The sequence below is a fragment of the Paracoccus alcaliphilus genome, from assembly GCF_028553725.1.
In the GTDB taxonomy this organism is placed as follows: Bacteria; Pseudomonadota; Alphaproteobacteria; order Rhodobacterales; family Rhodobacteraceae; genus Paracoccus; species Paracoccus alcaliphilus.
Map to the genome: position 1 here is coordinate 1191562 of NZ_CP067124.1, position 55624 is coordinate 1247185.

Consider the following 55624-nt stretch of genomic DNA (forward strand, 5'->3'; position numbering starts at 1 on the left):
CGTCGGCACCGAGATGGAAGGGCGGATCAGCGGCATCCAGCGGTTCGGCGCCTTCGTCAAGCTGGACGAGACCGGCGCCGACGGGCTGCTGCCGATCCGCGATCTGGGCCACGAATATTTCCACTTCGACCCCGATGCGCAGACGCTGATCGGCGCCGATACCGGGCTGGAAATCGGCATCGGCCAGCGCGTCACCGTGCGCCTGTCCGAAGCGATCCCGATGACAGGCGGCCTGACGCTGGAACTGGTCGAACTGGAAGGCCACCCCCTGCCGCGCGGCCCCGGCAAGGGCAAGCGCAGCCGTTCGCCTCGCCGCATGTCCACGCAGTCCCGGCTGGCCGAGGTCAAACGCGCCGCCAAACGCCGCCGCAAACGCTGACGGCGTGCGGGCCGCAAGGTCAGGTCGGGCGGAAAACTGCGCCCGATTTCTCGCAGCAGCAGCACGTTTGTGGTGTCCTTACTGTTCGCGGAAGGCGCGGCTGAAATAATCCGTCATCGGCTTCAACAGATAGTTCATCGGGCTGCGTTCGCCGGTCTGGATATAGACCTCGACCGGCATGCCGGGGATCAGCGCCATTTCGCCCAGTTTCTGCAATTCCTCGGGCGGGATGGTCACCTCGGCGCGGTAATAGGGGGTCCGCGTGGCCTCATCCACCAGCACATCGGGCGATATCCGCAGCAATTGTCCGTTGATTTCCGGCGTCGTGCGCGAGGAAAAGGCGGAAAAGCGCAGCGCGACCGGCTGGCCGATCTGGATTTCGTCGATATTGATCGTGGCGACCCGCGCGCCGATCACCAAAGGCCGGTCCTGCGGGATGATATAGAGCAGCGGATCGGCGGGCCGGATGACCGAACGCGGTGTCGTCACCTGAAGGTCATAGACCAGACCCGATACCGGCGCGCGGATTTCCAGACGGTTGATCTGCTCGGTCAGGGCGCGGCGGCGTTCGGCCAGTTCCAACTCGCGATAGCCCAGATCGCGCAGTTGCGTTTCGGCATCCTCGCGGCGTTCGGCGCCAAGGCGCAGGCGCTGGATGTCCAACTCGCTCTGCCGGGTTTCGGCAGAGGCGCGGCTGGCCTGCAATTCGCCCAGTTCGCCGTCGATGCGCGCCGCCTCGCGTTGCAGGGCCAGCACGCGCGAGGCCTGCGCCAGCCCGCGTGCCAGCAGCGATTCCTGATCGGTCAGTTCCCGGCCGATCAGGACGCCCTGCTGGCGGATGGCGGTGATCTGCGCGTCGATGCCGTCGATCTGCGAACCGATCTGTTCGGTCTGCCGGGCCAGCTGTTCCAACGATTGCTCCAGCGTATAGTTGCGGGTGTCGAACAGGCTGCGCTGTCCCTGTACCAGCGATGCCAGTTCGGGATTGGTTTCGGCGGCATCCAGCAATTCCTGCGGGAAGACGATGTCTTCCGAGGCGTCGCGCTCGGCCTCCAGCCGCCCGCGGCGGGCGAGGATCTCGAAATACTGGCTTTCGACGATGGACAGTTCGGGCCGCAGCAATGTGCCGTCCAGCAGGATCAGCGGCTGCCCGGCCTCGACCTGCTGGCCATCGGTGACGGTGATCGTCTGCACCACACCGCCATCGGGATGCTGGACCACCTGCCGTTGCTGTTCGACCTCGACCTGACCCTGCGCCACGACCGCCCCCGAGATGCGGCTTTGCAGCGCCCAGAGGGTGAAGCCACCCAGCAGGACGAGAATTGCGATCAGGCCGAACGTGACCGCGCCACGCACCGGCCAGCGCCCGGCATCGGGCACCGAAATCGGCGGCGGAGGCGGCAGCGGATCGGCGGGCGGCACGTCGCCTGCGCGCAGGGCGGCCTTGCGCCGCGCCGCGCCTTCGGGGCCGGGGGCGCCCTTCAGCACCTCGGCCGGGATGGCGGGCTTGCGGTCGTCGGGATTGCCGGGGCTGTCGCTGCTCATGCCACGCCTCCGCCCTGACCGGTTTCCTGCGCCTTGAGGATCTGCGCCGAGTTCTGGACCATCTTGCGCAGCACATCGTCGCGCGGCCCGAAGGCGCGCATCACGCCCTGTTCCATGACCATCAGCACCTCACATTCGTTGATCGCGGCGGGGCGGTGGGCCATGATCACCACCGCACCGCCCTGCGCCTTGATGCGGCGGATGGCCATGTTCAGCGCCTCGGAACCCTGATTGTCGAGGTTCGAGTTCGGCTCGTCCAGCACCAGCAGCACCGGATCGGGATAGAGCGCGCGGGCAAGGCCGATGCGCTGGATCTGCCCGCCGGAAAGCCGGTTCCCGGTCTGGGTGATGCGAGTGTCATAGCCCTGCGGCATGTCCAGAATCATCTGGTGCGCGGCGGCGGCCCGGGCGGCCCGCACGACCCGGTCAGGGTCCGGTTGCGCGGCCAGTCGGGCGATGTTTTCGGCGATGGTGCCGTCGAACAGCGTCACCTTTTGCGGCAGATAGCCGATCAGCTGACCCAGAACGTCCGGGTGATACTGATCCAGCGTCGCACCGCCCAAACGGATCGAACCCACGCCCACCGGCCAGGCACCGATCAGGGCGCGCGCCAATGTGGACTTGCCAGCGCCGGACGGGCCGATGACCCCCAGCGCCTGACCCGGTGCCACGTCGAAACCGACCCCGCGGATCGAGGCGACATTCTGGCCCGGCGGCGCGACGCTAAGCTGGCGCACCTCCAGCCGGGCTTCGGGACGGGGCAGGGCGGTGCGTTCGATCTCGGCCGGTTGACGGCTGAGCAGGTGGCCCAGACGTTCCCAGCCGTCCTGTGCGGCCTGCACCAGTGCCCAGCCGCCCACCAGCTGGTCGATGGGGGCCAGCGCCCGGCCCATCATGATCGAGCCCGCGATCATCGCGCCCGGCGTCAGTTCCTGCCGCAGCACCAGCCATGCGCCGGCGGCCAGCATGGCGCTTTGCAGAAACAGCCGGAAAGTCTTGGAAAAGACGGTAAACCCCGAGGACAGATCGCCCCCGCGCACCGCCTGCGCCTGCGCCTCGGCCCGCGCCTGACGCCAGCGCCCGTGGGTCGCGCTGCGCATGCCAAGGGCGCTGATCACCTCGCCCTCGTCGCGGTACAGGTCGGCCATGCGCTGTGCCGTCGCGCTGGCCTGCATCGACCGTTGCAGCGGATCGCGGTTGAAGTGGCGGCTGCAGATGGTGACGACCACCAGAATCGCGCCGCCGACCGTGGCCACCACGCCCAGCAGCGGGTGGAAGATATAGATCGCCGCCAGAAACAGCGGCGCCCAGGGAATATCGAATATCGCCAGCAGCACCGGAGAGCCGATGAAACGCTGCACCGAATCAAGATCGCGCATCCCGCTGGCGGTCGCCGCGGCCTCATTGCCCGAGGCCGCCCCTTCGCGCAGGGCGGCGATGAACACCCGCCCCTCGACCCGGTCCTGAAACCGCGCGGCGATTCGCTGCGTGACCCGGTTGCGCGCGAAATCGACGATGCCCATCAGCAGAAACAGGAATGTGACCAGCACGAACAGCGCGGTCAGCGTCTCGACCGATTGCGAGGCCAGAACGCGGTCATAGACCTGCAACATGAACAGCGGTCCCGTCAGCATCAGCAGGTTGACCACGGCCGAAAACAGCCCGACCGCAAGGAAAAGCCAGAAGCCCGTCGCGCGGGCCTTGCGCAATTCGCGGATGCCGTCGCCTGCAACGGGCGCCTTACTCATGAACCACCTGCTTTCAAAAAACCGCCTGGACACGGATTGCGGCCTTGTCGCCCGCATCCGGCAGCATTATCCCCGAATCGAACCGTTGCGCCAGTCTGTTGCCGTCCTTGCCGATATAATGCTCTTGTAACGTGGAAAAGTTAGGAAATTCTTTGCGCCGAAGCCGCAGTCGTTTTCTGCCGATCGGATTGCTGCTGTTGCTGGCGGCTTGCGCCTCGGACCCCGCGATGCAGGACGGCACGATGGTCAACGACCCGTATGAGGCGTCGAACCGCCGGACGCATGAATTCAACAAATCGCTGGACAATGCCGTTATCGGGCCCGTTTCACGGGCCTTTTCAGGTGGTTCCGAAAAGAAACGTGACGGGCAGGGTGGTGGCGTATCCGGCGCGGTGGCGAATGTCGGGGCGAACCTGTCGCTGCCGGGCAAGATCGTCAATCACCTGCTGCAAGGCCGTCCCGGCCCGGCGATCCGCAATGGCTTCCGCTTTGCGGTGAACTCGACCATCGGGCTGGGCGGGGTGCTTGATCCGGCGGGCGCCGATTTCGGCCTGTCTGAGGCCGATACCGATTTCGGCGAGACGCTGGCTGTCTGGGGCGTGGGCGAGGGCGCCTATCTGGAACTGCCGGTTCTGGGGCCCTCGACGCAGCGCGATGCGGCGGGCAAGGTGGTCGATCTGGTGCTGGACCCGTTGAACCATGTGCTGAACGATCGGCAGGCTTTCGCCGCCTTTGGCCTGCGCGCGGCAGGCAAGATGGCGGATCGGGCGCGGTTCGGTGATACGATTGACGGTGTCCTGCAAGGTTCGGCCGACAGCTATGCGCAGACTCGGTTGATCTGGCTGATGCACCGACGCCATGAACTGGGAGAGGAGGGCGATGCCTTTGACCCATATGCCACTGACGACGACGCGGCCATCGACCCTTATGATGACCCCTACGCGCCCTGACCGGCGACGGGTGCTGACGCTGATGGCCGGGGCCGCTGCGCTGGCGCTGCTGCCGGTCGATCGGGTCTGGGCGCTGGACACGACCGAGGCCCGGGCGCTGATCGAAACCTCGTTGGGCGAGGTTTATCAGGTCATCAATTCCGGTCAGCCCCCCGAACAGATGTATCGCGATTTCGAGGCGATCTTCGTGCGCCATGCCGATGTCGATGTGATCGCCAGATCGGCACTGGGCCCTGTCGCCCGCCAGACCGGGGCGGCGGAATTCGCGGCCTATAAACAGGCGTTTCAGGGATATATCGGTCGCAAATACGGCAAACGCTTCCGCGAATTCATCGGGTCAAAGATCGAGGTCGGGCAGGCCCGCCCGGTCAAGAGCTTCTTCGCCGTCTCCTCGACCGCCTACCTGAACGGTCGCGCGCCGATGGAGGTGGAATGGCATGTGTCCGACAGATCCGGGCGCAGCCTGTTCTTCAACATCATCATCGAGGGCATCAACATGCTGGCCAGCGAGCGGGCCGAGATCGCGGCGATGTTGTCGCGGCGCAATGGCGATATCGCCGGGCTGACGGCGGATCTGCAACAGGCGGGATAGGCGTCGGGTGTTCCGCCGCAAACCAAACGGAAAACGCCCCGCCTGATCGGCGGGGCGTTTGCGTCTTTTGCGCAAAGAAAGGCGGTCAGGTGCCGCCCAGAATTCCGTTCAGCGCCCGGCTGAGGGCATCGTCGCTGTCTGCGGAATTGGTGTTGCCGGGGGTCTGGGGGGCCTGACCCTGCGGGGTTTCGCCCGGAGCGGTGATGACCCGGCCCCCGCCCTGACCGCCACCGTTCGACATGGCGCCGGCCAGTGCCGCCGCCAGCGGATCATCGGCCGAGCCAGAGGTCACGACGCGGGGCATGCCCTCGCCCGACATGACGATACCGCTGCCGTCGGGCGATACGGTGGACAGCGGCAGGACCGGCAGCCCCTCGTGGATTTCGGACATGACCGCCTGCCAGATCTCGGCAGGCAGGCCGCCGCCGGTCACGCCTTTCAGCGGCGTGTTGTCGTCATAGCCCATCCAGACGCCGGTCACATATTGCTCGGTAAAGCCAACGAACCAGGCATCGCGATAGCTGGAGGTGGTGCCGGTCTTGCCTGCCGCCGGGCGGTCCAGTTTGGCGCGGCCGCCGGTGCCGCTGTCGATCACCTGGCTCATCATATAGATCAACTGGCCCGCCGCGCGCTGGCTCAGCACCCTTTCGCCAAAGCCGCCGGCCTGCCCCATCAGCGGCTGGTCGTCGCTGCCAAGGCGCAGTTCGATCAGGCCATAGGGTGCAACCGAAGTGCCGCCGTTGCGGATCCCCGCATAGGCGCCGGTCAGTTCCAGCAGCGTCGCCTCGGAGGCACCCAGCCCCAGCGAGGGGCTGGTGGTCAGGTTGCTGACGATGCCGAAATCATGGGCGACGCGGCGTACCTGATCGCGGCCGACGGTTTCCTGCAACCGGATCGTCGCCGTGTTCAGCGAGTTCTTGAGCGCCGTGGTCAGCGTCACCGGCCCGGAATAGCGGCGGGTATAGTTCTGCGGCGACCACGGGCTGGAGCCGCGGATATGGATCGTCAGCGGCGCGTCCTGCACGATGTCCGAGGGCGAATAGCCGGCTTCCAGCGCGGCGCCGAAGACGAAGGGCTTGAAGCTGGATCCGGTCTGCCGTTTCGCCTGCGTGGCGCGGTTGAACGTGCCTTGCGCGGTGTTGTCGCGCCCGCCGACCATGGCGCGCACGGCGCCATCCGCCGACATGACGACGACCGCCGCCTGCGCCTTCGAGCCCTCATCGACCTTTTCGTCAAAGACCCGCTGCAACGCGCGTTCGGCGGCGCGCTGGATGCGTTGGTCAAAGGTGGTCTTGATGGTGACGTCTTCAGTCGTTTCCGTGGTCAGGAAACCCGGACCTGTCTCCATCACCCAATCGGCGAAGTAACCGCCGGCGCGTGCCGCCGCCGCCTGCGACAGACGCGCGGGATTGGCGCGGGCCTCGGCCAGTTCGGTCTGATCCAGATAGTTCTGTTCGGCCATCAGCCCCAGAATCACATTGGCGCGGTCCTGGCTGCGCTGAAGGTTCGCGGTCGGCGCGTAATAGCTGGGCGCGCGCAGCAGGCCGGCCAGCATCGCGGCCTCGGCGGCGTTCACTTCGGATGCGGGCTTGTTGAAATAACGCTGGCTGGCGGCCTCGAAGCCGCGCGCGCCTGCGCCCAGATAGGACCGGTTCATATAGATGTTGAGGATGTCGTCCTTGGAATACTTGGCTTCCAGCGCGAAAGAGAACGGAACCTCCTTGACCTTGCGCCACAGGCTGGTTTCGCGGCAATCGGCCTCGAACTCGGCCTCGTTCTTCCAGCGGATCGGGTCGAAGCTGTCGCCAAGGCACAGCAGTTTCGCGACCTGCTGGGTGATGGTCGAGCCGCCATGACCTTCCAGCGGGCCGCGCCCGGCGGCCATGTTGATGCTGACGGCGCTGGCGATGCCGCGCGGGCTGATGCCCATATGGCCATAGAAACGGCGATCCTCGGTCGCGATCACGGCCTCTTTCAGGACCGGGGCGATCTTGTCGCTGCTGACCATGCCGAAGGTCTCGCCCCGCCAGGCAAAGACGCGCCCCTCGCGGTCCATCATGGTGACAGAGCCGCGGGCGCGCCCGTCGAACAGCGCCTGCGCCTCGGGCAGGCCGACGAAGTAATAGGCCGTGGCTGCGCCCAGAATCAGCGCGAAGACCATCGCCAGACGCCACAGAGAGCCCCAGATGATCCGCCAGATCAGCGTCACCGTGCCCGCCACGCCGCGCACGACGACATTGCCGCGTTTTGGCGCAGGCTTGCGCTTGCGATGGATTTTCGCCTTGGTTTTGGCGGTGTTCGCGTCCGCGAAGCTGCGCTTGTCGGCAACGGGGCTGCGGCCCGTGCGCTTCGGAGTGCCGGTGGGTCTTTTCATGCCTGCTTTCCTGCCCGGCCGATTGCTCCGGCCAAATTGCTGGCAAGCATACATGAAGTTTCTGCCCGATGGAATTAGGCTGACCAATCCGTGAAGGGACCCGGTGCAGGGTTGTGCCGGGCGTCGCCACTTGCCCCTGCGGCAGAATCGGCACCCCTGCCCGAAGGCCGGGCAGGCCGGACAAATCCTGCGCCGGATATGGGCATGAACCGCCATATGCTGCCCGTTTCGCGGGCAGATGATGTTTCAAAGCGGGCAGGTGCCGCCCCCGCCTTGTGCCGCGGCGTTCGGATTCACGATCAAAGGTCGATGACAGCCCCAGCGGCTGTGCCACGGAAGTGAGGTAACAGATGAAAAAGACCCTCCCGCTTGTCGCAATGCTTGTGGCGATCGCGGCGGCCCCTGCCCTGGCGCAGGATGCGGCGCCTGCGGAAGCTGTCAGCGCCGATGTCTATTATATCTTCAACACATTGCTGTTTCTGATCGGCGCGTTTCTGGTGATGTGGATGGCGGCCGGTTTCGCCATGCTGGAGGCCGGGCTGGTCCGGTCCAAGAACGTCACTACGCAGCTGTTCAAGAATGTCGGCGTCTTCGGCATCGCCGGGCTGATGTACTGGATTCTGGGCTATAACCTGATGTATCCGGGCGACTGGACCATCGGCGGCGTGATCGGAGAGATCTTCAGCCCCAAGACCATCGACGCGGTGGCCAGCGGGGTGGTCGATGACGGCTATTCCTCGGGGTCGGATTTCATCTTCCAGCTGATGTTCTGCGCCACCACCGCCTCGATCGTGTCGGGCACCGTGGCCGAGCGGATCCGCGTCTTTCCCTTCCTGATCTTCACCGTGGTGTTGACCGGGGTGATCTATCCCATCGAGGCAAGCTGGCAATGGGGCGAGGGCTGGCTGTCGGATATGGGCTTTTCCGACTTTGCCGGATCGACGCTGGTTCATGCGACTGGCGGTTTCGCGGCGCTGGCGGGCGCCATCGTGCTGGGTGCGCGCCACGGCAAATATCGCGCCGACGGGCGGGTGCAGGCCATGCCGGGGTCGAACCTTGCGCTGGCCACGCTGGGTACCTTCATCCTGTGGCTGGGCTGGTTCGGCTTCAATGGCGCATCGCAACTGGCCATCGGGTCGGTGAATGACGCCGCCGATGTCAGCCGGGTTTTCGTGAATACCAATATGGCCGCCTCTGCCGGGGTCGTTGTCGCGATCATCTGCTGCCATCTGCGCTATGGCAGGGTGGACCTGACCATGGTGCTGAACGGGGCGCTGGCCGGGCTGGTCTCGATCACCGCCGAGCCGCTGTTTCCCTCGATCTTCGGCGCGGTGCTGATCGGCGGCGTGGGTGGCATGATCGCGGTCTTTGCGGTGCCGCTGCTGGACCGCTTCAAGATCGACGACGTGGTCGGCGCCATTCCGGTTCACCTGATCGCCGGGATCTGGGGCACGCTGATCGTTCCGGCCTCGAACCCCGATACCAGCTATGTCACGCAGCTGATCGGCGTCGTCGCCATCGGAGGCTTCGTCTTCATCGCCAGCTTCATCGTCTGGAGCGTGCTGAAGGCCACCGTCGGTATCCGCGCGGATCAGGAAGCCGAAATCAACGGGCTGGATATCAGCGAGATGAGCATGGAAGCCTATCCCGACTTCGTGCAGGCAAAATAGAAGGGGTCTCTTCCCGGGACGGGGGCGGGCTGCGCAAGCGGTCCGCCCCTTTTGTCATCGGCTTCGAGGAATCAGGCGACCCGGCTGACGACGAAATCGGCCAGATCGGACAGCATGTCGCGGATCGGATGTTCGGGCAGCAGCTGCAAGGCGGTCTTGGCGCGTCCGGCCCAGTCCAGTGCATCGGTGCGCGCCGCCTGCATCGCACCGTGACGGGCCAGCAGGCTCAGCGCGTGATCCAGATCGCCGTCGCGCTGGTCGCCCCGCTCAATGGTGCGGGACCAGAATTCACGCTCGGCCTGATCGGCGCGGGCCACGGCCTTGATCACCGGCAGGGTCAGTTTGCGTTCGCGGAAATCGTCGCCGATATTCTTGCCGATGGTTTCGGCCGCGCCGCCGTAATCCAGCAGGTCATCGACGATCTGGAAGGCGATCCCCAGCGCATCGCCGTAATCGAACAGCGCCTGCACCTGCGGGGCGGGTGCGCCCGCGATCACGCCACCGACTTCGGTCGCGGCGGAAAACAGCGCCGCCGTCTTGCCCCGGATTACCTGCAGATAGACGGCCTCATCGGTGCGCAGATCCTGCGCGGCGGTCAGTTGCAGCACCTCGCCCTCAGCGATGGTGGCGCTGGCATTGGCGAGGATTTCCAGTGTGCGCAGATTTCCCGGCTCGACCATCAACTGGAAGCTGCGCGCGAACAGATAGTCGCCCACCAGCACGCTGGATTTGTTGTCCCACAGCAGATTGGCCGTCGGCCGTCCGCGCCGCTGGCGGCTTTCATCGACCACATCGTCATGCAGCAGGGTCGCCGTATGGATGAACTCGACCGTCGCGGCCAGATGGATGTGATATTCGCCCGGATAGTCCAGCAGCTTTGCCGCCGCCAGCGTCAGCATCGGGCGCAGCCGCTTGCCGCCGGCCTCGATCAGATGGGCGGTGACTTCGGGGATGCGCGGCGCGTGCCGGCTGGACATGCGGTCGCGGATCAGCGCGTTCACCGCCTCCATCTCGGCTGAAAGCGCGGCGGACAGCCGGTCCAGCGGTTTACGGACGTTTTCGTTCACACCCATTGGCAAACCCCGTTTCTGCGCGCATGGATTGCCATGCCATCGACAATTTCGCAACCGCCCCCTAGGCTTTTGTTCATGAAAGAACTCTTCCGCAGCAACGATCCCATCCGCATTTCGCGCGTCCTTGGCCTGCTTGACGCCGAGGGCATCGCCGCGTTCGAGCTGGACCAGCATATGAGCATCCTCGACGGCTCGATCGGCATTCTGCCGCGCCGGGTGATGGTTGCCGACCGCGACGAATTCGTTGCCCGCGCGATCCTGAAGGATCTGGGGCTGGATGACTGACATCCGGCAGGACGGTTTTCTGGGCGGGCGGCTGCGGATCGCCCAGCCAGTGCGGGGCTATCGCTCGGGCGCGGATGCGGTGATGCTGGCCGCCGCCTGCACGGCGCAGGCGGGTCAGACGGTGCTGGAGCTGGGCTGCGGGGCGGGGGTGGCCAGCCTGTGTCTGGGCTGGCGCGTGCCGGGCGTGGTGCTGGCCGGGATCGAACGCCAGCCCGATTACGCGGCACTGGCGCGCGACAATGCGCAGGGCAACGGGATCAACCTGAGCGTGCATGAAGGCGCGTTGGAGGCGATGCCCGAGGCATTGCGTGCCCGCAGTTTCGATCATGTCATCGCCAACCCTCCCTATTTCACCGGCGGAACGGCGGGACCCGATGCGGGCCGCGCCATCGCCCGGCAGGAAAAGACACCGTTGGAGCTGTGGCTTGATGTCGCACTGAAACGGCTGAAACCGGGCGGCTCGCTCAGCTTCATCCAGCGCGCGGATCGTCTGGACGGGTTGATTTCGGCGCTGGGAACCCGCGCTGGCGGCATCGTCATCCTGCCCATAGCGGCGCGCGCGGGGCGCGAGGCGGGCCGTATCATCCTGACCGCACGCAAGGGAACGCGCGCGCCGCTGCGGCTGCTGGCGCCTTTCGTCATGCATGAATCGGCCCGGCATTTGCGCGACGCAGAGGATCTGACCGCCGCCGCATCCGCCGTTTTGCGCGATGGTGCGGCGCTCACGTCTCTGTTTGCGAAAGATTAGTGACAGAATCGCTTATCTATGCTGCAATCGATTCGTTCAACACAACCATTAGAGGAGGACATGATGTCGGTAGCTTCGCATGTTGAGGAACTACGCAGGAAACATCGTGTACTGTCTGAAGCTGTCGAGAAAGCCCAGAGCAGCCCAGGTACCAACGACCTTGAGATCGTGGCGATGAAGCGCGAAAAGCTTCGTCTGAAGGAACAGATCTCGCGCCTGGCGCATTGAACGGTTGAACCAAGGGATTGAAAAAGCGGCCCGTGCGATGCGCGGGCCGCTTGCTTTCAGGGGGTTGGACCCAAAGGGTCAGACGAAGAACTGCCCGCCATTGGCGCTGATGGTTGATCCGGTGATGAAGCCGGCATCGTCCGAGGCCAGAAAGACCACGCAGCGGGCGATTTCCTCGGGCTCGCCCAGACGACCGACGGGGATTTGCGGGATGATCCGTTCGTTCAGGACCTTTTCGTCGATGGCGCGGACCATTTCCGTGCCGATATAGCCGGGGCAGATCGCGTTGACGGTAATGCCCGCGCGCGCGCCTTCCTGCGCCAGGGCTTTGGTAAAGCCCAGATCGCCCGCCTTGGCCGCCGAATAGTTGGCCTGCCCGGCCTGACCCTTCTGCCCGTTGATCGAGCTGATATTGATGACGCGGCCGAACTTGCGGTCGCGCATGCCGCCCCAGACCGGATGGGTCATGTTGAAGACGCCCGACAGGTTGGTGTCGATCACCTCTTTCCACTGTTGCGGCGTCATCTTGTGGAACATGGAATCGCGGGTGATGCCGGCATTGTTCACCAGAACGGCGACCGGGCCCAGATCATCCTCGACCTGTTTGATGCCCGCCGCGCAGGCGTCGTAATCGGCCACCGACCATTTATAGGTCTTGATGCCGGTTTCCTCGGTAAAGGCTTTGGCAGCGTCGTCATTGCCCGCGTAATTGGCCGCGACGGTATAGCCCGCCGCCTGCAACGCCTTTGAAATGGCGGCACCAATCCCCCGCGAACCGCCGGTAACCAACGCAACTTTCGACATATCTTTCCTCCGGGCTCAGAACTTCCGTAACCTTGCTACCGAAATGAATGTCGATGCGCAAGAATATTACCTGAAATGACGTGTTGTGGTCAGAATAAAACCTTGCTTTGCGACCCCGCCCTTCTTCAGGCGGGGCCGCAAATCGCACTGTCTCAGCGTTCAGCGTTCAGCGTTCAGCGTTCGAGGCAGAGGGCGACGCCCATGCCGCCGCCGATGCACAGGGTGGCGAGGCCCTTTTTCGCGTCGCGGCGCTTCATCTCGAACAGCAGCGTGTTCAGGATGCGGCAGCCCGAGGCGCCGATCGGGTGGCCGATGGCGATGGCGCCGCCGTTCACGTTCACGATCGCCGGGTCCCAGCCCATGTCCTTGTTGACGGCGCAGGCCTGCGCGGCGAAGGCCTCGTTCGCCTCGACCAGATCCAGATCGCCGACCGACCAACCGGCCTTTTCCAGCGCCTTGCGGCTGGCCGGGATCGGGCCGGTGCCCATGATCGCCGGGTCCAGACCCGCCGTCGCATAGGATGCGATGCGCGCCAGCGGCGTCAGACCGCGACGGCTGGCCTCATCCTCGGTCATCACCATCACCGCGGCGGCGCCGTCATTCAGCCCCGAGGCATTGGCGGCGGTCACGCTGCCATCCTTGGCAAAGGCCGGGCGCAGCTTCTGCATCGCCTCCAGCGTGGCGCCGTGGCGGATATATTCATCCTTGTCCACGGTCACCTCGCCCTTACGGGTCTTGACGGTATAGGCCATGATCTCGTCATCGAACCGGCCCGCCTTCTGCGCCTCTTCGGCCTTGTTCTGCGAGGCGACGGCGAATTCATCCTGCTGGTCGCGGGTGATGCCCCATTTCTCGGCCACGTTTTCGGCGGTCTGGCCCATGTGATAGTTGTTGAAGGCGTCCCACAGCCCGTCGCGGATCATGGTATCGACCATCTGCATGTCGCCCATCTTCTGCCCGGCGCGCAGATAGGCGGCATGGGTCGACAGCGACATGCTTTCCTGTCCGCCCGCCAGAACGATGGCGGCATCGCCCAGCACCACCTGCTGCGCGGCCAGCGCCACCGCCCGCAGGCCCGAGCCGCAGACCTGATTGAGCAGCCACGCGGCGGATTCCTGCGGCAGCCCGGCATTGATATGCGCCTGACGCGCGGGGTTCTGCCCCTGTGCGGCGGTCAGCACCTGTCCCAGGATCGTCTCGCTGATTTCGGACGGATCGACGCCGGCGCGGGCCACGACCTCTTTCAGCACCGCGGCGCCAAGATCATGCGCCGGGATATTCGCGAAAGATCCCAGAAAACTGCCGACCGGCGTGCGGGCGGCGGAAACAATTACGGCTTTGGTCATGATGGGCTCCCCTTGCCTTGCCGCCGGAAGTTCCGGCGAATCGTGTCAAGGATGCGGTTTCATGACCCGGCGTCAAGGCGCGGACAACCATGAAGGGCGCCGTTAACGTATGACATGGCCAATGGAATCATCGCCGCGCGACCGAGGGCGGGTTCTTCCATGGCGGCGCGATGGTCGGCGCGCCGAAATAATAGCCCTGAAGGCAGTCGATCCCCATTTCGATCAGGAAGGCTGCGTCTTCGGCGGTTTCGACCGATTCGGCGATGGTGAACATGTCGAAATGATGGGCGATGGACATCAGCGCTCGGGTCAGCACCTGATTGTCGGCATGCTGTGCGATGTCGCGGATGAACTGGCCGTCGATCTTGATCATGTCAAAGCAGAAATCGCGCAGATAGCGGAACGAGGTATAGCCCGCGCCGAAATCGTCCAGCGCCAGACTGATGCCGTGTTCGCGCACCTCCCGCATGAAGCCGTGGACCTGATCGGGCATCCCCATGGCCGAGCTTTCGGTGATCTCCAGTATCAGCCTTTCGCCGACATCGGCCTGGGCCAGCCCCTGCCGCAGGGTGCGGATCCAGTCGGGGCAACTGATCGAACGCGCCGACATGTTCACCGCCAGACGCAGCGATGGATCATTGGCCAGATCGCGCAGCCCCAGCCCCAGCGACAGGCAGTCGATCTGGCGTCCCAGTTCGGTGCGTTCGGCCAGCGGCATGAAGTCCTTCAGCGGAATGATCCGGCCGGTATCGTCGATGATGCGGATCAGCCCCTCAAAATAGGCCGCGCGGTCGGTGCGGCTGGCCTGCACGATCGGCTGATAGGCCAGCACGCCATTGCCCTTTTCCACCGCCGCGCGAACCGCGGGCATGGTGATGCGGTCCTGCTTGCCGATCGCGTATTCAAGCGGGGAACCGCTGTCGAAAGAGTTGCCGTCGGTCACATCTTGCCTCTGGATGGTTTTCCTGCACTGTGACGATCATGGCTTAATTTGCTGTAAAGATGCAGGGATTTCTGGACTCAGGGTTAACAGGCGATGAACGAACGCTGCACATGGTGCGGAAGCGACCCGCTTTATGTCGCCTATCACGACGATGAATGGGGTGTGCCGGAATACGATGCGCGCGCATTGTGGGAAAAGCTGGTGCTGGACGGGTTTCAGGCGGGGCTCAGCTGGATCACGATCCTGCGCAAACGCGACGCATTCCGCGAGGAATTCGAGGGGTTTGACCCCCAGCGCGTCGCGTCATGGGATGCTGCGCGGATCGAGCGCGCCCTGCAAAACCCCGGCATCATCCGCCATCGCGGCAAGATCGAATCGACCGTGCGCGGCGCGCAGCGGTTCCTTGAGATCGAGGGGCAGGAGGGGTTCGCGCCCTGGCTGTGGTCCTTTGTCGGCGGCCAGCCGATCCAGAATGATTTTGCCAGCATGGCCGAGGTGCCCGCCGCCACCCCCGAATCGACCGCCATGTCGAAGGCGCTGAAGAAACGCGGCTTCAATTTCTGCGGGCCGGTGATCACCTATGCCTTCATGCAGGCCACCGGGATGGTCAACGACCATGTCACCACCTGCCCGCAACATGCCGGGGTCAAGGCGCTGACAGTTGGCGGATAAGCTCTTTCGCCGGGTCCGAGGCCCAGTCGTCATCGCCCATCAGTCGCGCGATCTCGTTGCCGTCACGGTCGATCAGCACGCTGACCGGCAGCCCGACCACGCCCATTTCGCGGGCCAGTTGCTGGCGCGGGTCCAGCAGGATCGGCAGGCTGGTCACGCCGACCTCGTCAAAGAAATCGTGGATCTTGGGCACCGCATTGCGTCCCGTCGCGATGGTGACGACCTGAAAATCGTCGCCGCCCAGCTCGGTCTGCAATTCATCCAGCGCGGGCATTTCCTCGCGGCAGGGCGCGCACCATGTCGCCCAGAAGTTCAGCAGCACGATCTGGCCCTGATAATCGGCCAGCGAATGCGTTCCGCCATCAGGATCGGTGAATTCGGTGGTGCCGACCGGCGCCGGATCCGAGGACTGCACCAGCTTGGGCAGACCGGCCTTTGCGGCATCCCAGTCCACGTCCGCAGCCGAGGCGGCATTTGCACCTAAAACCAGTGCCGTATAAAGCAGGACAGAACGCAGCATGTGACCTCCGAAGGACAAGATATGACCGACCGGCCCCAGACCAAGGACGCCGCCAACAGCATGTGGGGCGGGCGCTTCGCCGCAGGGCCCGACGCCATCATGGAGGCGATCAACGCCTCGATCGGCTTCGACAAGCGGCTTTACGCTCAGGATATCCGGGGCAGCCGGGCCCATGCCGCCATGCTGGCCGCACAAGGCATCATCAGCGATAGCGATGCAAGCGCCATCGGGGAAGGGCTTCTCACGGTCTTGTCAGAGATCGAGGCGGGCGATTTCCCCTTCCGGGCCGCGCTGGAAGACATCCACATGAATGTCGAGGCGCGGCTGAAAGAGATCATCGGCGAACCCGCCGGGCGCCTGCATACGGGGCGTTCGCGCAACGATCAGGTGGCGACGGATTTCCGGCTTTGGGTGCGTGATCAATGCGACGCGGCCATCGGCGGGCTGGGGGCGCTGATCCGCGCCGCTTTGTCGCAGGCCGAGGCCGGGGCCGATTGGGTCATGCCGGGCTTTACCCATCTGCAAACCGCGCAGCCGGTGACATGGGGCCATCACATGATGGCCTATGTCGAGATGTTCGGCCGCGACCTGTCGCGCTTTCAGGATGCGCGCCGCCGGATGAACGAATCGCCCCTTGGCGCGGCGGCGCTGGCCGGGACCGGCTATCACATCGACCGGGATGCGACGGCGAAGGCGCTGGATTTCGACCGGCCCATGGCCAACAGCCTCGATGCCGTCAGCGACCGCGATTTCGCGCTGGAATTCCTGTCGGCAGCCTCGATCTGCGCGGTGCATCTGTCGCGGCTGGCGGAAGAGCTGGTGATCTGGTCATCCGCCCAGTTCCGTTTCGTGTCGATGTCGGACAAATGGTCCACCGGGTCGTCGATCATGCCGCAGAAGCGCAACCCGGATGCGGCGGAACTGATCCGCGCCAAGATCGGGCGCATCCTTGGGGCGACGGTGGCGCTGTTCACGGTGATGAAGGGCCTGCCACTGGCCTATTCCAAGGACATGCAAGAGGACAAGGAACAGGTCTTCGACGCCGCCGACAACCTGCTGCTGGCGCTGGCCGCGATGGCGGGGATGCTGTCGGACCTGAGCGCGAACCGTGACAAGCTGGAGGCTGCGGCCTCGGCCGGCTTTTCCACCGCGACCGATCTGGCCGACTGGCTGGTGCGAGAGGCCGGGCTGCCCTTCCGCGATGCCCATCACGTCACCGGCACGCTGGTAGCAGCGGCCGAGGCGCAGGGCGTTGATCTGCCCGATCTGACGCTGGACGAGATGCAGGCGGTCAATCCCGCGATCACCGGGGATGTGTTCAGCGTGCTGGGTGTTCACAACTCGGTCGCGTCGCGGCAAAGCTATGGCGGAACGGCACCGGATCAGGTGCGCGCGCAGATCGCGCGGTGGAAAGAGCGGCTGGAAAAGGAAGAACTGGCATGAGAAACGTCGTCATCATCGCTGGCGTCATCGTGGTGCTGCTGCTGGTCCTGTCCGGCTGCGGCGTCGATGGCCCACCGCAGCGGCCCAGTGCGGCCGCGACAACGTCGAACCCGAATGTCTCGATCTCGGGTCATGCGACCGTCGGTGTGATCACGGAGCTGTAGGTGGATCATTTCAACTATCACGGTGGCGAGCTTCATGCCGAGGATGTGCCGCTGGCGCGGATCGCGGCCGAGGTCGGCACCCCGGTCTATGTCTATTCCGCCGCCACGCTGACGCGGCATTTCGGGCTGTTCCGGCAGGCGCTGGACTGGACCGATCATCTGGTCTGCTTTGCGGTGAAGTCCAATTCGAATCTGGCGGTGCTGAAGCTGCTGGGCGACCTGGGCGCGGGGATGGATGTCGTTTCTGGCGGGGAATATCTGCGCGCGAAGGCGGCGGGCGTGCCGGGCGACAAGATCGTGTTTTCCGGCGTCGGCAAGACCCTGGCCGAGATGCGGCTGGCCATCGAGGGCGGCATCCGCCAGTTCAATATCGAGAGCGAGCCCGAGATGCGGGCGCTGTCGGAACTGGCCGCCAGCATGGGCGCCGCGGTGCCGGTGGCGATCCGGGTGAACCCAGATGTGGATGCGAAAACGCATGAGAAGATCGCGACCGGCAAGTCGGAAAACAAGTTCGGCATCCCGATTGCCAAGGCGCGTCAGGTCTATGCCGAGGCCGCGTCGCTGCCGGGGCTGCGTGTCGTCGGCGTCGATGTGCATATCGGCAGCCAACTGACCGATCTGGAGCCTTACCGCGCCGCCTATGACAAGGTGGCCGAACTGACCCGCGCGCTGCGGGCCGACGGGCATGTGATCTCGCGCCTCGATCTGGGCGGGGGGCTGGGCATTCCCTATCGGCGTGACAACAACGCACCGCCCTTGCCCATCGAATACGGTCAGGTGATCCGCGAGACGGTGGGCGATCTGGGCTGCGAGATCGAGATCGAGCCGGGCCGCAATATCACCGGCAATGCCGGGGTGTTGCTGGCCTCGGTGATCTGGCTGAAAGAGGGCGAGGGCCGCGATTTCCTGATCGTCGACGCGGCGATGAACGACCTGCTGCGTCCGGCTATCTATGGCGCCCATCACGATATTGTCCCGGTAATCGAAGCCGCACCGGGTGCGGCGGTGCAGCCCTTCGACGTGGTCGGTCCGGTCTGCGAATCGGGGGATACGTTCCAGAAGGGCGCGGAACTGCCGCTGCTGGCGGCGGGAGATCTGGTCGCCTTCCGCTCGGCCGGGGCTTATGGCGCGGTGATGGCGTCGGAGTACAACTCGCGGCCGCTGGTGCCCGAGGTTCTGGTCAGCGGCGATCAATTCGCCGTCATCAGGGCAAGGCCGACATTTGAGGAAATGCTGGCGCGGGATAGCATCCCGGCATGGCTTTGACGCGACACCAGTCGGAGACGTCCGAGCCGGGGGCTGTCTGCCCCCGGACCCCCGAGGATATTTTCGCACCAAAGATGGGGCCGGTTTCGCGTGCCCTGCGGCTGACGCTGTGGGGGATGCGCTGGGAGGCGGCGGCGCGGGCCTTTTGGGTGCTGGCGGCGCTGCTGGGCTTTGTCTTTGCCGCGTTGGCGCTGGGGATCGTCGCGGCTGTGCCGGATGCGGTTCTGCCCTGGCTGGCGGGGGCGGTTCTGCTGGCGCTGGTGGTGGCCGCTGTCCGCGGCGGGCTGCGTTATCGCCCGGCATTGGCGGATGCGGCGATGGAGCGGGTGGACCGGACCCTGCCGGGGCGGCCGCTGACGGCGCTGGTGGATCAGGCCGCGATCGGTGGCGAGGGTGCGTTGTGGCAGGCGCATCTGGCGCAGATGCGGGCGCGGGCCGGGGCGGCGCGTCCGGTGGCGCCCGATGCGGAACTGAGCCGGCGCGATCCCTTTGCGCTGCGGCTGGTGGCGCTGGTGGCGCTGGTCATGGCGCTGATTTTTGGTGGGGCCGGGCAGATGGGGCAGGGCGTTTCGGCGATTGCCGCCACCTTCAACCGGATGCCGGAAATGATGACCGAACGTCCTGCCGGGCCGGGATGGGAGGGCTGGGCCGAGCCGCCCGCCTATACCGGTCGTCCGACGATTTACATGAATGCCTTGCCCGAGGGGCAGGTTCTGGAACTGCCCAAGGGCAGCACCGTCAGCTTCCGGCTGTATGGCAGCGGCAGCGAGGTCGTTCAGGATATCGGTCCGTCCGAGGGGGGGGATGCCGATGCGCCGGGTTTTCGGGCCGAGCAATCCGGGACGATCGAGATTGCGGGCCGCAGGTTCGATGTCACCGTTTTGCCCGACGCGCCGCCGGTGATCCGGGCGGGGGCGGCGCCGGTGCGGCGGGCCGATGGCCGCATGGTGCAGGAATTCGAGGCCACGGACGATCATGGCGTCCTGTCCGGCCATGCGATGATCGCGTTGAATTTGGAGGCGGTCGATCGCCGTCATGGGCTGGCCACCGATCCTGAACCGCGCGAGCCGGTCGAGCTGGCGCTGCCGATGCCGCGCGGGGACCGGCGCGAATTGCGCGGGCAGTTGGTCGAGGATCTGGCCCGGCACCCCTGGGCGAACCTGCCCGTCACCGTCAGCCTGCACGCGCTGGACGGGATCGAACAGGCCGGGCAGTCGCAACCGATGCAGGTGATCCTGCCGGGGCGGCGGTTCTTTGACCCGCTGGCGGCCTCGTTGATCGAGATGCGGCGCGATCTGTTGTGGTCGCGCGGCAATGCGGGCCGCAGCGCCGAGATCCTGCGCGCCCTGACATGGCAGCCCGACGGTTTCGTCGATGATGCGCTGTATCGCGAATTGCGCGGCGCGGTCTCGGTGCTGGAGCAGGACGGGCCGCTGTCCGATGATGCGCGTGACCGGCTGGCCGAGGCCCTGTGGCAGGCGGCGGTCATGCTGGAGGATGGCGGGTTGTCGGACGCGCTGGAACGGATGCGGCAGGCTCAGCAACGGCTGTCCGAGGCGATCCGTCAGGGCGCCAATCCCGATGAGATCCAGCGGTTGATGGATGAGTTGAAAGAGGCGACCGACGCCTATACCGACATGCTGGCCGAGCAGGGAGAGCAGGACCCCTCGGAACGCTTTACCCGCAATCAGCAGGGGCAGCAGATCACCGGCGACCAGATCCAGCAGATGATGGATGAGATCCAACGGCTGATGAATGAGGGCCGCATGGCCGAAGCCCAGCAATTGCTGGAGCAGTTCAACCGCATGATGGAGAATTTGCAGGTCCGTCAGGGTGAGGGAGAGGGTGGCGAAAGCGGCCCCGGCGGGCAGTCGATGAACCGGCTGGCCGATACCCTGCGCGAACAGCAGCGTCTGTCGGATGAGGCCTTCCGCGAATTGCAGGAGCAGTTCGGCCGCGGGCAGCCCGAATCCGGCGAGGGCGGTGAGGACGGCGAAGAGGGCGATCTGGCCGGGCGTCAGCGCGACCTGCGCGAGGAACTGGGCCAGCAGCGCGGTTTGCTGCCGGGGCAGGGGTCCGAGGGTGGCGACGAGGCCGGGCGGCGGCTGGACGAGGCCGGGCGCGCGATGGAGGAAGCCGAGGAGGCGCTGCGCCGTGGCGATATGGGCGGTGCGTTGCAGCGGCAGGCCGATGCGATCCAGTCCATGCGCGAAGGGATGCGTGCCCTTGGCGATATGCTGTCCGAAGACCAGCGCAGGCAGGCCGATGACGGCCAGCAGCAGGGTGACGGGCAGCAGGGGCAGGAACAGTCCGAACAGCAGGGCGAGGGTCGCCGTGCCGGGCGCGACGGCATGCCCTATAACGGGCGGCCTGTCCTCGACCCGCTGGGGCGCGAGCAGGGCGGTAATGGAAATGTGATCGGCGGCGGCGATCCGCTGGCCGAGGGTGCCGATCCGGCGCAGCGGGCGCGCGATCTGCTGGACGAGATCCGCAGGCGCACCGCCGAACGCGACCGTCCGGCGGATGAGCGCGGCTATCTGGATCGCCTGCTGGAACGGTTCTGAGGCCTATTCGCCGCCGAACAGCGAGGCGCGCAGCCGGGCGCGGGTGTCGTCGATGCTGGTGCGGGCCTCGATCAGCCGTTCCCCCAGCGGGCCCGCATCGCCAAGCGAGGGCGCCAGCAGATAGAAGGACAGAAACAGCGCCGCGATCATCGCCGCCAGACCGAAGCCGGTGCGATAGGGCCGGGGGTCCGGCATCGTGGCGGGCTCCGCAACAAGCACCGGGGCCAGCGGCAGCGGTTTTTCGGGGGCCTCGGGCCGTGTTTCGGGTTTCGGCGCGGGCGGTTGGGGTTGCGTTTGCGCCGACGGGCCGGGCCAGCGCAGCGTCGTCGCGGGCCAGTCGGCATCGGCGGCGTCGGTTGCGGGGGGCTGGTCCGCTGTATCTTCGGTGGTTTCGGCGGCGCGGGCGCGGCGCTCGAATTCCAGTTCGTCGCGCAGGATGGCCAGCACATTGGCGGGCAGCGGGCGGCTGAGCCGCGGCTCGCCCGTCGGTTCGTCATCCTCCGCCTCGGCAGGATCGTCGCCGATGGTCGAACTTTGCGACAGGCTCAGCGGCTTCAGTTGCGGACGCGCCATCCAGCTGTGGCCGCAAGAGGTGCATTCGACCTCGCGCCCGCCGGGGGGAATCGCATCGCCGGGCAGCTGGTATTGCACCCCGCAGGATTCGCATGTCAGCCTGATTTCGTCCATTGCGACCCTCGCATTCGCTGTCATGCTGTTCTATCAAGCCGAAGGTCGGCTTCCAAGCCGCGCAAGGCAAGAGTGACGGGGGTGCCGCTTGATCGAGATGAGGGATGTCGGCTTCGGCTATCATGCGGGCGAGCAGCTGCTGTCAGGCATGACGCTGGACCTGCAACCGGGCATGTTCCATTTCCTGACCGGGCCTTCGGGCGCGGGCAAGACCACCTTTCTGCGGCTGTGCTATGCCGAGTTGCTGCCAAGTGCCGGGCAGATGACCGCCTTCGGGCAGGACATCCACGGCCTGTCGCGCGACGGCATTGCCGATCTGCGCCGCCGGGTGGGGGTGGTGCATCAGGATACACAATTTCTTGATCACCTGCCGGTTGCCGAGAATGTCGCCCTGCCGCTGAGCATCGCGGGAGAGAATGTGGACATGCAGGCGCTGCGCGATCTGCTGGGCTGGGTGCAACTCAGCCAGCATGCCCGCGCGATGCCGCCGCAACTGTCGGGGGGCGAACGCCAGCGCGCGGCGCTGGCCCGGGCGGTGATCCTGTCACCCGATATCGTGCTGGCGGATGAACCCACGGGCAATCTGGACTGGGACATGTCGATGCGGCTGATGCAGCTGCTGATCGAGCTGAACAAGTCCGGCAAGACCATTCTGGTCGCCACCCATGACCTGAACCTGATCCGCGCGACCAAGGCGCAGGTGGCGGCGCGGGTGTTGCGCATCGCGGGCGGCACCCTGCATCTGGCGGGGGCGGATCTGTGATGCTGAAAATGAAGAAACGACCAGATTTCAAGGCGCTGAAGCTGAAGGCTCTGGGGCAGGGGCTGCTGCGGGGCGATGGCGGGGCGGGCGACCGGATCGTGCCGCCGACCGGCTTTACCGCGCAGCTGACGCTGTTTTCCGCCGCCGCGATGGCCTTTCTGGCGGTCTTTGCGCTGGCCTTGGCGCTGGCGACGGGGCGGCTGGCTGACCGCTGGTCGTCGGAACTGGCGCAATCGGTCACCGTCCGGGTCAGCGCCGATGCCGCCGATCAGGAAACCCGCACCCAGTCGGTGATCCAGCTGTTGCAGACCACGCCGGGACTGGGCCAGCCCCGCCTGCTGCCCGATGATGAGGTGGCGACCCTGCTGGCGCCGTGGTTCGGCCCCGATATTCCCGTTGATGCGCTGCCGGTTCCCGACCTGATCGAGCTGCCGATCACCGGGCGCGATTTCGACGCCCAGGGCCTGCGCCTGCGGTTGGAAGCCGAGGCGCCCGGCACCGTGCTGGACGATCACACCGAATGGCGCCGCCCGCTGGTCTCGGCGGCGCAGCGGCTGCGGGTGATGGGGATATTCTCGCTGGTGCTGATCGGGGCAGCCTCGGCGGCGATGATCACGCTGGCGGCCAAGGCGGCACTGGCGGCCAATCTGCAGGTGATCCGGGTGCTGCGCCTGATCGGGGCGCGCGACATCACCATCGCCACCGCCTTCGTGCGCCGCTTTACCCATCGCGCCGCGATCGGGGCGGCTGGCGGCACGCTGGCGGGCATGGCCGCCGTCGCGGCGCTGCCGGGGGCGAATGCGTCGGGCGGCTTTCTGACCGGCCTTGGCTTTCAGGGCTGGGGCTGGCTGATCCCGCTGCTGATCCCGGTCGTCGCGGCGGCTGTCGGCTTTTTCGCGACCCGTTGGGCGGCGCTGAAGATGCTGGAATCGGTGCGATGAGCAGGCGCGGGGACAGCCCGCGGCCGGGCCCTCTGACGCCGTGGCAATATGTCCAGAACGGGCTGTTCTATCTGCATGTCGCGCTGGCGACGCTGATCATGGGGCTGGTCGGCATCCCGCTGGTCATGTCGGGCGGTCGCGCGGGCGCGAACCGGGTGGCGACGCGCTGGATCGGCTATGTCCTGTGGGCCGCGCGCCTGCATATGAGGGTCAGCTGCGAGGTGCGCGGCGTGCTGCCGGCGGGCGACTGTATCGTTGCGGCCAAGCATCAGTGCTTTCTGGACATCCTTACGCTGGCCTATGCCCTGCCGCGCCGCAATTTCATCATGAAACGAGAGGTGATGCGCGTCCCGGTCATGGGCTGGTATGCGTGGAAAGTTGGCTGTATCCCCATCGACCGTTCGCGCGGGCGCGATGCGATGCGCGCGATCAACGGCCAGATCCGCGAGCGGATGGCGGGCGACGGGCTGGGCCAGCTGATCATCTATCCCGAGGGCACGCGCACCCGTCCGGGGGAACGGCGCGCCTACAAGCACGGGGTCGGCTCCATCCGCGAGGCGACCGGCCTGCCGGTGGTGCCGGTGGCGGTCAATACCGGCCTGTTCTGGCCGCGCAGTGGCTGGGGCATCCGGCCCGGTCGCGCCGTGATCGAGTTCCTGCCGGTCATTGCCGCCGAAAGCACCGAGGAATTCATGTCCCGGCTGGAAGAACGGGTCGAAACCCGGTCCGATCAGTTGATGGAAGAGGCGGGGTATCGTCATGCGCTGGCTGAATGAGGCGGATCTGAAAGGGCTGTACAACGAGGCCGGGGCCACGTCGCTGCGCAAGGTCGCCGACCACCTGACGCCCGAATATCGCCGTTTCATCGAGGCGGCGCGGTTCTGCGCCCTTGCCACTGTCGGCCCCGAAGGCACTGATTGCAGCCCGCGCGGCGATGATGGCCCGGTGGCGCGGGCGCTGGATGCGCGACAACTGGCGATTCCCGACTGGCAGGGCAATGACCGGATCGATTCGATCCGCAACATCCTGCGCGACGGGCGGGTCAGCTTGATGTTTCTGGTGCGCGGGTCGGGAAACGCGATCCGGGTCAATGGCCGGGCGCGGCTGACCGACGACCACGGGTTGCGCGACAGCTTTGCCCGCAAGGGCCATCTGCCGCGCACGGTGATCGTGGTGCAGCTGGACGAGGTCTATTTCCAATGCGCGCGGGCGATTATCCGCTCGGGGCTGTGGGCGGGGCTGGACGACAGCGACGGGTTGCCGACGCCGGGCCAGATCCTTGCCGCCATGACCGAAGGAGAGGTCGGCGGCGCCGAATATGACCGCATCTGGCCCGAACGCGCCGCCCGCAGCATGTGGTAGCCTCAGGCGACCAGCGATTTCGATCCCATTTGCAGGAACTTGCTGCGCCGGTCCGCGATCAGCTGGGCCGGGGTTTTGCCCGACAGATCGGCCAGCATGGCGGTGATTTCCTGACCGACGGCGGCGATGGCGGCCTGAGGGTCACGTTGCGCACCACCCAGAGGTTCGGGGATGATCCGGTCGGTCACGCCCAGCTTTTTCAGGTCCTGCGCGGTCAGGCGTAGCGCCTCGGCGGCTTCGCGCATGCGTTCGGCGTCCTTCCACAGGATCGAGGCGCAACCCTCGGGCGAGATCACCGAATAGATCGAATGTTCCAGCATGGCGATGCGGTTGGCCGTGGCAAAGGCCACCGCGCCGCCCGATCCGCCCTCGCCGATGATGACCGACACCAGCGGCACGCCGATCCCGAGGCATTTCTGGGTGCAGCGGGCGATGGCCTCGCTTTGTCCGCGTTCCTCGGCGCCCTTGCCGGGATAGGCGCCGGGCGTATCGACCAGCGTGATGACCGGCAGGCCGAAGCGGTGCGCCATGTCCATCAGCCGGATCGCCTTGCGATAGCCCTCGGGCCGGGCCATGCCGAAATTGTGGTGGATGCGGGTGCGGGTGTCGTTGCCTTTTTCGTGGCCGATCACCACGCAGGGCGCATCGTTGAAACGCGCCAGCCCGCCCATCACCGCATGATCGTCGCCAAAGGCGCGATCCCCGGCCAGAGGGGTGTATTCGGTGAACAACGCCTCGATATAATCGCGGCAATGCGGCCGGTCAGGATGGCGCGCCACCTGCGTCTTGCGCCACGGATCCAGCGAGCGGTAAAGCTCTTTCAGCAGATCCGAGGCCTTGCGGTCCAGCGCGGCGGCCTCTTTCTCGACGTCGATGGCGCCCTCGCCCTTATGGGCCATGGCGCGAAGTTCCTCGGCCTTGCCCTCGATATCGGCGAGCGGTTTCTCGAAATCCAGATAGACCATGCGCGACTGCTCCGGCGGGTTTGGGTTGGCCCTATATGATCGTCTTGGCGGCGGAATGCAACGCGGCGCAGGACCGGATGCGAAGCATCTATGCAACGCCCCGCGCCGGATGTAAGCAGGAAAAGCATTTCTGATCAGGAGTTAACATTGAACCTGCATGTTCTTTCCCTGCTGCTGGCCGGGGGACTGGTGATAGCGGCTCCGGCCATGTCGCAGGAAATTGATTTCGGTGACGACAGCGGCGAATGGGCGCTGGACGGCGAATGCGACGACAAGCGCTTCGACGGCCCCGGCATGACCGATACGGTGCTGCTGGACGAGGATATCGGCCATGACGCCACCGATTGCCGCAAGGCCTTCAAGGCGGGCAATATCAGCCTGCGCAAGGTGGCCACGGTCGATATCATCCATGACGGTATCAATTTCGGCACCGATGCGGGCGACTGGGCCAATGACAACGAATGCGACGATCCGCGCTTTAACGGTCCCGGCATGACCGGGACCTCGTTGATGGACGAGGATATCCGCCGCGACGCAAGCGACTGCCTGCGCGCCTATCGCGCGGGCGAGATCCGGTTGCGCTGATCCCGCGTCATTGCAGGTCGGCGAAGGCCTCCTGCAACCGGCGGACGGCCTCGATCACCCGCGGGCGGGGGGTGGCCAGGTTGAAGCGCAGCCAGCTGTCGCCGCCCAGCCCGAAGCTGTTGCCGTGATTGGCGGCGATGCGGGCGGTTTTCTCGACCCGCGCGATGAACTCTGCGGGCGTCATGCCGGTGCCGGAAAAATCCACCCATGCCAGATAGGTGGCTTCCAGCGGCATCGAGCGCAGGCCGGGAATGGCGTTGATGCCCTCGTCGAAGATGCGGCGGTTGCCGTCCAGATATTCGACCAGCGCATCCACCCATTCCGCGCCCTCGGGTGAATAGGCGGCGGCGATCATGTCCAGTCCGAACAGGTTCGGAGAGATGCCGCCAGCCATCAGCGTATTGCGGAAACGGGTGCGAAGCGCGGGGTCGGCGATGATCGCATTGCCCAGATGCGCGCCCGCGATGTTGAAGGTCTTGGTCGCGGCGGTCAGGGTGATCAGCCGGTCGGCGATATCGGGGCACAGAGTCGCGATCATCCGGTGACGCGGGCTGTGGGGCATCAGCAGATCGCAATGGATGTCGTCCGAGACGAGGATCAGATCGCGCGCCTTGCAGAAATCCGCCACCTGGCGCAACTCGACCTCGGACCAGACCCGCCCGCCGGGATTGTGGGGCGAACACAGGATCAGCATCTTCTCGCGCCCGGTCAGCACCTTTTCCCAATTGGCCCAGTCCATGCGGTACTGGCCGTCGTGCAGTGCCAGTGGCAGTTCCACCAGCTCGCGCCCGGATGCGCGGATGGTGCGGGCGAAGGCGTGATAGACCGGGCTCATCAGGATGACGCCGTCGCCGGGCGCCGTGCAGCTCTGGATCGCCATCGCCACGCCATTGACCAGCCCGGCGCAGGTCAGGATCCAGTCGGTGTCGATCTGCCAGCCGTGGCGGTTCGCCATCCACCAGCGGATCGCGTCCAGATAGGGCCGGTTCGCGCCGGGATAGCCATAGACCCCCTGCGCCACCACCGATTCCAGCGCCTGGCGCACGCCTGCGGGGGGGCGGAAATCCATGTCGGCCACCCACATGGCCAGCCCGCCATCACCGGGCGAGACGCCATAGGCGGCCTCCATATCGTCCCATTTCGAGCAGGCGGTGCCGGTGCGGTCGATGATCTCGTCGAAATCGGGTCTGGTCATGGTGGTTTCCTGCGAATTGCCGTTCCACCCTGCATAAGCCCGTTATTGCTTATGGTGAAGTCATGTCCTAAATCGCGGGCATGAACCTGCGACCGATCCTGATCCATCCCGATCCCCGCCTGAAAAAGGTGGCCGAGCCCGTGGCCCGCATCACGCCCGAGATCGAGGCGCTGGCGGCCGACATGCTGGCCACGATGTATGACGCGCCCGGCGTCGGTCTGGCCGCGCCGCAGGTCGGTGTGCTGTCGCGGATCTTCGTGATGGACGCGACCCGCGACCCCGAGGCCGAGAAACAGCCGATGGTGCTGATCAACCCCGAGATCGACTGGCTGTCCGAGGCGCAGAACACCTATGACGAGGGTTGCCTGTCGATCCCCGACCAATATGCCGAGGTCACCCGCCCCGCGGAGGTGCGGATGCGCTGGCTGGGGCTGGACGGCAAGACGCATCAGCAGGAATTCGACGGCCTTTGGGCCACCTGCGCCCAGCACGAGCTGGACCACCTGAACGGCATCTTGTTCATCGACCACCTGTCCGCCATCAAGCGGCAGATGATTACCCGCAAGATGGTCAAGCTGAAACGGGAACGCGCCCGTGCCTGACAGCCGAGATGCAGGTCGGACCGGCCCGGATCTGACGCCGTCCCTGTCCGGCGGTGCCGTGCATCCGGTGCTGATCCATCCCGATCCGTGTCTGCGCGAGGTCTGCCAGCCTGCGGGTGCTTTGCCGGGGCCGGAATTGCAGCGGTTGGCGGCCGATCTGCTGGCCAGCATGTATGCCGCCGGTGGGCGTGGGCTGGCGGCGCCGCAAATCGGGGTGATGCGCCGCGCCTTTGTCATGGATGCGGGCTGGAAGCAGGGCAGGCCGCAGCCGTTGGTGGCGCTGGACCCCGAGATCCTGTTCCGCTCGGATCAGACAGAGGTGATGGAGGAACGCTGCCTGTCGATCCCCGATCAGCCCGTCGCGGTCAGCCGCCCGGCAGAGGTCATCCTTGGCTGGTATGATCTGGACGGGCGGCACCAGTCCCGCCGTTTGCTGGGTGACGAGGCCCGCATTGCGCAGCATGAGGCCGACCATCTGGACGGGCGGCTGATCGTGGATTTCCTGCCGTGAGCGTCCGGACCTTCCTGCCCTGGCGCGACCGCCGCCTGCATATGCCGGCCGGGCCGGTCGAGGCCGTGACAGAAACCGTGCGGATGATCTGGGACGACATGATCGAGACGATGGAGGCGATGCCCGGCGTGGGCCTTGCCGCGCCCCAGATCGGCATCATGCTGCGGCTGGCCGTGGTCGATGCCTCGGAGCGGCGCGGGCAGGCGGTGCGGATGGCCAATCCCGAGATCCTGCATGCCAGCATCCAGCTGCGCGAGCATGAGGAGGCCAGTCCGAACCTGCCCGGGGTCTCGGCCATGATCCGGCGTCCGCGTGCGGTGACGGTGCGGTTCGTGAATGATATGGGCGAGGTCGAAGAACGTGATTTCGTCGGGCTGTGGGCGACCAGCGTGCAGCATCAGATCGATCATCTGAACGGCAGAACCTATGCTGATCACCTGACGCCGCTGAAGCGTCGGATGCTGGTCGCGAAATCGGAAAAACTGGCGCGGCGGGGATAGAGCCGGGGCTCTGCCCCGGACCCCGGGATATTTTGACACCAAAGATGGAGGCGGCGATGCGCGTGATTTTCATGGGAACGCCGGAGTTTTCGGTGCCGGCCTTGCGGGCGATTGCTGCGGTGCATGAGGTGGTCGCGGTCTATACCCAGCCGCCGCGTGCGGCCGGGCGGGGGCAGAAGCCGCGCTCGTCTCCGGTGCAGGTGGTTGCCGAGGAACTGGGGTTGCCGGTGTGCTCGCCATTGCGATTGGGCGGTGTGGAGGAGCAGGAGGCGTTTGCGGCGCTGGAGGCGGATGTGGCGGTGGTGGTGGCCTATGGGCTGATCCTGCCGCAGCCGGTGCTGGATGCGCCGCGGCTGGGATGCGTGAACATCCATGCCTCGTTGCTGCCGCGCTGGCGGGGGGCGGCGCCGATCCATCGGGCGGTGATGGCGGGGGATGCCGGAACCGGCGTGGCCATCATGCAGATGGAGGCGGGGCTGGATACCGGGCCGGTTCTGGCCGAGGCGCGGGCGGAGATCGGGGCCGGAGAGACAACGGGCGATCTGCATGATCGGCTTGCGGGGATGGGGGCGGCGCTGATCGTCGATGTGCTGGGGCGGCTGCCCTTGCCTGCACTTGTGCAGGCAGAGGCGGGCGTGACCTATGCAGCGAAGATCGACAAGGCCGAGGCGCGGATTGACTGGAGCCTGCCTGCCGAAGTGGTGGACCGGCAGATCAGGGGGCTGTCGCCGTTTCCGGGTGCCTGGTGCGAGATCGGCGGAGAGCGGGTGAAGCTGCTGCGCAGTAGGCTGGTGGATGGCCGCGGTGCGCCGGGCGAGGTTCTGGGCGGTTTTGTCATCGCCTGTGGCGAGGACGCCATCGAGGTGCTGGAGGCGCAGCGGGCCGGCAGGAAGCCGATGGCGGCGGGTGAGTTGCTGAAGGGCTGGGCGCTGCCGGAGCGTCTGGGCTGAGGCGGGCTTGCCCGCCTTCGCGCCCGGTCGCGGTGGGGCCCAAGCCCCGCCCGGCGGGCGCGAAAACCCTGGTTACAGCGAGCCGTGGCAGTGCTTGAACTTCTTGCCCGAGCCGCAGGGGCAGGCGTCGTTGCGTGACGGGTTGCCCCAGGTGGCGGGGTTTGCCTCGTCAAAGCCCTGAACCAGCGGCGCGGGCTTGTCGGCATCGTCGCTGGACTGGCGTTCGGCGCCATGCTCCATCGTCAGATGTTCCTGGCCGGCCTTTTGCTGTTGGGCCAGTTTCTGCAACATCTCTTCGCGTTCGGCATCGGTCAGCGGGCGGATCTGCGCCAGCCGCTGGGTCACGTTGCCGCGCAGGCTGTCCAGCATGGTTTCGAACAGCTGGAAGCCTTCGGTCTTGTATTCCGACAGCGGATCGCGCTGCGCATAGCCGCGGAAACCCACGACCGAGCGCAGATGTTCCAGCGTCAGCAGGTGTTCGCGCCATTTCTCGTCGATCATCTGCAGCAGCACCTGCTTTTCGATCTGGCGCATGTTCTCTTCGCCGAAGGCGGCGGCCTTGTCGGCCATATAGGTGTCGGTCGATTCGGTGATGCGTTCGATCATCGTCTCCTGATCGACGCCCTCTTCGGCGGCCCATTCATCGACCGGCAGGTTCATGTTCAGCCGGTCGCGCACGGCGGCCTCCATGCCCTCGACATCCCATTGATCCATATAGGATTTGGGCGGCATGAACTCATAGGCCAGATCCTCGATGACCTGATGGCGCATGTCGGCGGCGATTTCGCCGACCTCCTGGCTGTCCATGATTTCCAGACGCTGGCTGAAGACCGCCTTGCGTTGGTCGTTCATCACGTCGTCGAATTTCAGCAATTGCTTGCGGATGTCGAAGTTGCGGCCCTCGACCTTGGCCTGGGCGCGTTCCAGCGATTTGTTGACCCAGGGGTGGATGATCGCCTCGCCCTCTTTCATGCCCAGACCGGACAGCACCTTCTCCAGCCGTTCAGAGCCGAAGATGCGCATCAGGTCGTCATCCAGCGACAGGAAGAACAACGAGCGTCCGGGGTCGCCCTGACGGCCCGAGCGGCCGCGCAACTGGTTGTCGATGCGGCGGCTTTCATGGCGTTCGGTGCCAAGGACGAACAGCCCGCCCGCATCCAGAACGGCCTGCTTGTCGGCGGCATGTTCGGCCTCGATCCGGGCGCGAAGTTCGTCGGGATTGGCGTCGGGGTCGGCCTTCAGGGCCTCCATCACCTTGATTTCGACATTGCCGCCCAACTGGATGTCGGTGCCGCGACCGGCCATGTTGGTGGCGATGGTCACCACGCCGGGCTTGCCGGCATCGGCGACGATCTGCGCCTCGGCCTCGTGCTGGCGGGCGTTGAGGACGTTATGCGGGATGCCGTCCTTCTTCAGCATTTCCGACAGCATCTCGGATTTCTCGATGCTGGTGGTGCCGACGAGGGTGGGCTGGCCCTTGGCGTGGGCTTCCTTGATCGCCTCGATCACGGCGGCGTATTTTTCTTCGGCCGTGCGATAGACGCGATCATGTTCGTCGATCCGGGCGATGCCACGGTTCGTCGGCACCTCGACCACGCCCAGCTTGTAGATCTCGGCGAACTCCTCGGCCTCGGTGGCGGCGGTGCCGGTCATGCCGCCCAGCTTGTCGTACAGGCGGAAATAGTTCTGGAAGGTGACGCTGGCCAGCGTCACGTTCTCGGGCTGGATCTTGACGCCTTCCTTGGCCTCGATCGCCTGATGCAGCCCGTCCGACAGGCGGCGGCCCTTCATCATCCGACCGGTGAATTCGTCTATCAGCACGATTTCGTCATCGCGGACGATGTAATGCTGGTCCTTCTGATACAGCTTATGGGCGCGCAGGCCCTGACTGACGTGATGGACGATGGTGGTCGATTCCGGGTCATAGAGGGTCTGGCCCTCGGGCAGCACGCCATCGGCTTGCAGGCGCTGTTCCAGAAACTCGTTACCCTCTTCGGTGAAGGTGGCGTTGCGGGTCTTTTCGTCGATCTTGAAATGTTCGTCGGACAGCAGCGGAATATATTTGTCCAACGCGATATACAGCTCGCTGCGGTCCTGCGACGGGCCAGAGATGATCAGCGGCGTGCGGGCCTCGTCGATCAGGATGCTGTCCACCTCGTCGACGATGGCGAAGTTATGACCGCGCTGGGTCATTTCCTCGATCGAGCCCTTCATGTTGTCGCGAAGGTAATCGAAGCCCAGCTCGTTGTTGGTGGCATAGGTGATATCGGCGCGATAGGCCTCGCGCTTCTCGGCCTCGGGCTGGAAGGGATAGACGACGCCGGTGGTCATGCCCAGCTGCGAGAACACCTTGCTCATCCATTCCGCGTCGCGTTTCGCCAGATAGTCGTTGACGGTGACGACATGCACGCCCTTGCCCGAAAGCCCGTTCAGATAGGCGGGGAAGGTGGCGACCAGCGTCTTGCCCTCGCCCGTCTTCATCTCGGCGATATTGCCCTGATGCAGGAAGATGCCGCCCATCAGCTGCACGTCGAAGGCCCGCAGGCCAAGCGCGCGGCGGGCGCCTTCGCGGCAATTGGCGAAGGCCTCGGGCAGGATCGCATCAAGGCTTTCCCCCTCGGCGACGCGCTTCTGGAATTCGCGGGTCTTTTCGATCAGGCCTTCGTCGGACAGCGACTTGAACTGATCCTCCAACGCGTTGATCCTTGCGACCTGCGAGCGGACCGATTTCACTTTGCGGTCGTTCGGCGTACCGAAGACCAGTTTCGCCAGATTTCCGATGCCGAGCATAATACCTTCGCAATCACGTTGATGGGAAAGCCTGCCACTTGCGGCCCACTTGCCCGACCCGGCCGCATTGCCGTATCAGGGGCCTGAACGAAAGCGGCGGCGGCGCCTTCCACGGTTGCGTGGGATGTAGGGCGCAGCCGCCTGACTGTCAATGTTGGCCCGCTCTGCTACAGCCTTTCGGGCCAGAGACGCAAAGGAAGTTCTTATGCTGAAACGTTCGATTCTGGCTGCATTCGTGATCGCTGCCGCGCCCCTGACGGCGCTGGCGCAGGATCAGAATGCCGACTCTGTCGTGGCCAAGGTGAACGATCAGGACATCACTCTTGGTCAGATGATCGTGATGCGGCAGTCGTTGCAGCCGCAATCGACCGAAGGCATGACCGAACAGGCGATCTGGGACATGATGCTGGATCAGCTGATCAAGCAGACCGCCGTCGCCGAAACCGCCAGCGAGGACATGAATGCCGCCGTCCGCGCCCAGATGGAGCTGCAACGCCGCAATACGCTGGCCAATGCCGCAATTCAGGCCGTGGCCGAGATCGAGCCGACGGACGAGGAAATCCGCGCCGCCTATGACGAAATGTTCGCTCAGGCCGAGCCGGTGACAGAATATTCCGCCGCCCATATCCTTGTGGGTTCCGAAGACGAGGCCAAGGCGATCAAGGCCGAACTGGATGGCGGTGCCGATTTCGGCGAACAGGCCGAGGAACATTCGACCGACAATTCCGGCCCCAACAAGGGCGATCTGGGCTGGTTCACGCCCGACCAGATGGTCGAACCCTTCGGCAATGCCGTGCAAGAGCTGGAAAAGGATCAGGTTTCCGATCCAATCGAAACCCAGTTCGGCTGGCATATCATCAAGCTGAACGACACCCGCCTGCGTGAAGCGCCCGCGCTGGAGGTGATTCAGGACCAGCTGGCGCAGATGGTCCGCCGCGACAAGGTCGAGGCCGAGATCGAACGCATCGTGGGCGACGCCAATATCGAAAAGACCGAAGGCATCGATCCGGCGCTGGCGGTCCAGATCGAGCTGCTGGAAGCTGAATGATGGGCAAGGCAGGGCTGTCTGTCTCGCCCTTGGCACCGGCATCCTTTCCGGATCTGCCGGTGATCGACGGGGTCGAATTCGCCAGTGTTGCCGCCGGTGTGAAGTATCAGGGTCGCACGGATGTGACCCTGATCCGCATCTGTGAAGGGGCCGCGCTGGCGGGTGCCTTTACCCGTTCCTCGACCCGCGCTGCCTGCGTTCTGGACAATCAGGCCAAGCTGGCGCGTGGCGGTGACCGCGACAAGGGTGCCGCCATCATCGTCAATTCCGGCAATGCGAATGCCTTTACCGGCGCGCGTGGGCAAGAATCGGTCGATGCCGTGACCGGGGCCGTGGCGCAGGCTTTGGAGGTGCCGGCGTCGCGCGTGCTGTCCTCGTCCACCGGTGTCATCGGCGAACCCTTGCCGCATGAGCGGATCACCGCCGTGATCGGTGATCTGGCGGGCAAGCTGGATGCGGCGGGCGCGGCAGACGCCGCCCGCGCGATCATGACCACCGATACCTTCCCCAAAGGTGCCTTTGCCGAGATCGGCGGCGGTCCGAGCCGCATCGCGGGCATCGCCAAGGGCTCTGGCATGATCGCGCCGGATATGGCGACGATGCTGGTCTATATCTTCACCGATGCCCGGATCGCGCCGGAACTGTTGCAGCAGGCGCTGGATTCCGGTCTGGGCACAACCTTCAACGCCATCACCGTGGACAGCGACACCTCGACCTCGGACGCGCTGATTCTGGCGGCGACAGGGCGCAGCGCGGTGGCCGAGATCACGTCGCTGGACAGCGGTGCGGGCGCGGATTTCGTGGCGGCGCTGCATGGGGTGATGCGCGATCTGGCCCATCAGGTCGTGCGCGATGGCGAGGGCGCGACGAAATTCGTCGAGGTGCAGGTGACGGGTGCCGCCTCGGATGCCGATGCGCACAAGGTCGCCATGGCCATCGCCAATTCGCCGCTGGTCAAGACCGCCATCGCGGGCGAGGACGCCAACTGGGGCCGCATCGTCATGGCCGTCGGCAAGTCCGGCGCCAGGGCCGATCGCGACCGGCTGACCATCCGTTTCGGCGACCTGGTCCTGGCCGAAAAGGGCTGGCGGGCCGAGGGCTATGACGAGGATCAGGCCAGCGCCTATATGAAGCGGCAGGAGTTGCTGATCGCCGTCGATCTGGGGCTGGGGCAGGGGGCGCAGACTGTCTGGACCTGCGACCTGAGCCACGGCTATATCGACATCAACGCGGATTACCGTTCGTGAAGACGGTTCTTGTCGCGGCGGTGGCGCTGATCGACCCTGACGGGCGCGTGCTTCTGGCACAGCGCCCGGAAGGCAAGGCGATGGCCGGTCTGTGGGAATTTCCGGGCGGCAAGGTCGAACCGGGCGAAACCCCCGAAGCCGCCCTGATCCGAGAGTTGGATGAGGAACTGGGGATCGAGACCTGGGGCTCCTGTCTGGCGCCCCTCACCTTCGCCAGCCACAGCTATGAGCATTTCCATCTGCTGATGCCGGTCTTTGCCTGCCGCCGCTGGAACGGCATCGCCCAGCCCCGCGAAGGGCAGTCGCTGGCATGGGTGCGCGCCGCCGATCTGCGCAATTATCCGATGCCCGAAGCCGACATTCCGTTGATCCCGGTGTTACAAATGTGGCTTTAGGGTCGCAAAATTCCCCGATTCCGTCTCCGTTCTGCCACTTTATGAGGGTCAAGCTGTCTTTTATGACTGTTTTTTTACCTTTATGAATTAAAAATAAGTTGTGGGTGGAGGAGGACTTGACGTGATTCGCACCATATCACTGGGAAGCTACATTTCCGTTCAGGGTTTGTTTGAACGCGCGGCAGCCAACGGCAATATCGTGGTTCGTGTGGGTGCGCAGACCTTCGAAGGCAAGCCGGTCTCGAAATAAGGCCGGGGCGGTCCGTGGAAACGGGCGCCTGTTTGCCAGATGACGGCAGTACAAAAGAAAACGGGGCGCATCCCAGCGCCCCGTTTTTTTATCTGGATGTTGGCACGCCTTACAGCGTGCGCTCGACCTCTTCGCGCTCGAAGATCTCGATGACATCGCCGGGGCGGATGTCGTCGTAATTCTCGAAGGCCATGCCGCATTCCTGACCGGATTGCACTTCCTTGACCTCGTCCTTGAAGCGCTTCAGCGTCTTCAGCGTGCCTTCGTGGACCACCACGTTGTCGCGCAGCAGGCGCACCCCGGCGCTGCGGCGGGCAACGCCTTCGGTGACCAGACAGCCCGCGACCTTGCCGACGCCGGTGACCTTGAAGACTTCGCGGATCTGGGCATAGCCGATGAAGTTCTCGCGCACTTCGGCCGACAGCAGACCCGAGGCCGCCGCTTTGATGTCGTCCACCAGATCATAGATGATCGAGTAATAGCGGATCTCGACCCCTTTCTGGTTGGCGGCATTGCGGGCCGGGGCATTGGCCCGGACGTTGAAGCCGATCACCGGCGCCTGGGATGCCTCGGCCAGACCGATATCCGATTCGGTGATCGCGCCGACGCCGTAATGCAGCACGCGCACGCGCACCTCGTCATTGCCGATCTTTTCCAGCGCCTGAACGATGGCCTCGGCAGAACCCTGCACATCGGCCTTCATCACCACCGGCAGTTCGGCCACGGTTTCATCCGCCTTGGCCTTGGCCATCAGCTGTTCCAGCGTGGTCGCGGCACCGGCTGCGGCGCGCTTGTCCTTGGCCTGCTGCATGCGGTAATCGGCGATCTCGCGGGCCTGCGCCTCGGTCTCGACGACGTTCAGCACGTCGCCGGCCTCGGGCGTGCCGTTCAGGCCCAGAACCTCGACCGGGACCGACGGGCCGGCCTCTTCGACGCGGTCGCCCTTGTCGTTGATCAGCGCGCGGACCTTGCCCCACTGTTCGCCGACGACAAAGATGTCGCCGCGCCTCAGCGTGCCGTTCTGGACCAGAACCGTGGCGACGGGGCCGCGGCCGATATCCAGCTGCGCCTCGATCACCGCACCCTGGGCCGCCCTTGCGGGGTTGGCCTTCAGTTCCAGAATCTCGGCCTGAAGCGCGATGGCCTCCAGCAGGTTGTCCAGACCCTGACCGGTCTTGGCCGAAATCTCGACATCCTGCACGTCGCCGGACATCTTTTCGACCACGACCTCGTGTTGCAGCAGATCGGTGCGGACCTTGTCGGGATTGGCGTCGGGCTTGTCGATCTTGTTGATCGCCACGATCATCGGAACCCCGGCGGCCTTGGCGTGATTGATCGCCTCGATGGTCTGCGGCATCACCGCGTCATCGGCGGCCACGACCAGCACGACGATATCCGTCACATGCGCGCCACGCGCCCGCATCGAGGTGAACGCGGCGTGACCCGGCGTGTCGAGGAAGCTGAGCACAGCCCCCGATTCGGTCGTCACCTGATAGGCGCCGATATGCTGGGTGATCCCGCCAGCCTCGCCCGAGACGACATTGGCGTGCCGGATCGCGTCCAGCGTCGAGGTCTTGCCGTGGTCCACATGGCCCATGATCGTGATGATCGGCGGGCGCGATTGCAGATCCTCGGCCTTGTCCTCGACCGTGTCGATGACCTGTTCCACATCGGAATCGGACACCCGCACGGTGCGATGGCCGAATTCCTCGATCACCACCTCGGCGGTGTCGGCGTCGATGGTCTGGTTCGAGGTGACCATCATGCCCATCTTCATCAGCGCCTTGACCACATCGGCGGCGCGTTCGGCCATGCGGTTGGCCAACTCGGACACGACGATGGTTTCCGGCAGCTGCACGTCACGCGCCTGCTTTTCGGCGCGCTGGCCCATGCCCATCGCCTTCTGACGGGCCTTTTCCTGCTTGCGCTTCATCGCGGCCAGCGAGCGTTGGCGCCCACCTTCACCGCTCAGCGCCTGATTCAGCGACAGCTTGCCCGAGCGACGGTTGTCGTCGCGGGTCGCCTTGCCGCGCGAATCGCGGTCCGAAGAGCGGTCGGCGCGGTCGCGGTCGGTCTTGCGCGGCGCGGTCGAAGTTACACCCTTGGTTTCGGCGCGCGATGCGGCGGCCTCGATCGCGGCCTGATCGGGCTGGGCCGCAGCAGGCTTGGCGCGGGCCTCTTCCTTCTTGGGTTCGTCCTTGCGCTTGGCGCGTTCCTCGGCCTCGCGGGCGCGGCGGGCGTCTTCCTCGGCCTTGGCCTTCAGCGCCTCTTCGCGTTCGCGTTCCTCGCGCTCGCGCGCTTCCATTTCGGCGCGGCGGCGTTCGCGTTCTTCCTCGCGCGCCTTTTCGTCGGCGATGCGTTGGGCGGCCTCTTCGACCTCGCGCGCCTTGGCGGCGGCCAGCGCCTTCAGGCGGCGCTCCATCTCGGCATCGGAAATCCCGGCGGGCCGTTTCGAGCGGTCACCGCCGACTTTCGCCACCAGAGGCGTCTTGCTGCTGTCGGTCACACCCTGAGCGGCGCCGGGCTTCGGCACCACCACGCGCTTGCGCTTGGTCTCCACGACCACATTCTTGGTGCGACCGTGGCTGAAGCTTTGCTTGACCTGGCCGGGGCGGCCACCGCCCAGTCCCAGTGTCTTTTTTCCGTCTTTGTCGCTCATCTGCGTCTTCATTCCTTCCCGGCGGCCGTATTGCCGCCGTCATGCCCGCGCAGACCCGTCAGTCTGCCGGCTTCCACGATCACCTTGTCCGTCAGGCCACCCAGCGCAAGCGCGCTGTGTATGACATGATCACGCCCGAAGGACAAACCCAATTCTGATGCGGTCAGGCAGCCGAACCAGCGTCCGCCTTCGGGCGTCCACAGCTTGCCCTTGCCTCGTTCCGACCCGTCGCTGGCCTGCAACAGCACCTTTGCGCGGCCTTCGGCCAGCCAGCCCTTGACCTTTTCGAACCCGGCCACCGCCTTGCCCGATTTGCGCGCCAGCCCGATCAGTTCGACCACCCGTCGCGCCACGCCGGCCTCGACCAGATCGGCCAGACCGTCGGGTACCTTGACCTGCGCCCGTGCCGCCCGGGCGAACAGGCCCTTGGCGGCGGCCTTTTCGATGGCGGCCCGGTCGGCGGCGACCCAGATACCGCGACCCGGCAGTTTTTCAGCCAGATCGGGCACGATCAGCCCGTCCGGACCCACGACAAAGCGGATCAGCCCGCGCCGGGGCTGAACCTCGCCGGTGACGATGCAGCGCCTTTCGGGCTCGTCACGATTCTTGATGCGACCACCGCGACTCAAGCGGGCAGATCCGGGGCATCACGCCCCGGCCTCCTGTTCGGTCTCGTCCTCGGCTTCATCGGCTCCGGCCTCCAGTTCGGTCGGATCGACCCAGCCCAGCAGGACGCGGGCGGTCATTACCATGGTCTGTGCCTCTTCCAGACTGATGTCATAGGGCTCCAGCAGCCCTTCGTCCTTGACCCGCTGGCCATCCACCGTGGTCCAGCCGCCAGCCAGTTCCCAATCGGCGCAGGTCGCGAAATCTTCCAGAGTCTTGACGCCGTCCTTGGCCAGCGCCTCTACCATCTGGGGGGTCAGCCCCTCGAATTCAATGAGGCTGTCCTCGGCACCCAGCGCGCGGGCGTTTTCCAGCGCCGCTTTGCTGCGGGCCTCCAGCACGTCGCGGGCACGGGCCTGCAATTCCTGTGCGGTGCCAGCGTCCACGCCGTCGATGGTCAGCAGCTCGTCCTGTTCAACATAGGCCACCTCTTCCAGATCGGTGAAGCCTTCGGCAACCAGAAGCTGCGCGAAGAATTCGTCCAGATCCAGCGCATCCATGAACAGCTGCGTGCGGGCGTTGAATTCGGCCTGACGACGCTTGGATTCCTCTTCCTCGGTCAGGATGTCGATATCCAGCCCGGTCAGCTGGCTGGCCAGACGCACGTTCTGGCCGCGACGACCGATGGCAAGGCTGAGCTGCTCGTCGGGGACGACCACCTCGATCTTGCCCGCTTCCTCGTCAAAGACGACCTTGCTGACCTCGGCCGGTTGCAGCGCGTTCACAAGGAAGGTCGCCTGATCTTCGTTCCACGGGATGATGTCGATCTTTTCGCCCTGAAGCTCGCCCACCACGGCCTGAACGCGGCTGCCGCGCATACCGACGCAGGCGCCGACCGGGTCGATGCTGTTGTCATAGCTGATGACGGCGATCTTGGCGCGAGAGCCGGGATCGCGGGCCACGGCCTTGATCTCGATGATGCCGTCATAGATTTCGGGCACTTCCATCTTGAACAGCTCGGCCATGAATTGCGGATCGGTGCGCGACAGGAAGATCTGCGGGCCGCGGTTCTCGCGGCGCACATCCTTGACATAGGCGCGGATGCGGTCGTTCGGGCGATAGCTTTCGCGGCCGATCTTCTCGTTGCGGCGCAGGATCGCCTCGCCCCGGCCCACATCGACGATGATGTTGCCGTATTCCTCGCGCTTGACGACGCCATTGATGATGGTGCCCGCGCGGTCCTTGAATTCTTCGTATTGACGGTCACGCTCGGCCTCGCGGACGCGTTGCAGGATCACCTGCTTGGCCGATTGCGCGGCGATGCGGCCCAGTTCGACCGGGGGCACCTGCTCCTGAAAAGTGTCGCCGACCTGCGGGCCGCTGGCGTAATCGTCGATCCGTTCACCTTCGCGGACCCAGAAATTCTCGGGGCTGCGCTGCGGCTCGAAATAGGGGCGGGCCTGATCGGCGGTGAATTCCGCCTGATAGTTCTCAAGCAGCTCATCCTCGACCACGGTGCGGACGCGGGTGAAGGTCGCATTGCCGGTCTTGCGGTCGATGCGGACGCGGATGTCCATCTCGGACCCATAGCGCGACTTGGCGGCACGGGCCAGGCTGTCCTCCATCGCTTCGATGACCAGTTCCGGCTCGATCATCTTTTCGCGCGCGACGGCTTCGGCCGTCTGCAACAGTTCCAGCTGATTGGCAGAGGTGATCGCCATCGCTCACTCCTTGGTCACGGCGCCCGCAGCGCCTTCATTGTCATCGGTTTCGCCATCATCGTCGGTCTCGACCGCGTCGAAGGCGCTTTCGTCCAGATTGCCGATCTCGACCCCGGCTTCCTTCTTCTGGCGCAGCATCTCGCGGATCAGGTCGTCGGTCAGGACCAGCTTGGCATCGGACAGCCAGTCGAACTGCAAGCCGATGGTCTGGACCTCGTCGCCGTCCTCGATGTTCAGCAGCACTTCCTCGCCCTCGATTCCCGCCAGAACGCCTTTCCAGCGTTTGCGGCCGTCGATGGCCTGATTCGTTTCCAGCCGGACCTCATAGCCCTCGAAGGCCTCGAAATCCTTCATCCGGGTCAGGGGGCGGTCGATGCCGGGGCTGGACACCTCAAGGTAATAATTGTCCTCGATCGGGTCCTCGACATCCAGCGTCGCGCTGACCGCGACCGAGATGTCGCCGCAATCATCGACATTGATGCCGCCTTCTGGCCGGTCGGCCATGATCTGCAGGGTTGCGGTCTTGCCGCCCTGCAAGCGGACGCGCACCAGCTCGAACCCCAGATCCTCGATCACCGGGGCGATGATCTCGGCCAGGCGCCGGTCGATGGCGGTCTTGGCGATCAGATCGTTGGTCATGGGATCCTTTCGGAAATGAAAAACGGGCCGTCAGCGGGCCCGTGCGAACTTGTCCGGTGGGCAGGGGTTGGAAGCCTGCACCGCTGTTGTTTGCGCATATAGCGCGAGGGTATCGGAAAGGCAAGGGCCCTGTCGCGCGGCGGGTGCCGGAGTGTCACGTTCCATGCAGCGGCACCCCCTCGCGGTCGCGATCGCGCAGCATGTCAGTGATGCGGATCAACTCGGCCGTGATGCGCGGTTCCGACAGCGCGTGGCCAGAGGCCGGGACGATGCGCAGATCGCAGCCTTTCCAGCCCTGCGCCAGTTCCCACGCACTGTTGGGCGGGCAGACCATATCATAGCGGCCCTGCACGATGAAGGCGGGCAGATGCTCGATCCGGTGGCGGTCGCGCAGCAATTGCCCCTCGTCCAGAAAGCAGCCATGGGCGAAGTAATGGTTTTCCAGCCGGGCGAAGGCGCGGGCGTAATCGGCGGGTGCGTGGCTGACCGCCGCCGCCTGCAACCCCGCCAGCGCGTTTTCCCACATCAGCCAGGGCAGGGCGAAACGCGCCTGCTCGGCCCGGTCGGCCGAGAACAGGCGCCGGTGATAGGCGCGGATCATGTCGCCGCGTTCGGCCAGAGGGATGGGTTCCTGGAAACGGGCCCACAGATCGGGAAAGAACCGCCCCGCGCCGCCGCCATAGAACCAGTCCAGCTCTGATTGCCGGGCCAGAAACACGCCGCGCAGCACAAGGCCGGTCACCCGCGCCGGATGTGCCTGCGCATAGGCCAGCGCCAGTGTCGCGCCCCAGCTGCCGCCAAACAGCAGCCAGTCGTCGAGCCCGACCAGCGCCCGGATCGATTCGATGTCGCGAATCAGATGCGCGGTGGTGTTGGCCCCAACCTCGGCGGTGGGGCGCGATTTGCCGCAGCCGCGCTGATCGAACAGCACGACGCGAAAGTGTTCGGGATCGAACAGGCGGCGCATGAAGGGGCTGCACCCGCCGCCGGGTCCGCCATGCAGGACCAGCACCGGGCGCCCTTCGGGGTTACCGCATTGTTCGACATAGATGCTGTGCCCGTCGCCGACATCCACCATCCGCCGATCAAAGGGTTCGGTCGCGGGATAGAGACGGCCATGCGATCCGCCGATTTGTCCTGCCAATCTGTCCATGATCCGACTATATAGCCAAGCGCGACTGCCCGCCAGAAGGACCATGCCCATGACCAGTATCGACCCCGACGAAATCGCCAAATTCGAGGCCATGGCGGCGGAATGGTGGGACCCTGCGGGCAAGTTCAAGCCGCTGCACATGATGAACCCGGTGCGTCTGGACTATGTGATCGACCAGATCGCCGCCGAATTCGGGCGCGACCGCCGTGCCGCGCGGCCATTCGAGGGGTTGCGCATCCTCGATATCGGCTGCGGCGGCGGGCTGATCGCGGAACCGATGGCGCGTCTGGGCGCGACTGTCACCGGGGCGGACGCGGCTGCGGGCAATATCGCTGTTGCCCGCCTTCACGCCGAGCAGCAGGGCTTGCAGATCGAATACCACGCTACGACGGCGGAAACGCTGTTGGAGGAGGGGCGCGATTTCGATGTGGTTCTGGCGCTGGAGATCGTCGAGCATGTCGCCGATCCGGCCGCCTTCGTGCGCATGTGCCGTGATCTGTTGCGGCCGGGCGGGCTGGCGGTGGTCTCGACCCTGAACCGGACGGCGCGTAGCTTTGGCGCGGCGATCATCGGCGCGGAATGGATCATGCGCTGGCTGCCGCGGGGCACGCATGAATGGAACCGCTTCATCACCCCCGACGAACTGGCCGAAATGGCCGAAGGGGCGGGGCTGACGATGGTTGACCGGCGCGGCATGGTCTTCAACCCGCTGTCATGGCGCTGGAGCCTGTCCAGCCGCGACCTGTCGGTTAATTACGCGGTGACCGCGCGCCGGACCTGACGGCGCGCGGTCACTCGTCCGAGATCGCGCCGCCCAGCCGCAGCCGCAATTCGCGCAGCACGGGCAGCGCCACCCGCACCCGTTCGGGGCCGATATCGCGCACGACTTCGGCGATCAGCGGCATGAAGGCGGCAATCGCCGCATCCCGCGCCGCGCGCCCCGCCGGGCTGATCGCCACGAATTTGCGCCGGGCATCGTCCCAGTCGGGGCGGATATGGATATGACCCGCCCATTCCAGCCGCGACAGCGTATTGGTCATCGCCCCGCGCGTGACGTGAAACGCCTCGGCCAGCTGGGCGGGGGTACGCTCTTCCCCGACATGTGCCAGCAGGTTCAGCACCGAGAAATGCGAGATCTGCATCCCCCGCGGCAGGGCGCGGCTGATCAGGTTGCGCGACAACTGATCGGCGATCAGAACCTCGGCGAACAGGCTGGCGGCCAGCCGGTCATTCGTCTGGTCCTTTTCAACTGCGGGGGCAAGAGGGGGCATGGGCATGGATCAGGGCGCGTCGAAGCTGCGGTCATGGCTGAGGGACGGGATGCGGGACCGTGCCCCGTCAACCATGCTCAGGTCAAGTGAAACCATAGTGATACCCGGCGTAACACCCCCATCCGCCAGCACTTTTCCCCACGGATCGACGATAAGCGAATGTCCGTGGCTGCGCCGGGGCTTGCGGTCGGGCGAATGCGGCGCGGGATGAATGCCGCATTGCGCGGGCGCCAGAACGAAGCAGCCGGTCTCGATGGCGCGGGCGCGCAGCAGCACCTCCCAATGGGCCATTCCGGTGGTCGGGCTGAAGGCGGCGGGCACCGTCAGCAGGCGCGCACCGGCTTGGGCCAGCGCGCGATAAAGCTGCGGAAAGCGCAGATCATAGCAGATCGTCAGCCCGACCGGCATCGGACCTTGCGCCAGCACAGCCCGGCTGCCCGGACGATAGGCGGCGCTTTCGCGGAATGTCTCGGCCTCGGAGATGCGGACATCGAACATATGCAGCTTGTCGTAACGCGCGGCGATGCTGCCATCCGGGGCGATCAGAAAGCTGCGATTGACGAAGCGATCGTCGCCCGCATCGTCCCCCTTCAGCGCCAGCGAGCCGATCAGCAGCCAGACGCCGGCGGCCCTCGCCTCGTCGCGAAGGGCGGCAAGGGTCTGGTCCTCGCCCTCGGGCCGCAGGATCTGCGCCTGTCTGGCACGGTCCGGCGACAGCATGTTCGTGGCCTCGGGCGTCAGGATCAGGTCCGCGCCCCGGCCAGCGGCCTCGCGGATCATCGCGACCGTCGCGGGCAGATTGGCCTGTGGGTCGTCACCCACCGTCATCTGCAACAGCGCGACGGTCAGCTGATCGGGCGCGGTATCGCTCACACCGTCTGACCTGACAGCATCGGGTCCAGCTTGCCCGCGTCATCCAGCGCGCGCAGATCGTCGCTGCCGCCGACATGCTGGCCGTCGATGAAGATCTGCGGCACGGTGCGGCGGCCACCGGCGCGCTGCATCATCTCGGCCCGCCGTTCCGGCTGCGCGCCGACGTCGATCTCGTCGAAGGCCACGCCCTTGTCGCGCAGCAGCGCCTTGGCGCGGTGGCAATAGGGGCAGGTCTGGGTCGCGTAGATTTCGATATGGGGCGTTTCAGTCATGTCGGTCCTGTTTGTCCTGATTGGTTCGTTTCCTATCTAGTGATCCTTGACCGCCCGCGCCAGCACCGCGACAAAAACCGGCCCCGCATCCGCCCGTTGCAAGGCTTCGGTCGCGTGCGTCATCGTCGCGCCCGAGGCCATGACATCATCGACCAGCAGCACCGGCCGCCCCCGGATCGCCTCTGCCCGGCGCGGGTTCACCGCCAGCGCGTCCTGCAGATTGGCCATCCGCGCGACCCGGTCGCGGTGATCCTGCGCTGGCGTGTGACGCCTGCGGACCAGCAGGTCGGGAATATGGGTCAGCCCATGCGCCCGCGCCAGCGGTCGCGACAGCAGCGCCGCCTGATTATAGCGCCGCCGGAACAGCCGCAGCAGGTGCAGCGGCACCGGCGCCACCACCATGCCGGGCCGGATCAGGGGCGCCGCCGCCCGCGCCAGCCAGCCCGCCAGATGCGGCGCCATGTCGGGCCGGTCGCCATGTTTCAGCGCCAGCACCAGTTGCCGCCCGGTGCCGTCATAGACCACAGCCGCCCTGCCTTGCCGCCACAAGGGCGCGTTTTGCAGGCAATCGTCGCATTGCAGCGCATCATTCACGCCCCCGCCGCTATCGTCGGGCAGCGGCACACCGCAGCAATCGCAGGCCGCCCCGGTGATGAAATCGGTTTCGCGCCAGCAGTCCGGGCACAGCGCCACCGATGCGCCATCGGATGCGGCCACCGGCGCGCCGCAGCCCAGACATTGCGCCGGGTAAAGAAGATGCAAGGCCGCTTTCATCGTGCGGTGAAGCACCCTATGTTGCGCAACCATGATGACCCCCTCTGCCACCGACCGTCCCTTATTGACCGACCGCGAGGCGCTGCTGCGCAACCGCGCCCGCGCGATAAGGTCCGGGATGGCCGATTTCCTGCATCGATTCGCCGCCGCCGAGACCGAGGATAGGCTGGCAGAGATTAACAGGACGTTTAAATCGCCCGCCGTGGTAACGGGATTTCCGCATCTCTGGGCTGAATTGATGCCCTCGGCGCGGATCGTGACGGATGATCCGTTGCTGGATCTGACGCCGGGCGCGCATGATCTGGTCATCCACGCCCTGTCGCTGCACTGGGCCGAGGATCCGGTGGGCCAGATCGTCCAATCGGCGCGGGCACTGCGCGAGGACGGGCTGTTTCTGGCGGTCTGTTTCGGCGGCCAGACGCTGCATGAACTGCGTTCCGCCCTTGCACAGGCCGAGGCCGAGGTGACGGGCGGGCTGTCGCCGCGCATCCTGCCGATGGGGGAAATCCGCGATCTGGGCGGGCTGCTGCACCGGGCCGGGCTGGCCCTGCCGGTCGCCGATCAGGTCACGCAGCGCGCCAGCTATCGCGACATCCTGCATCTGGCGCGCGACCTGCGCGCGATGGGCGAGGGCAACGCCATGACCGCGCGCCTGCGCCATCCGACCCGGCGTGAAATATTTTTCCGCGCCGGCGCGATCATGGCTGACAGTTTTGCCGACCGCGACGATCCGTCCCGTATTCAGGCAAGCTTCGATCTGGTTTTCCTGACCGGGTGGGCGCCTTCCGATTCACAGCAGAAACCCCTGCGCCCCGGTTCGGCCAGCAAAAGTCTGGCCGAGGCGCTGAACGAGTTGAGAGACAGAGACTGAACATGACGCCAGCCGACGCGCGCAGCCCGCAACCCCAGGCCAAGACCGGCATCCTGATCGCCAATCTGGGCACGCCCGATGGCTATGATTACTGGTCGATGCGGCGTTATCTGAACGAATTCCTGTCCGACAAGCGGGTGATCGATTATCCGGCGTGGAAATGGCAGCCGCTGTTGCAGGGCATCATCCTGACCAAACGACCCTTCACCTCGGGCGCGAATTACAAGCTGATCTGGAACGAGGAGCTGAACGAGAGCCCGCTGATGACCATCACGCGCAGCCAGACCGAGGCCCTGCGCGCCCGTGCCCATGCCGAATGGGGCGACCGGGTGATGGTCGATTTCTGCATGCGCTATGGCAACCCCTCGACCGATGAGGTTCTGGACCGGATGGTTCAGGCGGGCTGTCGGCGGATCGTGTTCCTGCCGCTTTATCCGCAATATGCCGGGGCGACCTCGGCCACGGCGAACGATCAGCTGTTCCGGGCCCTGATGCAGCAGAAATGGCAGCCTTCGGTGCGCACCTGCGACCCCTATTTCAACCGCGAGGATTATATCGCCGCGCTGGCCGCCTCGGTCGAGCGCAAGCTGGAGGGGCGCAAGCCGCCGAAACTGGTGGCCTCGTATCACGGCATGCCCCGGCGCTATGCCGATGAGGGCGACCCCTATTACCGTCATTGCCGGATGACCTCGGACCTGCTGCAACGGCGGCTGGGATGGGAGGACGGGATCATCGACACCACCTTCCAGTCGGTTTTCGGATCTGAGGAATGGCTGCGCCCCTATACGGTCGAACATGTGGCCGAGCTGGCGCGGCAGGGCTATACCGATATCGCCGTGATCTCGCCGGCCTTCGCAGCGGATTGCATCGAAACGCTGGAAGAGATCAACGGCGAGATCCGCGAAAGCTTTGAACATGCGGGGGGCAAGGAATTCACCTATATTCCCTGCCTGAACGACGATCCGGCGCATGTCGAGGTGATGCTGAACGTCATCCGCGACAACATCGGCGGCTGGGTCTGACGCTGCCTGCCCGGCAGATGAAATACAATTAAATCAAAATGTTGATACTATGTCAGGGGTGTGAAAGCCCCTGTTAAGTTATCCTGTGCCAGTGTCCTGCGGCATGTCCGGCCCTTCGCAGTCGGGCAGTGTTCCGACAACACATATACTGGTGAGGGATCATGGCGAATCTGGAAGGGACCTGGCTTTATCTGGGCAAATTCGATGTGGCGGGCGGCACCGGATCCAGCCCGGTGGGCGGTATTGAGGCCCGTAGGTCCTTTGAAGGGATCGAAGTCGGGCACAAATCCGGGCTCAGCTTTGTCGACGTCAGTTGGAATACCAACAGCGACGGCTTTGCCTATCCCAAGCATAACGAAATTCACGATAAATATCACAGTGCCAGCTATGAACTGGATGGCGAAATGGTCGAGACGAAATTCGCCTCGTTCCTGCATTACAAGGTCGAGCTGACATTCCTGAGTGACGACAAAACCACCTATACGGTCGAGAAGGTCTATACCGCGCGACAGATGATGAATGGCGATCTGTTCGTGACGACATCCTACGACAATAACGGCCCGGACGGCACCAAGGAGACATTCGCCGATCCGCTGCTGACAGCGCGCCTGACCGAATTGGTGGATTACGGCGACTGGAACATGCGGGTGCATGACATTCGCGACTTCAAAGGAGAGGTGGTGCCCCCCTCGGTCCCCTGTTTCGTTGGGGGCACGCTGATCGATACGCCCGACGGGCCGCGGGTGATCGAGGATATTCGCGTGGGCGATCTGGTCTGGACGCAGGATCATGGCGCTCAGCCGGTGCGCTGGGTGGGTTCGCGACGGATGGGCGAGGCGCTGCTGACGATTTTCCCGAAGCTGCGTCCGATCCGCATCGGCGCGGGCACATTGGGCGCCGGGGTGCCGGCAAGCGATCTGTTCGTGTCGCCGCAGCACCGCATCCTTGTCCGCTCGAAGATCGCGGAACGGATGTTCGGCAAGTCCGAGGTTCTGATCGCTGCCAAGGACATGCTGGAATGGCCCGGTGTCGCATTGGCCGAAGATCTGTGCGATTTCAGCTATCACCATCTGCTGTTCGACCGGCACGAGCTGATCCGGGCGAATGGTCTGCTGTCCGAATCGCTGTTCACCGGAGAGCAGGCGCTGATCGCCGTTGGTGTCGAGGCCCGCACCGAAATCCTGACGATCCTGCCGCAGCTTCAGGTGACGCATCACATTCCGGCCCCGGCGCGCAGTCTGGAAAAGGGCCGCCGTGTTCGTCACATGATCCAGCGGCACCTGAAAAGCGACAAGCCCCTGTTCGCAAGATAGCGGGCGTTACAGGAAAAAGGGGCCCGCAGGCCCCCTTGGATCAAAGCACCAGAACCTGCGTTCCGATCTTGGCCAATTCGTACATTTCCTTGATATGTTCGTTATACAGCCCGATGCAGCCGTTCGAGGATTTGCGCCCGATCTTGCGTGTGTCATGCGTGCCGTGAAGGCGGTAATACTGCCAGCTGAACCACAGCGCATGGGTGCCCATCGGGTTGTCCGGGTCGCCCGGCGGGACGAAATCCGGCCATTCCGGGTTGCGCTTCTTCATCTCCGGCGTGGGGGCCCAGCTTGGGCCTTCGACGCGGCGGATGATCTCGGTGCGGCCGGTGCGGGTCAGATCGTCGCTGACCGGGATCGAGGATGGATAGACGCGATAGACGCTTTCATCCTCGGACCAGAAATGCACCGCGCGAGAGGTCAGGTCGCACAGGATCGCACCATTGGTCAGGTTGCTGAAATGCGGCCGCCAGTCCTGCATCCGGAAGCTGGAGATATTGTGCTGCGGGCCAGTATTGCTGGCGGGCATCGGGGCCGGTGCCGGGGCCGCGAAGGGCTGGGCGGCATTGGCATCATATTGATATTGCTGCGCCAGCGCGGGCATGGCCAGACCGGCGGCCCCCAGCGCGGCTGCCGAGCCGAGGAAGGCCCGGCGGTTCAAGGCAGGTTTATCGCTCATCGCGTCATGTCCTTCGTCCTCAATAACCGCTCTTGAAGGCGGTTTGACTGCTCCGCCAATATTCACGCGGGACGGTATTCCAATACGTCTGCCGCCGATTCGCCGCAATTCAAACTCGTGTCATGGCAACAGTTTATGTGGGATATGTGTCCTTCACGCATTCTTGGGTTTGAAGCCTGGGGTGCCGTTCGTTAAGGCTTGGGGAAAACGAAGACGAGGGATGGCGGGACAATGATGACATTCAGGACGGTTGCGGTTCTTGCCGTCATGGGGCTGGCGGCATGTCAGCCCTATGCGATGGCGCCGCATCTGCAAACGCCGCTGCCCGAGACGGCGGCCGAACCAGAGCCGCTGGGGCAGGGCTTTCGCATCAACGACCGCGAGGCGGCAGAAATTCCGGGGCGCGCGCTGCAACAGGTCAACATGCTGCGCGCCAATATCGGGCAATCGCCGCTGTCGCTCAGCCCGCAGCTTTCGGCGGCTGCGCTGGCGCATTCGCGCGACATGTCGGCGCAGAACCGGGCGTGGCACTGGGGGTCGGACGGCTCGTCGCCGCTGGACCGGGTACGCAGCCAGGGCTATTTCGGCAAGCTGCTGGGCGAGAATATTTCGGAATCCTATGAGACGGACATCGAGACGCTGAATGCCTGGATGTCCACCCGCGAAACCCGCGATGTGATCATGGACCCCGCCGCGCGCGAACTGGGCTTTGCATGGTATCAGGAACCCACCGGCAAGATCTGGTGGACGCTGCTGACCGGGGGTTAGGCCCCCGGCCTCGCTGCGGTTTAACGTGAGAACCCGCTGACCTTCGGCAGCCATGTGGACAGGGAAGGAACGAGGATCAGGATCAGCAGCACGACCAGCGCCGCAAGGAAGAAGGGCGGCAGTTCGCGGATCAGGGCCGAAGGCTTCTGCTTGGTGGCCGAGGATACGACGAAGATCAGCGCGCCCACCGGTGGCGTCATCAGCCCGAAGGTCAGGTTCACGATCACCACGATGGCGAAATGGTCCGCCGCGATGCCCAGGCTATGGGCGATGGGCGCAAGGATCGGCACAAGGATCATCACGCCGGGCAGCGGGTCCATGAACATGCCGAAGACCAGCAGCAGCAGGTTCACCATCAGCAGAAAGGCGATCGGCGACAGGTCCATCGCAATCACCGCACTGGCCATGGTCTGCGGCACGCCCTCGATGATCAGGATCCATGCAAAGGCGCGGGCCGAGGCAAGGATCATCAGCACCGCCACCGACATGATGGCCGAGCGCAAAAATGCCCCCCAGAGGTCCTGCAGGGTAAAGCCGCGATAGATGAAGGCGCTGGTAAGGATGGCATAGAAAACGGCGACGACCGAGGCCTCGGTCGGGGTGAATATCCCGCCGCGGATACCGCCGACAATCAGCACGATCAGCATTAGCGCCGGCAAGGCGACGAAGCTGTTGCGCAACATCTGCGCCACCGGGGGACGCGGCTCTCCGCTGCGATATCCGCGTTTGCGGCTGATATGCCAGTTTACCGCCGCCATCGCGGCTGAAATCAACAGCCCCGGCAGAATCCCGGCCATGAACAGCGATCCGACCGAGACGTTCCGGTCCTGCATCGCATAGATGATCATGGTGATCGAGGGCGGGATGATCGGCCCCACCACCGACGCGGAAATCGTCAGCGCCCCGGCATAGGATTTGGCATAGCCGCTGCGCTCCATCATCCGGACCATCATCGCCCCCGGTCCCGCCGCGTCGGCCAGGGCCGAGCCGGAAATGCCCGCGAACAGTGTCGATGACAGCACATTGGCATAGCCCAGACCGCCGCGCAGATGCCCCACGAATTGCGAGGCGAAACGCAGCAGCATCCGGGAAATCGCGCCGGTTGACATGATCTCGGCGGCAAGGATGAAGAACGGTACCGCCAGCAGCGGAAAGCTGTCGAGGCCGGTGAACATCTCCTTGACCACAACCACCAGCGGATAGCGGCCCGACAGGCCCACCGCCGCGAAGGCCGCCATCGCCAGCGCGAACGCAATGGGCACCCCCATCACCATCAGGATCAGGAAGGCGGCGATCAGGATCTCAACCAAGGGGGGCCTCGTCGGAATGTTGCTGCCCGGCGCGCCAGTATTTCGGGGCGATCAGCGCCAGATGAACGATCATCAGCACGAAACCGGCGGGCATCGCCGCATAGACCCATTTCATCGGCACCCGCAATGCCGCCGATTTCTGGATCGCCATACGGTTCATATAGTCGATGCCGACCCAGACCATGAAGGCGAAAAACGAGAACATGACCACAAGGATCGCTGCCCGCAGCGCCAGTTGACCCTGCGTTGGCAGGGCGTCCTGCGCGTTGGTGATGGCGGCATGCGCCCCTTCGCGCAGGGCCAGCCCGCTGCCCAGAAAGGTCAGCCAGATCATCGAGTAACGCGCCACTTCGTCAGCCCATGTCAGCGAATTGCCGGTCAGATACCGGCCCGCGACATTCCAGCCGACGACCACCGACATGGTCGCCAGAAGCAGGACAAGGACGGTGCCGTTCAGCATGACGAAGGCGCGTTCGACCCGACGCATGACGGATTATTCGATCGCCTGGATACGATCCATCAGTTCCTTGCCGAACTGCGCCTCGTAATTGCTGTAGGGTCCGGCCAGCGCCTCGCGGAAGACGGCCTTCTGTTCGGGCGAAAGCTCGTTCACCTCCATCCCGGCCTCTTGCATCGAGGCGACGCCGGACTGTTCGACATCATCGACATAGGCGCGCATCGCCGCGACGGCATCCGTCGCCGCCTGCTGGAACGCCGCCTGCTGCTCATCGTCCAACTGACCCCAGAGCGAGGGCGAGACAAGGATGATGGTCGAGGAATAGACATGCCCGTCCAGCGTCAGGTATTTCTGCACCTCGTTCAGCTTGGCCGAGACGATCACCGAAAGCGGGTTTTCCTGCCCGTCGATGGCGCCCTGTTCCAGCGCGCCGATCACTTCGGGCCATGCCATCGGGGTGGGGGCGGCGCCAAGGGCGCGGAAAGCTTCGAGATGGACCGGGTTTTCCATGGTACGGATCTTCAGCCCGGCCATGTCCTCGGGGGTCTCGATCGCGCCGCGATTGCTGGTGATGTGGCGGAAGCCCTGTTCGCCCCATGCCAGCGCCTTCAACCCGGCATCGTCGAATTTCGCCAGCATTTCCTGACCGATCTCGCCATCCAGCACGGTGCGGGCGTGATCCATGTCGCGCAGCAGGAAGGGGATGCCCAGCACGCCCACCTCGGGCACGAAATTGGTCAGCGTGCCGTCCGAGGCGATGGTCATTTCGACCGTGCCCAGTTGCAGCCCTTCCAGCACCTCGCGCTCGCCGCCCAGACCGGACGAGGGGAAATGGCGGAACGAGAACTGGTCGCCAAGGCTGGCGGTCAGCGATTCCTCGAACGCCTTGGCGCCGGCGCCGTAATGGCTGTCCTCGGCCAAGGCATAGCCGATCTTGATCTCTTGCGCATTGGCGGACGTGACGAATGCCGCGCCCAGCAGCGCGGCGGCATAAACGTGTTTCATGAAAGGAACCCCTCACCTCGTGTTGAGGCGGGGTTTAGCGCATGAACCGCGGTCCGCGCAATGCCCTGTGCGATTGGTGGTTGACAGCCGGATCGGGACTGCGGGCGGGCGTCTAGTGGAAATCGCGGCTGGGGAAAAGCCGCTTGGCCTGTTCGCGCGGATGGCGGGCATGGGCGGGCTGGCGGGAATGGCTGATCTGGCGCGGGGCGTTGTCGGCCTGCGGATGCGGCAGGCCCACGGCCTCGTCCAGCGGATGACCCAGTTCGGTCAGGCGATGCGACAGATCCTCGATCCGCTCGGCGATCAGATGCACGACGATGCCTTCGCGCTGCAACCGCCCCGAAACCCGCAGCAACCGCCCGCCCATGACGGCGCGGCGATAGCGGTGGAACACCTTTCGCCAGACGACGACATTTCCCACGCCGGTCTCATCTTCCAGCGTCAGGAAGATCACGCCCGAGGCGGTGCCGGGGCGCTGGCGGGTGATGACCAGCCCGCAGATACTGATCCGCCCAAGGGGCGTATCCGGCAGGCGTTCATGCGCGGTCAGGCCGGGGATCGCGGGGCGCAGCAGCTCCATCGGGTGGGCGCGCAGCGTCAGGCGGGTGGCGACGTAATCCTCGACCACCTCCTCGCCCAGATGCATGGCGGGCAGAGTGACGGGCGGTTCGCGCAGCCCCTCGCCGTCGATCGGGTCGGCAAACAGCGGCAGCGGCGCGGGCGCGCGGATCGCCCGCACCGCCCACAGCGCATCGCGGCGCGTCAGGCCCATGACGGCGAAGGCATCGGCTTCGGCCAGACGTTCCAGCACGGCGGGCGCCAGACCGGCCCGCAGCCACAGGCTTTCGGGATCGGGATAGCCATTGCCGCGCGCCTTCGCGATCCCCTCGGCATCGGCCTGACGAAAGCCCTTGATCTGCCGGAACCCCAGCCGCAGCGCCAGCCGCCCGTCGGCGCGGCGTTCCAGCGTATTGTCCCATTCGCTGTGATCGACGCAGATCGGCCGCACCTCGACTCCGTGATCGCGGGCATCCCGCACGATCTGGGCGGGGGCATAGAACCCCATCGGCTGGCTGTTCAGCAGCGCGCAGGTAAAGATCGCCGGATGATGGCATTTCAGCCATGACGAGACATAGGTCAGCAGGGCGAATGCCGCCGCATGGCTTTCGGGGAAGCCGTAATCGGCAAAACCCCGGATCTGGGCAAAGCAGCGGGCGGCGAAATCGGGGTCATAGCCATTGGCGATCATGCCCTCGATGAATTGCTTTTCGAAGTGATGCACGGTGCCCAGATTGCGGAACGACGCCAGAGAACGGCGCAGCCGGTCGGCATCCTCGGGCGAGAACCCCGCCGCGACCACCGCCATCCGCATCGCCTGTTCCTGAAACAGCGGGATGCCCAGGGTCTTTGACAGCACCTCTTTCAGCGCGTCCGAGGGGTAAACGACCGGCTCAATCCCCTGCCGCCGCCGCAGATAGGGCTGCACCATGCCGCCCTGAATCGGGCCGGGGCGGACGATGGCGACCTCGATCACCAGATCATAGAAATTGCGCGGCTTCATCCGCGGCAGAAAGTTCATCTGCGCCCGGCTTTCGACCTGAAACACCCCCACCGCATCGGCGCGGCACAGCATGTCATAGGTCGGACCGTCTTTTTCGGGCACGCTGTCAAGGCAATGCTCGACCCCCTCATGGTCGCGCAGCAGCCCGAAGGCCCGGCGCAGGCAGGACAGCATGCCCAGCCCCAGCACATCGACCTTGAGGATGCCCATCGCGTCGATATCGTCCTTGTCCCATTCGATGCAGGTGCGATCCTCCATCGCGGCATTCTCGATGGGGCACAGATCATCCAGCCGCCCTTTCGTGATGACGAAGCCGCCGACATGCTGCGACAGGTGGCGGGGAAAGCCGATGATATCGTCGATCAGGCGGATGGTCAGGGCAAGGTGGCGATCATCGGGGTTCAGGCCCAGTTCGCGGATCCGGTCGGGATCGGCCCCGTCATTCGACATGCCCCAGATCTGGCCCGACAGGCTGGCGATCACGTCCTGCGACAGGCCCATGACCCGGCCCACTTCCCAGATCGCGGCGCGGGACCGGAAATGGATCACCGTTGCGCACAGCCCG

Annotated in this window: 56 protein-coding genes (2 of these 56 running past the window's edge); 30 read left to right on the forward strand and 26 right to left on the reverse strand. The window is 65.2% G+C overall.

The window, feature by feature from the left end:
- Positions 1 to 379 carry the 3' portion of a ribonuclease R gene (gene rnr, locus JHW40_RS06125; protein ID WP_090614902.1) on the forward strand. The gene continues 1883 nt to the left of window position 1, outside the view, so the window shows 379 of its 2262 coding nt (coding positions 1884-2262); its start codon lies beyond the left edge, outside the window; its stop codon occupies positions 377 to 379.
- A gap of 78 nt (positions 380 to 457) precedes the next feature.
- On the opposite strand, the gene JHW40_RS06130 is transcribed toward rnr, so the two are convergent.
- Entirely contained in the window at positions 458 to 1924 is a 1467-nt protein-coding gene (locus JHW40_RS06130; RefSeq protein WP_090614907.1) for an HlyD family type I secretion periplasmic adaptor subunit, read from the reverse strand.
- Complete coding sequence (locus JHW40_RS06135; protein ID WP_090614910.1) at positions 1921 to 3672, reverse strand: type I secretion system permease/ATPase; 1752 nt, start codon at positions 3670 to 3672, stop codon at positions 1921 to 1923. The genes JHW40_RS06130 and JHW40_RS06135 overlap by 4 nt, the downstream gene beginning before the upstream one ends.
- A gap of 152 nt (positions 3673 to 3824) precedes the next feature.
- Here JHW40_RS06135 and JHW40_RS06140 point away from each other — a divergent pair, with 152 nt between their 5' ends.
- Positions 3825 to 4622 carry an MlaA family lipoprotein gene (locus tag JHW40_RS06140; protein WP_272849078.1) on the forward strand — a complete coding sequence of 266 codons (798 nt, stop codon included), beginning with the start codon at positions 3825 to 3827 and terminating at the stop codon, positions 4620 to 4622.
- Positions 4603 to 5214 carry an MlaC/ttg2D family ABC transporter substrate-binding protein gene (locus tag JHW40_RS06145; RefSeq protein WP_419182462.1) on the forward strand — a complete coding sequence of 204 codons (612 nt, stop codon included), beginning with the start codon at positions 4603 to 4605 and terminating at the stop codon, positions 5212 to 5214. Before JHW40_RS06140 ends, JHW40_RS06145 begins: the two co-directional genes overlap by 20 nt.
- A gap of 85 nt (positions 5215 to 5299) precedes the next feature.
- On the opposite strand, the gene JHW40_RS06150 is transcribed toward JHW40_RS06145, so the two are convergent.
- Entirely contained in the window at positions 5300 to 7588 is a 2289-nt protein-coding gene (locus JHW40_RS06150; protein ID WP_139208211.1) for a transglycosylase domain-containing protein, read from the reverse strand.
- A gap of 350 nt (positions 7589 to 7938) precedes the next feature.
- Between JHW40_RS06150 and JHW40_RS06155 the strand changes: the two genes are divergently transcribed.
- On the forward strand, positions 7939 to 9258 hold the full coding sequence (locus JHW40_RS06155; RefSeq protein WP_090614918.1) for an ammonium transporter: 1320 nt from the start codon (positions 7939 to 7941) through the stop codon (positions 9256 to 9258).
- 71 nt (positions 9259 to 9329) lie between these two features.
- On the opposite strand, the gene JHW40_RS06160 is transcribed toward JHW40_RS06155, so the two are convergent.
- The gene (locus tag JHW40_RS06160; protein ID WP_090614922.1) at positions 9330 to 10331 is read right to left on the reverse strand and encodes a polyprenyl synthetase family protein; all 1002 of its coding nucleotides are present in this window, start codon (positions 10329 to 10331) and stop codon (positions 9330 to 9332) included.
- 75 nt (positions 10332 to 10406) lie between these two features.
- Here JHW40_RS06160 and JHW40_RS06165 point away from each other — a divergent pair, with 75 nt between their 5' ends.
- The 3 genes from JHW40_RS06165 to JHW40_RS06175 are packed head-to-tail and all read left to right on the forward strand — an operon-like array spanning position 10407 to position 11592.
- Complete coding sequence (locus JHW40_RS06165) at positions 10407 to 10616, forward strand: putative signal transducing protein (protein WP_090614948.1); 210 nt, start codon at positions 10407 to 10409, stop codon at positions 10614 to 10616.
- Positions 10609 to 11364, forward strand: coding sequence for a tRNA1(Val) (adenine(37)-N6)-methyltransferase (locus JHW40_RS06170; protein WP_090614925.1), 756 nt, complete (start codon positions 10609 to 10611; stop codon positions 11362 to 11364). Before JHW40_RS06165 ends, JHW40_RS06170 begins: the two co-directional genes overlap by 8 nt.
- Positions 11365 to 11382: 18 nt before the next feature.
- Positions 11383 to 11592 (forward strand): YdcH family protein, encoded by a 210-nt coding sequence (locus JHW40_RS06175; protein WP_336390106.1) that lies wholly within the window; start codon positions 11383 to 11385, stop codon positions 11590 to 11592.
- A 78-nt stretch (positions 11593 to 11670) separates the two neighbouring features.
- On the opposite strand, the gene phbB is transcribed toward JHW40_RS06175, so the two are convergent.
- From phbB to JHW40_RS06190, 3 genes are all read right to left on the reverse strand, one after another.
- A complete protein-coding gene (gene phbB / locus JHW40_RS06180) occupies positions 11671 to 12396 on the reverse strand; it encodes an acetoacetyl-CoA reductase (RefSeq protein WP_090614928.1) in 726 nt (241 codons plus the stop codon).
- Positions 12397 to 12569: 173 nt separating this feature from the next.
- Positions 12570 to 13742, reverse strand: coding sequence for an acetyl-CoA C-acetyltransferase (locus JHW40_RS06185; RefSeq protein ID WP_272849079.1), 1173 nt, complete (start codon positions 13740 to 13742; stop codon positions 12570 to 12572).
- 127 nt (positions 13743 to 13869) lie between these two features.
- Positions 13870 to 14685, reverse strand: a complete 816-nt coding sequence (locus JHW40_RS06190; protein ID WP_244519114.1) for an EAL domain-containing protein — start codon at positions 14683 to 14685, stop codon at positions 13870 to 13872.
- 93 nt (positions 14686 to 14778) lie between these two features.
- On the opposite strand from JHW40_RS06190, the gene JHW40_RS06195 reads away from it, so the two are divergent.
- Positions 14779 to 15357 (forward strand): DNA-3-methyladenine glycosylase I, encoded by a 579-nt coding sequence (locus JHW40_RS06195; RefSeq protein WP_090610610.1) that lies wholly within the window; start codon positions 14779 to 14781, stop codon positions 15355 to 15357.
- Here the strand turns inward: JHW40_RS06195 and JHW40_RS06200 are convergent.
- Complete coding sequence (locus JHW40_RS06200) at positions 15332 to 15877, reverse strand: TlpA disulfide reductase family protein (RefSeq protein WP_090610611.1); 546 nt, start codon at positions 15875 to 15877, stop codon at positions 15332 to 15334. The two genes, JHW40_RS06195 and JHW40_RS06200, sit on opposite strands and share 26 nt — an antisense overlap.
- A 21-nt stretch (positions 15878 to 15898) precedes the next feature.
- Between JHW40_RS06200 and argH the strand changes: the two genes are divergently transcribed.
- The 4 genes from argH to JHW40_RS06220 are packed head-to-tail and all read left to right on the forward strand — an operon-like array spanning position 15899 to position 21314.
- Positions 15899 to 17320 (forward strand): argininosuccinate lyase, encoded by a 1422-nt coding sequence (argH, locus tag JHW40_RS06205; RefSeq protein ID WP_090610612.1) that lies wholly within the window; start codon positions 15899 to 15901, stop codon positions 17318 to 17320.
- Positions 17317 to 17484, forward strand: a complete 168-nt coding sequence (locus JHW40_RS06210; protein ID WP_170851730.1) for a hypothetical protein — start codon at positions 17317 to 17319, stop codon at positions 17482 to 17484. Before argH ends, JHW40_RS06210 begins: the two co-directional genes overlap by 4 nt.
- Positions 17485 to 18750: a diaminopimelate decarboxylase gene (lysA, locus tag JHW40_RS06215; protein ID WP_090610613.1), complete on the forward strand. Its 1266-nt coding sequence runs from the start codon at positions 17485 to 17487 to the stop codon at positions 18748 to 18750. It begins immediately after the preceding gene.
- The gene (locus JHW40_RS06220) at positions 18741 to 21314 is read left to right on the forward strand and encodes a DUF4175 domain-containing protein (RefSeq protein ID WP_244519115.1); all 2574 of its coding nucleotides are present in this window, start codon (positions 18741 to 18743) and stop codon (positions 21312 to 21314) included. Before lysA ends, JHW40_RS06220 begins: the two co-directional genes overlap by 10 nt.
- 3 nt (positions 21315 to 21317) lie before the next feature.
- On the opposite strand, the gene JHW40_RS06225 is transcribed toward JHW40_RS06220, so the two are convergent.
- The gene (locus tag JHW40_RS06225; protein ID WP_170851731.1) at positions 21318 to 22001 is read right to left on the reverse strand and encodes a zinc-ribbon domain-containing protein; all 684 of its coding nucleotides are present in this window, start codon (positions 21999 to 22001) and stop codon (positions 21318 to 21320) included.
- A gap of 88 nt (positions 22002 to 22089) precedes the next feature.
- On the opposite strand from JHW40_RS06225, the gene JHW40_RS06230 reads away from it, so the two are divergent.
- From JHW40_RS06230 to JHW40_RS06245, 4 genes are read left to right on the forward strand one after another with little or no spacing between them, the layout of a single operon-like run.
- Positions 22090 to 22764, forward strand: a complete 675-nt coding sequence (locus JHW40_RS06230; protein WP_090610615.1) for a cell division ATP-binding protein FtsE — start codon at positions 22090 to 22092, stop codon at positions 22762 to 22764.
- A gap of 8 nt (positions 22765 to 22772) precedes the next feature.
- Positions 22773 to 23705 (forward strand): cell division protein FtsX, encoded by a 933-nt coding sequence (locus JHW40_RS06235; RefSeq protein ID WP_090610758.1) that lies wholly within the window; start codon positions 22773 to 22775, stop codon positions 23703 to 23705.
- Positions 23702 to 24481, forward strand: a complete 780-nt coding sequence (locus tag JHW40_RS06240) for a lysophospholipid acyltransferase family protein (RefSeq protein WP_090610616.1) — start codon at positions 23702 to 23704, stop codon at positions 24479 to 24481. The genes JHW40_RS06235 and JHW40_RS06240 overlap by 4 nt, the downstream gene beginning before the upstream one ends.
- Entirely contained in the window at positions 24465 to 25067 is a 603-nt protein-coding gene (locus JHW40_RS06245; RefSeq protein WP_090610759.1) for a pyridoxamine 5'-phosphate oxidase family protein, read from the forward strand. The genes JHW40_RS06240 and JHW40_RS06245 overlap by 17 nt, the downstream gene beginning before the upstream one ends.
- A 2-nt stretch (positions 25068 to 25069) precedes the next feature.
- Here JHW40_RS06245 and JHW40_RS06250 read toward each other — a convergent pair whose 3' ends face one another.
- Complete coding sequence (locus tag JHW40_RS06250) at positions 25070 to 26032, reverse strand: acetyl-CoA carboxylase carboxyltransferase subunit alpha (RefSeq protein WP_090610617.1); 963 nt, start codon at positions 26030 to 26032, stop codon at positions 25070 to 25072.
- A 147-nt stretch (positions 26033 to 26179) separates the two neighbouring features.
- Between JHW40_RS06250 and JHW40_RS06255 the strand changes: the two genes are divergently transcribed.
- Positions 26180 to 26617 carry a hypothetical protein gene (locus JHW40_RS06255; RefSeq protein ID WP_090610618.1) on the forward strand — a complete coding sequence of 146 codons (438 nt, stop codon included), beginning with the start codon at positions 26180 to 26182 and terminating at the stop codon, positions 26615 to 26617.
- Between the two features lie 7 nt (positions 26618 to 26624).
- Here JHW40_RS06255 and JHW40_RS06260 read toward each other — a convergent pair whose 3' ends face one another.
- Complete coding sequence (locus tag JHW40_RS06260; RefSeq protein ID WP_090610619.1) at positions 26625 to 27812, reverse strand: MalY/PatB family protein; 1188 nt, start codon at positions 27810 to 27812, stop codon at positions 26625 to 26627.
- Between the two features lie 80 nt (positions 27813 to 27892).
- Between JHW40_RS06260 and def (JHW40_RS06265) the strand changes: the two genes are divergently transcribed.
- Genes def (JHW40_RS06265) through fmt form a run of 4 tightly spaced genes read left to right on the forward strand, consistent with a single transcriptional unit; the run spans position 27893 to position 30375 of the window.
- Positions 27893 to 28414 (forward strand): peptide deformylase, encoded by a 522-nt coding sequence (gene def, locus JHW40_RS06265; protein WP_090610620.1) that lies wholly within the window; start codon positions 27893 to 27895, stop codon positions 28412 to 28414.
- A complete protein-coding gene (locus JHW40_RS06270) occupies positions 28407 to 28925 on the forward strand; it encodes a peptide deformylase (RefSeq protein WP_244519116.1) in 519 nt (172 codons plus the stop codon). The genes def (JHW40_RS06265) and JHW40_RS06270 overlap by 8 nt, the downstream gene beginning before the upstream one ends.
- Positions 28922 to 29425: a peptide deformylase gene (gene def, locus JHW40_RS06275; RefSeq protein ID WP_090610621.1), complete on the forward strand. Its 504-nt coding sequence runs from the start codon at positions 28922 to 28924 to the stop codon at positions 29423 to 29425. The genes JHW40_RS06270 and def (JHW40_RS06275) overlap by 4 nt, the downstream gene beginning before the upstream one ends.
- A gap of 56 nt (positions 29426 to 29481) precedes the next feature.
- Entirely contained in the window at positions 29482 to 30375 is an 894-nt protein-coding gene (fmt, locus tag JHW40_RS06280; RefSeq protein WP_090610622.1) for a methionyl-tRNA formyltransferase, read from the forward strand.
- Positions 30376 to 30447: 72 nt separating this feature from the next.
- On the opposite strand, the gene secA is transcribed toward fmt, so the two are convergent.
- A complete protein-coding gene (gene secA / locus JHW40_RS06285) occupies positions 30448 to 33165 on the reverse strand; it encodes a preprotein translocase subunit SecA (RefSeq protein ID WP_090610623.1) in 2718 nt (905 codons plus the stop codon).
- A gap of 205 nt (positions 33166 to 33370) precedes the next feature.
- Here secA and JHW40_RS06290 point away from each other — a divergent pair, with 205 nt between their 5' ends.
- The 4 genes from JHW40_RS06290 to JHW40_RS06305 all read left to right on the forward strand — a co-directional run bounded on the left by JHW40_RS06290 (position 33371) and on the right by JHW40_RS06305 (position 36105).
- Positions 33371 to 34213, forward strand: a complete 843-nt coding sequence (locus tag JHW40_RS06290) for a peptidylprolyl isomerase (protein ID WP_090610624.1) — start codon at positions 33371 to 33373, stop codon at positions 34211 to 34213.
- A complete protein-coding gene (argJ, locus tag JHW40_RS06295; RefSeq protein WP_090610625.1) occupies positions 34213 to 35460 on the forward strand; it encodes a bifunctional glutamate N-acetyltransferase/amino-acid acetyltransferase ArgJ in 1248 nt (415 codons plus the stop codon). The genes JHW40_RS06290 and argJ overlap by 1 nt, the downstream gene beginning before the upstream one ends.
- Positions 35457 to 35855: a (deoxy)nucleoside triphosphate pyrophosphohydrolase gene (locus JHW40_RS06300; RefSeq protein ID WP_090610626.1), complete on the forward strand. Its 399-nt coding sequence runs from the start codon at positions 35457 to 35459 to the stop codon at positions 35853 to 35855. The genes argJ and JHW40_RS06300 overlap by 4 nt, the downstream gene beginning before the upstream one ends.
- A 121-nt stretch (positions 35856 to 35976) precedes the next feature.
- A complete protein-coding gene (locus JHW40_RS06305) occupies positions 35977 to 36105 on the forward strand; it encodes a hypothetical protein (protein ID WP_090610627.1) in 129 nt (42 codons plus the stop codon).
- Between the two features lie 109 nt (positions 36106 to 36214).
- Here JHW40_RS06305 and infB read toward each other — a convergent pair whose 3' ends face one another.
- The 5 genes from infB to pip form a co-directional block, all read right to left on the reverse strand.
- The gene (infB, locus tag JHW40_RS06310) at positions 36215 to 38764 is read right to left on the reverse strand and encodes a translation initiation factor IF-2 (protein WP_090610761.1); all 2550 of its coding nucleotides are present in this window, start codon (positions 38762 to 38764) and stop codon (positions 36215 to 36217) included.
- Positions 38765 to 38772: 8 nt separating this feature from the next.
- Positions 38773 to 39393 carry an RNA-binding protein gene (locus JHW40_RS06315; RefSeq protein ID WP_090610628.1) on the reverse strand — a complete coding sequence of 207 codons (621 nt, stop codon included), beginning with the start codon at positions 39391 to 39393 and terminating at the stop codon, positions 38773 to 38775.
- Between the two features lie 18 nt (positions 39394 to 39411).
- The gene (gene nusA, locus JHW40_RS06320) at positions 39412 to 41091 is read right to left on the reverse strand and encodes a transcription termination factor NusA (protein WP_090610629.1); all 1680 of its coding nucleotides are present in this window, start codon (positions 41089 to 41091) and stop codon (positions 39412 to 39414) included.
- 3 nt (positions 41092 to 41094) lie between these two features.
- Positions 41095 to 41730: a ribosome maturation factor RimP gene (gene rimP / locus JHW40_RS06325; RefSeq protein WP_090610630.1), complete on the reverse strand. Its 636-nt coding sequence runs from the start codon at positions 41728 to 41730 to the stop codon at positions 41095 to 41097.
- 154 nt (positions 41731 to 41884) lie between these two features.
- Entirely contained in the window at positions 41885 to 42883 is a 999-nt protein-coding gene (pip, locus tag JHW40_RS06330) for a prolyl aminopeptidase (protein ID WP_090610631.1), read from the reverse strand.
- Positions 42884 to 42926: 43 nt separating this feature from the next.
- Here pip and ubiG point away from each other — a divergent pair, with 43 nt between their 5' ends.
- Entirely contained in the window at positions 42927 to 43664 is a 738-nt protein-coding gene (gene ubiG, locus JHW40_RS06335) for a bifunctional 2-polyprenyl-6-hydroxyphenol methylase/3-demethylubiquinol 3-O-methyltransferase UbiG (RefSeq protein ID WP_090610632.1), read from the forward strand.
- A 10-nt stretch (positions 43665 to 43674) separates the two neighbouring features.
- On the opposite strand, the gene JHW40_RS06340 is transcribed toward ubiG, so the two are convergent.
- The 4 genes from JHW40_RS06340 to JHW40_RS06355 are packed head-to-tail and all read right to left on the reverse strand — an operon-like array spanning position 43675 to position 46106.
- Positions 43675 to 44154 carry a MarR family winged helix-turn-helix transcriptional regulator gene (locus tag JHW40_RS06340; protein ID WP_090610762.1) on the reverse strand — a complete coding sequence of 160 codons (480 nt, stop codon included), beginning with the start codon at positions 44152 to 44154 and terminating at the stop codon, positions 43675 to 43677.
- Positions 44155 to 44163: 9 nt separating this feature from the next.
- Complete coding sequence (locus JHW40_RS06345; protein ID WP_090610763.1) at positions 44164 to 45003, reverse strand: carbon-nitrogen hydrolase family protein; 840 nt, start codon at positions 45001 to 45003, stop codon at positions 44164 to 44166.
- Between the two features lie 20 nt (positions 45004 to 45023).
- The gene (grxC, locus tag JHW40_RS06350) at positions 45024 to 45299 is read right to left on the reverse strand and encodes a glutaredoxin 3 (protein ID WP_090610633.1); all 276 of its coding nucleotides are present in this window, start codon (positions 45297 to 45299) and stop codon (positions 45024 to 45026) included.
- Between the two features lie 36 nt (positions 45300 to 45335).
- The gene (locus tag JHW40_RS06355) at positions 45336 to 46106 is read right to left on the reverse strand and encodes a ComF family protein (RefSeq protein ID WP_244519117.1); all 771 of its coding nucleotides are present in this window, start codon (positions 46104 to 46106) and stop codon (positions 45336 to 45338) included.
- Here JHW40_RS06355 and JHW40_RS06360 point away from each other — a divergent pair.
- From JHW40_RS06360 to JHW40_RS06370, 3 genes are all read left to right on the forward strand, one after another.
- Positions 46105 to 46944 (forward strand): methyltransferase domain-containing protein, encoded by an 840-nt coding sequence (locus JHW40_RS06360; RefSeq protein WP_090610634.1) that lies wholly within the window; start codon positions 46105 to 46107, stop codon positions 46942 to 46944. The genes JHW40_RS06355 and JHW40_RS06360 overlap by 2 nt on opposite strands.
- Positions 46945 to 46946: 2 nt before the next feature.
- On the forward strand, positions 46947 to 47966 hold the full coding sequence (gene hemH, locus JHW40_RS06365) for a ferrochelatase (RefSeq protein WP_090610635.1): 1020 nt from the start codon (positions 46947 to 46949) through the stop codon (positions 47964 to 47966).
- 161 nt (positions 47967 to 48127) lie between these two features.
- On the forward strand, positions 48128 to 49279 hold the full coding sequence (locus JHW40_RS06370) for a Hint domain-containing protein (RefSeq protein ID WP_244519118.1): 1152 nt from the start codon (positions 48128 to 48130) through the stop codon (positions 49277 to 49279).
- Positions 49280 to 49319: 40 nt separating this feature from the next.
- On the opposite strand, the gene JHW40_RS06375 is transcribed toward JHW40_RS06370, so the two are convergent.
- A complete protein-coding gene (locus tag JHW40_RS06375) occupies positions 49320 to 49958 on the reverse strand; it encodes a L,D-transpeptidase (protein WP_090610636.1) in 639 nt (212 codons plus the stop codon).
- Between the two features lie 231 nt (positions 49959 to 50189).
- Between JHW40_RS06375 and dalA the strand changes: the two genes are divergently transcribed.
- Complete coding sequence (gene dalA, locus JHW40_RS06380) at positions 50190 to 50726, forward strand: divisome-associated lipoprotein DalA (RefSeq protein WP_090610637.1); 537 nt, start codon at positions 50190 to 50192, stop codon at positions 50724 to 50726.
- 20 nt (positions 50727 to 50746) lie between these two features.
- On the opposite strand, the gene JHW40_RS06385 is transcribed toward dalA, so the two are convergent.
- From JHW40_RS06385 to JHW40_RS06400, 4 genes are all read right to left on the reverse strand, one after another.
- Positions 50747 to 52036, reverse strand: a complete 1290-nt coding sequence (locus JHW40_RS06385; protein ID WP_090610638.1) for a TRAP transporter large permease — start codon at positions 52034 to 52036, stop codon at positions 50747 to 50749.
- A complete protein-coding gene (locus JHW40_RS06390; protein ID WP_090610639.1) occupies positions 52029 to 52523 on the reverse strand; it encodes a TRAP transporter small permease in 495 nt (164 codons plus the stop codon). Before JHW40_RS06390 ends, JHW40_RS06385 begins: the two co-directional genes overlap by 8 nt.
- 6 nt (positions 52524 to 52529) lie before the next feature.
- On the reverse strand, positions 52530 to 53498 hold the full coding sequence (locus tag JHW40_RS06395) for a TRAP transporter substrate-binding protein (protein WP_090610640.1): 969 nt from the start codon (positions 53496 to 53498) through the stop codon (positions 52530 to 52532).
- Between the two features lie 112 nt (positions 53499 to 53610).
- Positions 53611 to 55624, reverse strand: partial view of an error-prone DNA polymerase gene (locus tag JHW40_RS06400; RefSeq protein WP_170851732.1) — the 3' portion only. Its footprint extends 1268 nt past the window's final position; the window shows 2014 of its 3282 coding nt (coding positions 1269-3282); its start codon lies beyond the right edge, outside the window — the gene reads right to left on this strand; it ends in the stop codon at positions 53611 to 53613.

Excerpts from the sequence above, each read along its gene's own strand:
- JHW40_RS06175 (WP_336390106.1), top strand. The coding sequence starts at position 11,383 with ATGCTGCAATCGATTCGTTCAACACAACCATTAGAGGAGGACATGATG.
- secA (WP_090610623.1), bottom strand. The coding sequence starts at position 33,165 with ATGCTCGGCATCGGAAATCTGGCGAAACTGGTCTTCGGTACGCCGAAC.
- phbB (WP_090614928.1), bottom strand. The coding sequence starts at position 12,396 with ATGTCGAAAGTTGCGTTGGTTACCGGCGGTTCGCGGGGGATTGGTGCC.
- dalA (WP_090610637.1), top strand. The coding sequence starts at position 50,190 with ATGATGACATTCAGGACGGTTGCGGTTCTTGCCGTCATGGGGCTGGCG.
- rimP (WP_090610630.1), bottom strand. The coding sequence starts at position 41,730 with ATGACCAACGATCTGATCGCCAAGACCGCCATCGACCGGCGCCTGGCC.
- fmt (WP_090610622.1), top strand. The coding sequence starts at position 29,482 with ATGCGCGTGATTTTCATGGGAACGCCGGAGTTTTCGGTGCCGGCCTTG.
- JHW40_RS06355 (WP_244519117.1), bottom strand. The coding sequence starts at position 46,106 with ATGGTTGCGCAACATAGGGTGCTTCACCGCACGATGAAAGCGGCCTTG.
- JHW40_RS06240 (WP_090610616.1), top strand. The coding sequence starts at position 23,702 with ATGAGCAGGCGCGGGGACAGCCCGCGGCCGGGCCCTCTGACGCCGTGG.
- JHW40_RS06250 (WP_090610617.1), bottom strand. The coding sequence starts at position 26,032 with ATGGTCTATCTGGATTTCGAGAAACCGCTCGCCGATATCGAGGGCAAG.
- JHW40_RS06340 (WP_090610762.1), bottom strand. The coding sequence starts at position 44,154 with ATGCCCCCTCTTGCCCCCGCAGTTGAAAAGGACCAGACGAATGACCGG.
- JHW40_RS06210 (WP_170851730.1), top strand. The coding sequence starts at position 17,317 with ATGAGAAACGTCGTCATCATCGCTGGCGTCATCGTGGTGCTGCTGCTG.
- JHW40_RS06150 (WP_139208211.1), bottom strand. The coding sequence starts at position 7,588 with ATGAAAAGACCCACCGGCACTCCGAAGCGCACGGGCCGCAGCCCCGTT.
- JHW40_RS06160 (WP_090614922.1), bottom strand. The coding sequence starts at position 10,331 with ATGGGTGTGAACGAAAACGTCCGTAAACCGCTGGACCGGCTGTCCGCC.
- JHW40_RS06360 (WP_090610634.1), top strand. The coding sequence starts at position 46,105 with ATGATGACCCCCTCTGCCACCGACCGTCCCTTATTGACCGACCGCGAG.
- JHW40_RS06145 (WP_419182462.1), top strand. The coding sequence starts at position 4,603 with ATGACCCCTACGCGCCCTGACCGGCGACGGGTGCTGACGCTGATGGCC.
- JHW40_RS06245 (WP_090610759.1), top strand. The coding sequence starts at position 24,465 with ATGCGCTGGCTGAATGAGGCGGATCTGAAAGGGCTGTACAACGAGGCC.
- JHW40_RS06390 (WP_090610639.1), bottom strand. The coding sequence starts at position 52,523 with ATGCGTCGGGTCGAACGCGCCTTCGTCATGCTGAACGGCACCGTCCTT.
- JHW40_RS06375 (WP_090610636.1), bottom strand. The coding sequence starts at position 49,958 with ATGAGCGATAAACCTGCCTTGAACCGCCGGGCCTTCCTCGGCTCGGCA.
- JHW40_RS06135 (WP_090614910.1), bottom strand. The coding sequence starts at position 3,672 with ATGAGTAAGGCGCCCGTTGCAGGCGACGGCATCCGCGAATTGCGCAAG.
- JHW40_RS06155 (WP_090614918.1), top strand. The coding sequence starts at position 7,939 with ATGAAAAAGACCCTCCCGCTTGTCGCAATGCTTGTGGCGATCGCGGCG.
- JHW40_RS06260 (WP_090610619.1), bottom strand. The coding sequence starts at position 27,812 with ATGACCAGACCCGATTTCGACGAGATCATCGACCGCACCGGCACCGCC.
- argH (WP_090610612.1), top strand. The coding sequence starts at position 15,899 with ATGACCGACCGGCCCCAGACCAAGGACGCCGCCAACAGCATGTGGGGC.
- JHW40_RS06200 (WP_090610611.1), bottom strand. The coding sequence starts at position 15,877 with ATGCTGCGTTCTGTCCTGCTTTATACGGCACTGGTTTTAGGTGCAAAT.
- hemH (WP_090610635.1), top strand. The coding sequence starts at position 46,947 with ATGACGCCAGCCGACGCGCGCAGCCCGCAACCCCAGGCCAAGACCGGC.
- pip (WP_090610631.1), bottom strand. The coding sequence starts at position 42,883 with ATGGACAGATTGGCAGGACAAATCGGCGGATCGCATGGCCGTCTCTAT.
- grxC (WP_090610633.1), bottom strand. The coding sequence starts at position 45,299 with ATGACTGAAACGCCCCATATCGAAATCTACGCGACCCAGACCTGCCCC.
- JHW40_RS06185 (WP_272849079.1), bottom strand. The coding sequence starts at position 13,742 with ATGACCAAAGCCGTAATTGTTTCCGCCGCCCGCACGCCGGTCGGCAGT.
- JHW40_RS06130 (WP_090614907.1), bottom strand. The coding sequence starts at position 1,924 with ATGAGCAGCGACAGCCCCGGCAATCCCGACGACCGCAAGCCCGCCATC.
- infB (WP_090610761.1), bottom strand. The coding sequence starts at position 38,764 with ATGAGCGACAAAGACGGAAAAAAGACACTGGGACTGGGCGGTGGCCGC.
- nusA (WP_090610629.1), bottom strand. The coding sequence starts at position 41,091 with ATGGCGATCACCTCTGCCAATCAGCTGGAACTGTTGCAGACGGCCGAA.
- def (WP_090610620.1), top strand. The coding sequence starts at position 27,893 with ATGAACCTGCGACCGATCCTGATCCATCCCGATCCCCGCCTGAAAAAG.
- ubiG (WP_090610632.1), top strand. The coding sequence starts at position 42,927 with ATGCCCATGACCAGTATCGACCCCGACGAAATCGCCAAATTCGAGGCC.
- argJ (WP_090610625.1), top strand. The coding sequence starts at position 34,213 with ATGGGCAAGGCAGGGCTGTCTGTCTCGCCCTTGGCACCGGCATCCTTT.
- JHW40_RS06370 (WP_244519118.1), top strand. The coding sequence starts at position 48,128 with ATGGCGAATCTGGAAGGGACCTGGCTTTATCTGGGCAAATTCGATGTG.
- JHW40_RS06235 (WP_090610758.1), top strand. The coding sequence starts at position 22,773 with ATGAAGAAACGACCAGATTTCAAGGCGCTGAAGCTGAAGGCTCTGGGG.
- JHW40_RS06195 (WP_090610610.1), top strand. The coding sequence starts at position 14,779 with ATGAACGAACGCTGCACATGGTGCGGAAGCGACCCGCTTTATGTCGCC.
- JHW40_RS06290 (WP_090610624.1), top strand. The coding sequence starts at position 33,371 with ATGCTGAAACGTTCGATTCTGGCTGCATTCGTGATCGCTGCCGCGCCC.
- JHW40_RS06165 (WP_090614948.1), top strand. The coding sequence starts at position 10,407 with ATGAAAGAACTCTTCCGCAGCAACGATCCCATCCGCATTTCGCGCGTC.
- JHW40_RS06225 (WP_170851731.1), bottom strand. The coding sequence starts at position 22,001 with ATGGACGAAATCAGGCTGACATGCGAATCCTGCGGGGTGCAATACCAG.
- JHW40_RS06170 (WP_090614925.1), top strand. The coding sequence starts at position 10,609 with ATGACTGACATCCGGCAGGACGGTTTTCTGGGCGGGCGGCTGCGGATC.
- JHW40_RS06395 (WP_090610640.1), bottom strand. The coding sequence starts at position 53,498 with ATGAAACACGTTTATGCCGCCGCGCTGCTGGGCGCGGCATTCGTCACG.
- JHW40_RS06220 (WP_244519115.1), top strand. The coding sequence starts at position 18,741 with ATGGCTTTGACGCGACACCAGTCGGAGACGTCCGAGCCGGGGGCTGTC.